Origin of the sequence: Amycolatopsis mediterranei (assembly GCF_026017845.1) — a bacterium.
Classification (GTDB): Bacteria; Actinomycetota; Actinomycetes; order Mycobacteriales; family Pseudonocardiaceae; genus Amycolatopsis; species Amycolatopsis mediterranei.
The window spans coordinates 3,906,778-3,951,501 of sequence record NZ_CP100416.1 but is presented as its reverse complement, the minus strand read 5'-3'; the positions used below and the strand labels follow the sequence as shown (position 1 = coordinate 3,951,501).

Sequence of the window (44,724 nt, the reverse complement as noted above, 5' to 3'; positions counted from 1 at the left end):
CCGGGGTGGGGGTGGGGGGGGCGGGCGGGGGGGGGGGGGGGGGGGGGGGGGGGGGGGGGGGGGGCGCACTGGCCCGGGGGCGCGGGGGTTCCCGGCCCCCCCGACATCGAACGCGCCGCGCACGCCTACTGTCCCCGGTGCCACCCGGATCCCCGGCCCGGGGACGTGATCCAGGCGTTGTGCGGCGCCCGCCACCCGTACTTCGGCCGGCGGGACCGGCCGGTCAATTCGTGTCCCGCCTGCGTGACGCTGGCCTCGGCGAACGTCTACGCCTGCGGCCACCCCGGCGCCTGACCGCCGGAAGGCCGCCCCGGCAGGTTCCCCGGAGCGGCCGTTCCGTCGGCTCACGCGGGCAGCGAAGACAGCGGCACCGCGAAGACCGAGCGGCCGCAGGTCTGGTCCTTCGCCGTGCAGTCGGCCGTCGACCACTCCGACTGGGACCACACCAGGCCGGTCGACCAGTCGTAGGTCAGTGCCTCCGGGTGGACCGCCCAGCAGGCCGTCGTGCCGGTGCCGCAGGTCGCCGAGCCGCTCTTCGCCGTCGTCTGGCTCCAGAGCTGGCCGTTGGCCGTCGCCGAGCTGTGCGCCACGTACCACTTGCCGTCGTGGGACAGCACGCCCTGCATGTTGCCCACCGAGCTGCGCAGCGCCTCGGTCGCCGCCACCGTGCCCGATGACGCCGCCAGCAGGTAGTCCGTGCCCATCGGGTAGCGGTAGAGCCGGCCGTGGAGGCTCTGGTCGGAGAAGTACTCCGTCGTCACGACGCTGGCCGGGGTGGTGCTGCGGTCCAGCGACATCGAGGAGAAGCACGGCACGCCGGTGTCGGAGGCCATGCTGCAGGTGCCGCCCGCGTAGGTGTAGTAGCCGACCTGCATCATCGCGTACTTGTAGGTGTAGGCGGCGTACCCGCCCGAGGTCTTGCCGATCGCGTTCGACGTCGTGTCGGTCAGCTGCAGGATGTGCTTGGTGCTGAAGACCCGGATGGCGGTCGAGGTGCTGCCTTCGGCCGTCACGTAGATCTTGTCGCCGTACCAGGCCATTCCGCCCATGTGGGCCTGCGCCGCGGAAAAGCTGCTCCCGGTGCTGTTCGGCACGGCCAGGTACAGCATCCGGTACGACGGCTTGGCCGGGTCGTCGTAGTTGATCGCCTGGATCCGCGCGTCGTTGTAGCGGCCGAGCGCGTCGGTGCCGTGCCAGCCGGACAGGATGACCTTGTCGTCGCCCCACTTGCCGTCGTCGTCGGCGTCGCCGGAGGTCGTGATGCCCTGGGGGCTCCACGTCGTCGTCCCGGCGCGGTCGGCGTCCCAGCACATCGACTTCGTGGCCACCGGCGCCTTGGGCAGGGCGGCCTTCTCCGCGGTGGTGCAGCCGGTCATGTCGTAGCTGGTGTCGTTGACGACGGTGTTGAGGCTGACGTTCGGCAGCGCGCCGTCGAGCGCGGTCAGCGCGGCGGCCGGCGTGGCGTGCCACACCAGGTTCTGCTTGGCCGTCGTCGTCAGCGGGTCGCTGTAGGCGGCGCTGGCCGTCCCGGGCAGCGCCAGGGCGCCGGCCGCCACGGCCAGCGCGAGCAGGAGCACTTTCGGAGTTCGCATGGGAGCAGTACGCCAGCCGGCGGTCCAAAATTCGTACACCGGCTGGTCCGCCTTTTGTACCGCCGGCCACCGTGACCATCCATTGTGGATCCTGCGGCGCGCCGCCGCGCCCCCGGCTACTGCTCGAGCGCCTCGGCCAGCACCGCCCGAAGCGGCGTCGCCGGCCGTCCGAGCAGGGCTTCGAGCTCCGGCCGGGCCGCGGCGAACTCGCCGCGCCGGGCGGCCAGGAACATGCCGAGCAGCAGCTCCGCCTGCGCGGCCGGGACGCCGCGCCCGGTCAGCGTGGCCACCCACGCCTCGTCCGGGATCACCACTCGCCGCACGGGTCGCCCGGTGAGGTCGGTGAGCAGCGCGGCGACGTCCCCGAGGTCGAGGGCCACCGGCGCGGTCAGCGGCGGCGTCGGCCCGTCGAACCGGCCCTCGTCGGCGAGGATGAGCGCCGCGGCTTCGGCGAGGTCGGCGTGCGCCGTCCAGGACACCGGCCCGTCGGCCGGGGCGGCCAGTTCACCGGTCTCGAGCGCCTCGCCCAGCAGCAGCGGCACGGTGCCGGCGTAGAAACCGTTCCGGAGCGCGGTGAACGGCCCTTCGCCGGCCTGGCGCTCGGTCGCGGCGTGGTCGGCCATGGGAGCGAACAGCGAATCGGCCGCCGCGCCCTGGTGACTGGTGTAGAGGACGCGCTTGGCCCCCGCCGAGCGCGCGGCTTCGATCGCCGCGACGTGGTGCGCGACGGCCTGCTCGCCCAGCTCGTCCGTCGAAACGACGAGGACCTGCGCGGCCCCCTCGAACGCCTCGGCGAGCGAGCCGGGGTCGGCGAAGTCACCACGCCGGACGCGGACTCCCCGGGCGGCGAGGTCGGCCGCCCGGGCCGGGTCACGGACGCTGACCCCGATTTCGGCCGCCGGCACCCGCTCGAGCAGCCGTCCGACGATCCGCGAGCCGAGCTTCCCGGTTCCCCCGGTGATGACGATCATGGCGCACCCCTTTCTCGATGTTCACGCTGATACTAACCACGTTATCATCATTGATACCGAAGAGGCGTTATCGTTGAAATCAGGTGGCGCGCAGCACCGCCGCGCCGTTCACCCGGTCCGCGGCCAGGTCGGTCAGGGCCCGGTCCGCCGCGTCCAGCGCGTAGGGCACCGTGCTCACCTCCAGGTGATGGCGCCCGGCGAAGTCCAGGAACTCCCGCGCGTCCGCCCGGGTGTTCGCGGTGACGCTGCGCACCTGACGTTCCTGGAACAAGTGCCGCTGGTACTCCAGCGGCGGCACGTCGGAGAGGTGGATGCCCGCGATGGCGAGCGTCCCGCCGCGATCGAGCGCGGCCAGCGCCGGGAGCACCAGGTCACCCACGGGCGCGAACAGGATCGCCGAGTCCAGCGGCTCGGGAGGTGGCTCGGCCGCCTCCCCGGCCGACGCGGCCCCCAGCTCCAGCGCCAGCTCACGGGCGGCCGCGCTGCGCGTCAGCACGTGCACCGCGGCACCCCGCGCGATCGCCACCTGGGCGGTCAGGTGCGCGCTGCCGCCGAACCCGTAGAGGCCCAGCCGGCCGCCTTCGGGCAGTTCCGCCCGTGCGAGCGCGCGGTACCCGATCAGCCCGGCGCAGAGCAGCGGCGCCAGCTGGTCATCGGAATAGCCGCCGGGCAGCGGCAACGCGTACGCCGCCGGGACGACCGCGAACTCCGCGTAGCCGCCGTCGGCGTCCCAGCCGGTGTACCGCGACTCCGGACACAGGTTCTCGCGCCCGCCCAGGCAGTACCGGCACCGCCCGCAGGTGGCGCGCAGCCACGCGATCCCCACCCGGTCACCGGTCGCGAAGCCCGTGACGTCCGCGCCGAGCTCGACCACTTCGCCGACGACCTCGTGCCCCGGCGTCACCCCCTGCCGGTGCACCGGCAGGTCACCCTCCGCCACGTGCAGGTCCGTCCGGCACACCCCGCACACCAGCACCCGCACCAGCAGCTCCCCCACGCCCGCCCGCGGCACCGGCGCCCGCACCAGGTCCACCGGCCCGCCCGCCACCGGGCCCGGCCGCAGGACGCGCCAAGCGTGCATCGTCGTCGGCAGCGCCACCACGGATGACCTCCTCGTTCCCGGACGTCACCAGCATGGCGGCACCGCGGCGGCCGCGCGAGTGCCGGTAAGTCATTGACCCCCAACGGGATTGAGCTGTTCGTGCACATTCTTGGCTGTGGCGTAACAACATTCGGGCGTCACGCGCCATAACGGACGGCGTCCGCGCCGGTCCGGTCCCCGCCGCACGAGGAGTTCGTGATGAGTTCTCGTCGTTTCCCGATTCCGCGAAGATCAAGACGTGCACTGGCGGCGGGGGTGGTCGTGCCCCTCGCCGGTGCCCTCGCGGTGGCCGTCGCCGCCGCGGCACCGGCCGCCGCCGTGCCCGCCGGCTTCACCGACACGGTCGCCATCGGCGGCCTCACCTCGCCGACCGCCGCCGCGTTCGCCCCCGACGGGCGGGTGTTCGTCGCGGAGAAGAGCGGCCTGCTCAAGGTGTTCGACTCCCTGGCCGACCCGACGGCGACCGTGTTCGCCGACCTCCGCACGCCCACCCAGGACTTCTGGGACCGCGGCCTGCTCGGGCTGGCGGTCGACCCGGCCTTCCCCGCCCGGCCGTACGTCTACGTCTCCTACACCCTCGACGCCCTCCCGGGTGGGACCGCGCCGCAGTGGGGCGACACCTGCCCGACACCGCCGGGCGCGACCGATCAGGGCTGCGTCGTGACCGGCCGCGTCTCCCGGCTCACCATGGGCCCGGACGGAACGGCCGTCAGCGAGAAACCGCTGGTCACCGGCTGGTGCCAGCAGTTCCCCAGCCACTCGATCGGGGCGCTGGCCTTCGGGCCGGACGGCGCCCTGTACGCGGGCGGCGGCGACGGCGCCAGCTTCAACTTCGCCGACTACGGCCAGGTCGGCAATCCCTGCGCCGACCCGCCCGCGCCGGCCGGCACGAACCTCAGCCCGCCGACGGCCGAAGGCGGGGCGCTGCGGTCGCAGTCCCCGCGCCGCGCGGCCGGGCAGCCCGTGCTGCTCAACGGCGCGCTCCTGCGCATCGACCCCGACACCGGCGACGGCCTGCCCGGCAACCCGTTCGCGAGCAGCACCGACGCCAACGCCCGGCGCGTCATCGCCTACGGCTCGCGCAACCAGTTCCGGTTCGGGTTCCGGCCCGGCACGAGCGAACTGTGGGCCGGTGACGTCGGCTGGAACACCTGGGAAGAGATCAACCGCGTCCCGAACGCCGGCGACGCCGTGGCCGAGAACTTCGGCTGGCCCTGCTTCGAAGGCACCGGACGCCAGGCCGGCTACGACGGCGCGAACCTCGACCTCTGCGAGTCGCTGTACTCCGCCGGCGGCCAGACCGCGCCGTTCTACACCTACAACCACAACGCCAAGGTGGTGGCCACCGACCCGTGTCCCACCGGCGGCTCCTCGATCAGCGGGATCGCCTTCGAGTCGGGCAGCACCTACCCGGCCGACTACGCCGGTGCGCTGTTCTTCGCCGATTCCTCCCGCGGCTGCATCTGGGCGATGCAGACCGTCGCCGGCCAGCCCAGCCCCACCAAGCTGGTGCCCTTCGTGACCGGCGTCAACACGCCGGTGCAGGTGCTCACCGGCCCCGGCGGTGACCTCTTCTACGTCGCGCTGGGCAGCGGCGAACTGCGCCGGGTGAGCTACGCCGGCGGCACCAACCGGCCGCCGGTGGCCGCGGCCACCGCGACGCCGTCCAGCGGGCCGGCGCCCCTGACCGTCCAGTTCGACGGCACCGGCTCCACCGACCCGGACGCCGGCGACACCCTGGCCTATGCGTGGGACCTCGACGCGGACGGCGCCTACGACGACTCCGCGGCCCCGCGCCCCACCTGGACCTACACGACCGCGGCGACGGTCGACGCCGGGCTGCGGGTGACCGACTCCCACGGCGCGTCGGCGACCACCACGGTCCGGGTGACCGTGGGGACCCCGGCCGGGCTCGACCCGGTCCCGGTCATCGACACCCCGGCCGCCACGCTGGCCTGGTCGGTCGGGCAGACGGTGCCGTTCTCCGGCCACGCCGTCGACGCCCAGGACGGCGCGCTGCCGCCCGCGGCGCTGTCCTGGCGGCTGGCCATCCGGCACTGCGCGGCCAACGGCACCTGCCACACCCACAACGTCCAGGACTTCCCGGGCGTCGCCGCGGGGTCGTTCGTCGCGCCGGACCACGAATACCCGTCGTACCTGCAGCTGACACTGACCGCGACGGACTCGACGGGCCGCACCGGGTCCACGACGGTCGACCTCCAGCCGAAGACGGTGACGCTGAACTTCACCTCGAGCCCCAGCCAGGCGATGCTCACCGTCGGCGGGACCCAGCAGCGCACGCCGTTCTCGCGGACGGTGATCGCCGGCTCGGCCAACTCGATCAGCGCGGACAGCCCGCAGAACCTGCCTCCGCTGAACCTGAAGTACGCCTTCACCAGCTGGGCGCACGGCGGGGCGCGGACGCAGAACGTCGTCGCGCCGGCGACGGGGGCGACCTACCAGGCGAACTACCGGCTCTGCTGGCTGCTGCAGCCCTGCTGACCGGGATGGCCCGGCGTCACGCGGCGCCGGGTCATTCCCCGGGGTTCTTCGTCTTCTCGGCCTTCTTCGACTCTTTCGCGGATTCCTTCGCGGCCTTGGACGACTCCTTGGCCGCCTGCTTGGATTCCTTCGCGGCCGGGTCGTTCCCGAGGCCGTTTCCGTTGTTCCCGTTGCCGTTGTTGCCGTTCCCGTTGGCGGTGCCGTTGTTCGCGGTGCCGTTGCCGGCCGCGGCCGGCTGCCCGGAGACGGCGACGCCCGACGACTCGCCCGCAGGCTGCGCGCCCGTCGGTGCCACGCCCGGGGTGGTGGGCACGGCGCTACCCGCCGCGTCCGACGTCGGCGCGACGCCGCCCGGCGGCACTCCGGCGCGGGAGCCGGCCTGCGGCCCGGTCCGCACCGGCTGGGTCGTGGTGCCTTCGCCGCCGGACTGCGGCGGCGGGGCGTCACTCGACGTGCTCGCGCCGATCGTCACCGTGGTGACCAGCGCCGCGCCCGCGACCGCCACCTTCGCCGCGGTGGCCCACGACAGGGCGGACGCCCCCGTACCGGTGGCGCTCGCGGCGGCCCCGGAGGTGGCGAGCGAGCCGGTGGTGGACAGCCACTGCGAGACGATCGGGATGCCGAGGATGAGCGGGGCCACCGTGGCGGGCAGTTCCTGGTTGAGCTGGCGGAGCCCGTCGGCCAGCTCCCGGCAGTCCGGGCAGCGGTCGAGGTGGGCGGCGATCCGGTGCGCCTTGTGATCGGAGATGCCGTCGCGGACCCACCGGGCCAGCTGGCCGGAGACGTTCTTGCAGTTGCGCCGCCGCGCCTCGGGCACGTGCTGGTCCAGGTAGGCCTGGCGCAGGCCCTCCCGGGCGCGGTAGGCCAGCGCGGCTACTCCGTTCGGCGTCATCCCGAGGTCCTCGGCGATCCGCGCGGGCGACTCGCCGTCGATCTCGGTCCGCCACAGCACCGTGCGCCACCGCTCGGGCAGGCTCGCGAACGCGTCCGCGGCGACCGTGGCGTGCAACCGGCTGCCGACCGGCTCGTCACTCCCCGCACCCGGCAGGACGTCCGGCACCTCGGCCACCAGGGACACGGCCGAGTCGCGCCGGCGCCAGCTGATCATCGTGTTCCGGATGGTCGTCAGCAGGTACGGCCGGAAATCCTCGTCCGGTCCCTCGCCGGAGCGCAGAATCCGCAGTACGCGGGTGAATCCTTCGGCGATCAGGTCGTCGCGCTCCGCCCGGTCGGCGGCGATCGCGGCCGCCACCCGGCGGGCGGCGGGGAGGTGCCGGTCGTAGAGCTCGCCGTACGCCGCGATGTCGCCATCGCGGACCGCCGCGATCAAAGCCGCGTCGCTCGGGACGTCCGTCGTCTCGGCCACCGCCGGCGCCACTTCGGTCACCACTCCCCCTCGCCGTGCGCATGCACGTGCAGAACGTCCCGAGATAGTCGCGCAACGAGTGACACCTGCGCAAGGTTGCGGCCGCGAAAGCACTTTCTGTGAATTGGCCGTTGCCGAGCGCCCACGCCGTCGACTTGTCACATCCCTGAGCGATCCCGGGTGGGTTCCCGCCGGTTCGCGGACACGGCGTTGCCCCCGTCTTTACCGGCGAGTAAAGACAACGGCGGTGGCCGGACCGGCCACCATCCACTGTCCGATGTGGACGGTACGGGAGCCGGGAGCCGCTCGCGGACCGTCGACCACCAGAAGGGTTCACCCATGCGCAGAGCATTGCTCGTGCTGCTGACCGTGCTCCTGCCGTCCGTCCTGATCACCGGGACCGCCCACGCCGGGCCGTCCGCCGCCGCTGCCCCCACCGTCGCGGTGGTGCCCGCGAACGCCGGACGGGGCTGGCCGGTCAGCGGCGCCCAAGGCGTCCTGGACCTCGCCGCCCGCGGGTACGTCGAGGAGGAGTATCTTTTGTCCGGCCAGGCCGACACGTTCGACCAGGTGGGGCTGTGGACCGACGACGGCCGCTGGGCCACGCGCGTGGCCACCACCGGCACCCCGTACACCACCCGGATGGTCGTGGTGCGGCCGCGCGACGCCGCGCGGTTCAACGGCACGGTCGTGGTCGAATGGCTCAACGTCAGCTTCGGCGTCGACATCCCCGTGGACTTCTCGCAGTCCTACGAGCACTTCATCCGCGAGGGGTACGCCTACGTCGGCGTGACGACCCAGAAAGCCGGTGCCGACAAGCTCAAGAGCCTCGACCCGGCGCGGTACGGCGCGGTGAACCTCGGCGGTGACGCGCTTTCCTACGACGTCTTCTCGCAGGCCGCGCAGGCGGTCCGGGCGAATCCGCAGGTGCTGGGCGGCCGCACGCCGACGATCGTGCTCGGCACCGGGCACTCGCAGTCCGCGCTGCGGCTGACCACCTACGCGAACGCGATCCAGCCGGTGCGGCGCAGCTACGACGGCTTCATGATCCACGGCCGGGCCGCGCTCGCCGCTCCCATCGGCGACGGCGTCGTCGGGCCGCTGTCGGCCCGGATCCGCACCGATCTCGGCGTCCCGGTGTTCGTCCTGCAGTCGGAGACCGACGTCATCGCGTCGGCCTCGGTCCGGCAGGACACCGCGCAGGTGCGCACCTGGGAGGTCGCCGGCACCGCGCACGCCGACCAGTACGGCCTGAACCTCTACAACGCGGCCAACGCCCGGGACCGCTCGATCAACGACGGCGCCCCGACGACGTGCGACAAGCCGGTCAACAGCATGACGTTCCGCTACGCGGAGAACGCCGCGTTCCGCTACCTCGACCGCTGGGCGCGCGGCGGGGCGGCCCCGCCCACGGCGGCGCCGATCGCGATGCTGCTCAACCTCGTCATCCTGCGCGACGGCGACCAGAACGCCCTCGGCGGCGTCCGGCTGCCCGATCTCGACGTCCCGGTGGCGTCCTACTCCCCCAACAACAGCGGCGGCAACGTGCCGGGCGCGTGCCTGCTGCTGGGCACGACCACGCCGCTGACGCCGGACCGGATCCGGCAGCTGTACCCGGACCACACCACCTACGTCGCGAAGTTCACCGCGGCGGCGGACCGGGCCCTGCGGGCGGGCTACCTGCTGCCGCCCGACCGCGACGAGGCCGTGGCCCGGGCACAGGCCGCGCCGGTGCCGTAACCGTCCACAAAGGATTGTCACGGTGCACCCGCCTCGGTTCCGGGGCGGGTGCACCGTCGGATCCCTCGAAACACCGCCCCGGCACCGCCGTTCCCGCTAGCCTGGCCCTCCGATTCCGAACAGATGAGGAGGTGGCGATGCGGTTCAAGGCTTTGCGCGTCGCGGTGGCGGCGGTGGTCGCCCTGTCGCTGGCCGTGCCCGCTCAAGCCAGCCCGCGGCCCGATCGACCGGTTTCGCTGGGGGGCAAGAAGGTTCTGCTGGTCAACGACGATTCGGTGCAGGCGGCGAAGCCCGACGGGTCGGACGGGCGCGGCATCTACGTGCTCCGGCAGGCATTGTGCCGGGCCGGCGCCGACGTGGCGATCGTCGGCCCGTGGGCGTCGCAGGGCGCCAAGAGCCGGTCCACGGCCGGGTCTCCCACGGCGTCCGTGGCGCCGCCGTCGGCGGTGCCGGCCGAGTTCGCCGCCGACTGCGCGAACGCGCCGGGGCACGGGCTGGTGCTGGGCGCGTGCCAGGGCAGCGTCCCGTGCGTCCCCGGCAGCCCGGCGATCACGCCGGCGGACGTGGTCGAGCTCGCGCTGACCGGCGTCCTGCCCCGGCGGCTCGGCTGGACCACCGGCCCGGACCTGGTCGTTTCCGGGGTCAACGCGGGCCCGAACACCGACCTTTCGATCAACCTGTCCGGCACGGTCGGCGCGGCCACCGCGGCGGTCGAGCGGGGCGTGCCGACGGTGGCGGTCAGCGCCGGCACGCGCGTGGCACCCCCGCCGTCGACGGAAACGTACGCGGCCGCGGCCGACGTCGTCGTCCGGCTGCTCGCGTCACCGCGGGTGTGGTCGCTCGTGCGGGACATGGTGCTGGTGAACGTGAACCAGCCGGACGTCACGCCGGGGTCCGGGCCGTCACCGGTGCGCTGGACGTCGGTCGGCCGGGTCGCGCAGGGCTGGGTGACGTACGTGCCTTCGGGTGACGGGACGTACCAGCTGTCGTACAACCCGGTGACGCCCGCGCCCCGGTTCGAGGAGGGCAGCGACACGAAGGCCCTGTTCGACGGGTACGTGAGCGTGTCGGCGGTCGCCGTCAACCGCGGCTACACCGGCCGCCTGCCGGGCTGAGGCGGATCCGGGGGACGCGCGCCACGCGTGTCCCCCGGATCACTGGAACCTGTTCCACTCCGCCGGCAAGCTGACAAACCTGGGCCGGTCGCCGTATCTTGTCGAGAACAGTAACGTGTTCTAGTCTGGCGCCGTGGAAGGGACCCGGATGGACGAGCAGGCGATGCGGTATCCGAACCACCTCGGCCACCTGGTCGTCTCCGCCCTGAAACGCCACCGGGACAAGCCGGTCATGGTGCTGGGCGAGACCACGATGACCGGGGGCCGGACCGCCGAGCAGGTCAGCCAGTACGCCCAGGCCTTCGAGGCGCTGGGGGCAGGCACGGGCGCACCGGTCGCGCTGCTGTCGCTGAACCGGCCGGAAGTCCTGCTCATCATCGCCGCCGGCCAGCTGCAGGGCTCGCGGCGCACGGCGCTGCACCCGCTGGGGTCGCTCGACGACCACGCCTACATCCTCGCCGACGCCGGCATCACCACGCTCATCATCGACCCCGTGCCCGCCTTCGTCGACCGCGCCCTCGGCCTGCTCGACAAGGTTCCGGGCCTGACCCAGGTGCTCACCATCGGCCCGGTCCCCGAGCAGCTGGCCCACGTGGGCCAGGACCTGACGGCGGCCGCCGCGACGTTCGAGCCGCAGCCGCTCGTGCCCGCCGCGATCCCGCCGGACCAGGTCGTCTCGATCACCTACACCGGCGGGACGACCGGCAAGCCCAAGGGCGTCATGGGCACCGCGCAGGCGATGACCACGATGACGCAGATCCAGCTGGCCGAGTGGGAGTGGCCCGAGGCACCGAAGTTCCTGATCTGCACCCCGCTTTCGCACGCCGGCGCGGCGTTCTTCGCCCCGACGCTGCTCAAGGGCGGCTCGCTGATCGTGGTGCCGAAGTTCGACCCCGGCGAAACCCTGCGGATCATCGAAGAGCAGCAGATCACCGCGACCATGCTGGTGCCCACGATGCTCTACGCGCTGATGGACCACCCCGACTCGCGCACCCGCGACCTGTCTTCGCTGCAGACGGTGTACTACGGCGCGGCGTCGATCAACCCGGTGCGCCTGCGCGAGGCGATCGACCGGTTCGGGCCGATCTTCGCCCAGTACTACGGCCAGTCCGAGGCCCCGATGGCGATCAGCTACCTCGCCAAGGGCGACCACGACGACGCGCGCCTGGCCTCTTGCGGCCGCCCGTCGGCCTTCCTGCGCACCGCCCTGCTCGACGCGGACGGCGCCCCGGTGGCGCCGGGCGAGCCGGGCGAGATCTGCGTGGCAGGCCCGCTGCTCGCCGGCGGTTACTGGAACCTGCCGGAGGTGACGGCGGAGACGTTCCGCGACGGCTGGCTGCACACCGGCGACGTGGCCCGCGAAGACGAGGACGGCTTCTGGTTCATCGTCGACCGGGTCAAGGACATGATCGTCACCGGCGGGTTCAACGTGTTCCCCCGCGAGGTGGAGGACGTGGTGGCCGAACACCCGGCGGTGGCGCAGGTCGGCGTGATCGGCACCCCGGACGACAAGTGGGGCGAAGCGGTGACGGCGGTGGTGGTCCTGCGCCAGGACGCCGACCACGACCTCGAGCGCCTCACGGGCGAGATCCAGGCGGCGGTGCGGGAGCGCAAGGGCCCGGTGCACGTGCCCAAGCAGGTGATCGTGGCGGAGTCGCTGCCGATGACGGGGCTGGGCAAGCCGGACAAGAAGGCCCTGCGAGCGCAGTATCAACCGCATCGCGCCACCGTGTAGGCCGTTATACGGCGGCCTCTCGTCCTCCTCCGTTCGAGCGAAGTGACCTGCGTTGTCACGGATCGGCCCGCACTCTCGTCCCCGGGATGTGCAGCCGTCCCGGGGCCACCGGGCGGCGCCGAGCGGAAGGAACGGACATGAGGGTCGTCGTCGTCGGCGGGACCGGACTGATCGGCAGGAACCTGGTGACCCGGCTGGCCGGGCAGGGTCACGAAGCGGTCCCCGCCGCGCCCAGCACCGGGGTGAACACCCTGACCGGTGAAGGGCTGAAGGAGGCGCTCCAGGGCGCGGACGTCGTGGTGGACGTCTCGAACTCGCCGTCGTTCGCCGACGACGACGTGCTGGCCTTCTTCCGGACCTCGACCGGCCACGTCGTCGAGGCGGCGAAGGAAGCCGGCGTCGGGCACTACGTCGCCTTGTCGGTGGTGGGCACGGACCGGCAGCCGGGCGTCGGGTACTTCCGGGCCAAGGTCGCGCAGGAGGAGCTGATCACCGCGGCGGGTCTGCCGTTCTCGATCGTGCGCGCGACCCAGTTCTTCGAGTTCGCCGGCGGGATCGCCGACGGCTCCACCACCGACGGCGTCGTGCGGCTGCCCGGGGCCGGTGTGCAGCCGATGGCGGCCGCCGAGGTGTCCGCGGCCGTGGGCCGGGCCGCCACCGGGGACCCGATCGGCGGCATCACCGAGGTCGCCGGCCCCGAGGTCTTCGGGCTCGCCGAGTGGGTGCGCACCGCGCTGACCGCGCGCTCCGACCCGCGGCAGGTGGTCACCGACCCGGAGGCGCCGTACTTCGGCGCGGTGCCGGGGCCGGAAGACCTCCTGCCGGGACCGGGCGCGCGGCTCGCGGAGACCACGCTCGCCGAGTGGCTCGCCCGGGCGTGAGGCGCTACACGCCGTCGTGGTCCGGGTCGGCGTTGAGCACGATGCAACCGACATACCCGTCGCGGGCCCGGGTCACCTTCAGCAGCATGCTCGGCCGGTAGATCGAGTCATCGTCGTTGAAGGTGTCGCGGCCGGTGCGCTGCGCGTACGGCTGGGTCGCCAGCACCTGCGCGTTCAGCGCTTCGTCGAACATCAGCTGCGTGGTGAGCGTCTTCTCGTTGCCGACGTGCACCATCACGTGGACGTGGACGGTGCGGCCGCGGTACCAGCCCGGCCAGATCGTCGTGAACTCGACCATGCCGCGCTGGTTCGTGACCTGGGCGCCGCGCAGGTACCGCTTGTCGTCGGTCGGGATGAGATCGGCGTCCCCACCGCCGGGCGGGGTCCCGGTGGGCGGGGTCCCGGTGGGCGGAGTGCCGGTGGGCGGGGTCCCGGTGGGCGGGGTGCCGCCGCCACCGGACGCCGCCTCCGCGCCGGAGTACAGGCCTCCCGCGTCGCAGTGCCAGATCTCGACCACCGCGTGCGGGATCGGCTTGCACGTCTCGCTGTCCTGCACCTGCAGGGCGAGCCGCAGCTTCGTGCCCTGCTTGTCTTCGCGGATGTCACTGCGGATCTTGTCGGCGTCGAAGTAGTACGGCCCCTGCGTGGTGGACGCGGTGAGCGTGCACGTCCGCGCACCGGTGAACAGGGCGGTGAGGTCCGCGTCGGTGACCGCCTGCAGCGCGACCGTCTCGCCGGTGGACGTCGTGACCGCGCTCCGGCCGGCGCACGCCGTGACGAGTGCGCCCAAGCCGACCGAGCTCACGCCGGCGAGCAGCCGTCGCCGGCTGACCCGCTGTCCCTCGTGGTCGTCGTTTCCCATGCCTGTCCCTTCGTGGTGGGTAATGGCCGGTTGACTTCCGCCTGACCCGGCCTTGGGCCAGCGTGGCGAGGGCAGCTGTGGCAGGCCTGTGGTGAAGCTGTGCGTCGTCGAGCGGTCACGCAAGGCGAAAAGGTAAGCTGCCCGAGATAGTCAAAAAATTGAGTAGGTGAGGTGGGGCATGAGCAGCTTCCGCAAGGCCGTCGAGGCCCGCGATCCCGACGCCATGGCCGCGACACTGGCGGAGAACGTCGTGTTCCGCAGCCCGGTGGCGTTCCGGCCGTACCCCGGCAAGGCGATCACCGCCGCCATCCTGCGCGGCGTGCTCCGCGTGTTCGAGGATTTCCGGTACGTGCGCGAGCTGACCGGCGACGACGGCCGGGAGCACGCCCTCGTCTTCGAGGCCAGGATCGGGGACGTGCGGGTCGAGGGCTGCGACTTCCTCCACCTCGACGAAGCCGGCCTGATCGACGAGTTCACGGTGATGGTCCGGCCGCTGTCGGCGGCGCAGGCGCTGGCGCAGGCGATGGCGGCGCAGTTCGACCGGATCCAGCGCGAAGCAGTCAACTAGTTGAGTAGGGCACTGCGGCACGCGCTGATGGCGGCGCTGCTCGAAGGCGAGGCGTCGGGCTACGACCTGGCGAAGGGGTTCGACGCCTCGGTGGCGAACTTCTGGGCGGCCACCCCGCAGCAGCTCTACCGGGAACTCGACCGCATGGCGGCCGACGGCCTGGTGCGGGCCCGGGTGGTCCACCAGGAGCGCCGCCCGGACAAGCGGCTGTTCTCGCTGACCGAAGCCGGGTACCGGTCGCTGCACGAGTTCACGGCCCGGCCGCCCCGCCCCGGCGTGATCCGCGACGAGCTGCTGGTGCAGGTGCAGGCCGTGGACGCGGGCGACGAGACGGCGGTCCGGGGCGCGCTGGCGGAGCGGCTGGCCCGGGCGGAAGCCAAGATCGCGGGCTACGAACGGCTGCGCGCGCGCCTGCTGGACGGCCGCTTCGAAGACGACTACCTCGCCGTCGCCGAGCGGATCGGCCCGTACCTGACGCTGATGCGGGGGTTGTCGTTCGAGCGGGAGAACCTGCGCTGGTGCGAGCAGGCGCTGAAGGTGCTCGACCGGCGGGCGGCCGCGTCACCGGCTTGAGGGCTCCGGCGCGACCGGAGTTGTACGGCTCTTGTACGAGGCCGTCCGACCATGGCTGCCATGTCATTGCACCGTCGATTCACCTACGCCGCGCTCGCCGCGGGGGTGGCCGTGGGCGTGCTCGCCACCCCGTCGGCGGCCGCCGCGGCCGCACCGGCCACCCTGCCCGCCGGCCAATACACCCTGACCGCCGACTACCACCAGTTCGACGCGGTGAACAGCGCTCTGGTCTCGACGCTGGGCACCGCGGCCGTGCACACCGTGATGGAGAACGCGAACCACGACCGCACCGCGCTGCCGTCTTCGTTCTCCGTCGCCGGGCTTTCGACGGGCTTCCGGTTCGACAGCGGCGACAACTCCGACTGCGCGAACTACCCGCAGGGCATCACCACCAGCCGCGACGCCGTCGGGACGGCGAACGGCGGCAACTACGACGGGCACCAGCTCGTCGCGGTCAGCTGGTACACCAAGGACGGCTGCGACGGCGACCAGTCCCGCAGCCGGATCACCCTGGTCGACTGGGACGCCGACTACCCGAACGCCTACCGCAAGATCCTGCTGGCCGAGCCGACCGGGACCGCGGACGCACCGGACTTCAAGGACATCCCGATCCACGCCGGCGGCATGTCCTGGTACGGCGACTACCTCTACGTCGCCGACACCGGGAAGGGCATGCGCGTGTTCGACATGCGCAAGATCCTCAAGACCGACAGCGGCGGCACCGCCGACCAGATCGGCCACCAGAGCGGCAGCACGTACTACGCCCACAACTACGCCTACGTCCTGCCGCAGGTCGGCACGATCGCCTCGAAGACGACGTCGGGCACGAACCTCGCGTGGTCGTCGATCTCCCTCGACCGCGTCAGCAGGTCGATCGTGATGACCGAGTACACCTGCCCGTCCGGCTGCACCGACTACCCGAACCGGGCGCCGCGGGCGATCCGCTACCCGTTCGCTTCCACCGGCACCTTCGCCGCGACGACGACGGCGAGCCAGGCGTTGCAGCTGCCCTGGTACAAGCTCAACGGCGTGGCCTCGCACAACGGCCGCTGGTGGTTCAACTCCTCCGGTGCGAAGCAGCTGTACTACTGGAAGCCCTCGGCCGCCGCGTCGACGTTCTCCTGGGTGGGCAGCGGCGAGAGCCTCTCGTACTGGGAGGACGACACCAGCGCCGACCTGCTGTGGTCGCTGCAGGAAGGCGCGGGAAACCGCAACGTCTTCGCGGTCACCCAGGCCACCTACGGCGGTGGCTGAGCCGGCCCGCTCACCCGCGGCCCGTCCGGGACTCCTCCCGGGCGGGCCGTTTTTCCGGGTGCCCTGCCTGACCCCGCCAGGGTGTGGTTGCGCCACCCCGCCGCTGCCCATACTTGCTGCATGGAAGCCAGACGACGCCTCGGCGAGTTCCTCAAGACCCGCCGCTCCCACCTGCGGCCCGAGGACGTCGGCCTGGCCACCTACGGGGAGCGCCGCCGGGTGCCGGGCCTGCGCCGCGAAGAGCTCGCCCAGCTCGCCGGGGTGAGCGCGCCCTACTACTCGAGGCTCGAACAGGGCCAGTCGGCCAACGCTTCACCGGAGGTGCTGGACGCCCTCGCCGGCGCACTCCGGCTCGACGACACCGAACGACGGCACCTGCACGAGCTGGCCGCCGGAGCCCGCCGCCCGGCCCCGCGCCGCCGTCCGGCGCCGGAGCGCGTCACCCCGGCCCTCCGACAGCTGCTGGCCACCCTGGGCGACGTGCCGGTGGTCGTGCTCGGCCGGTTCAGCGACGTCCTGGCGTGGAACGCCGCCGGCCACGCGCTGTTCGCCGGGCACCTGGCGCCGGACGCGCCCGAGCGGCCCGGGACGCGCCCCAACATGGCGCGGCTGGTGTTCCTCGACCCGCACACCCGCGAGCTGTACGCCGACTGGCCGGCCAAGGCCCGCGCGGTGGTGGCGACCCTGCGGATGGCCTCGGGACGGCACCCGGACGACCCGCGCCCGGCCGCCCTCGTCGGCGAGCTTTCCGTCCGCAGCACGGAGTTCGCCGCGTGGTGGGCGGACCAGCGCGTCAAGGCCGGCGGCGACGCCGTCTACGAGATGCACCACCCCCTGGTGGGCGCGCTGACGGTCACGCACCAGGCGCTGCTCACCGAGCAGGAGCAGCACGTCGTCGTCGCCACCACCGAACCCGGCTCGCCGTCGCACGCGGCGATGACCCTGCTGACCCACACCACGGCCACCGCGCGCCGCACCCTGCCGACGCGCGGCTGAAAAACCGGTTCCGTCCCAAGGCACCCGCGAGGGAGGCCGGCTTCGACGTGCCCGGAAAACCCCACCGAGAAGGAAAAATGACCGAAATCAAACTCGGCGACGTCACCGTCACCCGTGTCGAAGAGCAGCACGGCCCGGTCATGCCGGCCCGGGACTTCTTCCCGGACCTGCCGGAGCGGGCGTGGCAGGAGCACCGCCACGAGCTGGAACCCGGCTTCCTCACCGCGGACGACCTGGTCCTGTCGTCGATGCAGACCTGGCTGCTGCGCAGCGAAGGCCGCACGATCCTGATCGACACCGCGGTGGGCAACGACAAGCACCGCCCGGCCGTCCCCGCCTGGGACCACCTCCGGCTGGACTACCTGGACCGGCTCCGCGAAGCCGGCGTCCGCCCGGAGGACGTCGACCTGGTCGTGCACACCCACCTGCACCTCGACCACATCGGGTGGAACACGCGCCTCGACGGCGACACGTGGGTGCCGACGTTCCCGAACGCGACGCACCTGATGCCCCGCGCGGACTTCGAGCACTGGGACCCGGCCCGCAACCCGGCCGTCGCCGGCGGCGTGAACGAACACGCCTTCGAAGACAGCATCCAGCCGGTGTACGAGGCCGGGCAGGTGCAGCTGTGGGAGGACACCCACACGATCGACGCGAACCTCCGGCTCGAAGCCGCGCCCGGCCACACCCCCGGCTCCAGCGTGGTGAAACTGGCCTCCGGTGGCGATCGCGCGCTGTTCGCCGGCGACGTCCTGCACTCACCCGTTCAGCTCGCGGAACCCGGGCACAACAGCTGCTTCTGCGAAGACCCGGTCCAGGCCCGCACCACCCGGCAGCGGCTGCTGGGCTGGGCCGCCGACGAGCACGTCCTGCTCGTGCCCGCGCACTTCGGCGGGCACAGCGCGCTGGAGGTCGAACGCCGCGGCGGCGCGTTCGCCGTCAAGGGGTGGGGTCCGTTCCCCCGGCGCTGACCGGGTGAGATCCCGATCACGTCGGCGTGGCCCGGCGCGCTCCCGGGGCCGGTGCCTGCCATCCTGTGCCGTCAAAGGCAGCGGACGAGAGGACAACCTCGTGGGCATCATCGCGTGGATCGTGCTGGGTCTCATCGCCGGGGTGATCGCGAAAGCCCTCATGCCGGGCAAGGACCCGGGCGGCTGCATCATCACGATCCTGCTGGGCATCGCGGGTGCGTTCGTCGGCGGCTGGGTGGGCAAGACGCTGTTCCACACCCAGCTCGGCACGTTCTTCGACCTGCGCACCTGGGGTCTGGCGATCCTGGGCGCCCTGATCATCCTGGCCGGCTACCGGCTCATCTTCCACCGCCGCGACTGACGCCCCGGTGGGGGCACCGGCACCGGTGCCCCCACCGCTGGGCCGCGGTCCGTCAGAATGGGGTGGCCGCGGCCACCACCAGGAAGGCGTCACCGTGCTCGCCGAACTCCCGCCCTACCGTGCCCTGCTGGTCGTCGACACCAAGGGATTCGGCAGCAACCCCGCCGCCACCCAGGCGATGGTGTCCGCCGCCATCCCCGATGTGCTCTCCCAGGCGTTCACCCGCGCGGGCCTGCGCGAAGTGTGGGAAACCGCCCTCTTCCCGCACGGCACCGGCGACGGCTACGGCCTCGGCTTCGACCCCCGCTTCCTGCCCGCCGTGGTGTCCCGGTTCTTCGACGAACTCCAAGCCGTGCTCGCCGAGCGCGACACGCGCCTGCGGGCCGCCGCCCGGTCGGTCCGGCTGCGGATGCGCGCCAGCCTGAACGTCGGCCCGATCCTCGAACCGGCGCCGGGCACCACCTCGGCCGCCGCCATCGGCAGCGCCGTGATCACCACCCACCGGCTGCTCGACGCCGCCCCGGTGCGCGCGGTGCTGGAGCGCTCGGACCCCGAGCAGACGTTCCTCGCGGTGGCGCTCTCCCAGCGGGTCTTCGAAGACGTCCTGGCCAGCGAATACGCTCAGCTACCCGCGACCAAGGTCGTCCCGGCCGACGTCCGGATCAAGGAGTACCACGGCACGGTCTACCTCTACATCCCGAACCCGAGCGGAGACCTGCTGCGCCACGGCGCCGGCGGCGACTACGCCGAAGAGCTGGCCGTGGCCAAGGCCACCATCGAGGCACCGGCGCCGGGCAGCATCACGAACGTCATGAGCGGCACCCAGCACGGCACCGCGATCCAAGTCGGCCAGGTGCACGGCAACCTCAACCACGGCTAGTTCTGCAACGGCACCAGTTCCGCCTGGAACTTCTCCAGGAAGCCGTCGAAATCGGCGTGGCCGGGCCGGAGCACGAACTTCGACAGCCCGGCTTCGATGTACTGCTCCACCAGCCGCCGGGCCTCCGGCCAGCTGGTCGCCACCAGGTCCGTCACCGGCACGCCGGGGCTGCGGCGTTCCGCCACCGCCGCGAGTTCGCCGGGGATCCCCCGGTCCGCCACGACCAGGCTGAGGCCGAAGTGGTCCTCCTCGATCTCGCGCCCCGCCTCCGCCGCGGCCCGCTGGATGGCGATGCGGGCGTCGCGCGCCTGCGACGGCGTGTGGAAACTGCCCAGCCAGCCGTCCGCGAGGCGGCCCGTCCGGCGCAGGGCCTCAGGGGCCGCACCGCCCAGCCAGACGTCCAGGCGGTTGGCCGGGCGCGGGCCGAGATCGACGTCGTCGACCTGGAAGAACTCGCCGTCGAACGAGACTTCGTCCTCCTCCAGCAGCCGGCGCAGCAGCACGAGCGACTCGTCGAACACCGCGGCGCGGCGGCCCGGCGGCACCGGGAACAGGGCGGTTTCCGCGGCGCGGGCGGGGCGAAGGCCGAACACCGGCAGGACCCGCTTCGGCGCGAGCCCGGCCAGCGTGCGCAGCTGCTTGGCGACCAGCACCGGGTGCCGGCCCGGCAGGATCGCGACGCCGGTGCCGACCTTCAGCTTCGCCGTCCGCGCCAGCGCGTGCGCCATGCCGATCATCGGGTCGACCTCGGGCGAATACACCAGCTCGGACAGCCACAGCGAGTCGACGCCGGCGTCCTCCAGCCGCTCAGCCAGCCCGGCGAACTCCGCCGGCCCGGTGCCGGCCGCGGGGGCGACGCCCAACCTGATCTTCAGCACGGTTCCTCCCGGAAGGCTCTCCGGGAGCAACGCGCGGCGCGGCCGGGAATTCCTCAGGCGGTCGCGTCGATGACCCGGGTCAGCACGCCGTGCAGGGCTTCCAGCTCGGAGACGTCCATGCCGAGGGTCTCGACCACCTTGTACGGGATCTTCTCCGCCTCGGCCCGCAGCGCGCGGCCGGTCTCGGTCAGCTCGACCGTCAGCCGGCGTTCGTCCGAGCGGCTGCGGGTGCGCGTCACGTACCCGAGCGCCTCCAGCCGCTTGAGCAGCGGCGACAGCGTCGCGGGCTCGTGCCGCAGAGCCGCGCCGAGGTCCTTCACCGAACGCGGCGACCGCTCCCACAGCGCGAGCATCACCAGGTATTGGGGATGGGTCAGGCCGTACGGCTCGAGCAGCGGCCGGTAGATCGCGATCACGCTGCGCGAAGCCACCGACAGCGCGAAGCACACCTGCCGGTCCAGCTTCAGGGGGTCCTCACCCAGGTCGATCATGTCCCGATCCTACTGTGTCGTCGATCGCGCTAATGGTTAGTGCGCTAAGCATTAGCGTACTCTGGAAGCCATGGAACGACCGAGTGTGCTCCGCTGGTTCGGTTATGCCGTCGGTGTGCGGCTCCCCGCGCGCTACAACGACTGGGCGTTGCACGATGCGACGTCGAAGCACTGGCGAGCCCGGTTCGTGCTCCAGCGGTCGATCGGCATCGTGCCGCTCTGCACGGTGTGGCTGCTGCTGCCCGGCTCGATCTGGCTGCGCCTCTCGCTGGTCCTGATGGCCGCCCTGGTCGCGTACTTCTACTCGTGCGCGTACATGGAGGAGAGCATCGAGCACCGGCTCGGCCGGCAGGGCTTCCCGCACCACACCGGACGCCGCCTGCGCGCCGAGGCCGCCGAAGCGAAGAACGCCGAGGCGACCGCGCGCTACCTCGCGCGTTACCGGACGCCGTCGGAGGGTTAGGCACAGTTACAGTCGGGGCACGATGAGACGCAAGCTCCGCCCGCCGATCCCGCCCCGCCACGGGCTGGACCCCGCCCGGCTGAAACTGCCCGACGGCGAGTGGCCGACCCTGCTGGCGCACCTCGTCGACCGGCTGCCGCGCGTGGCACCGGACCGCATCGAGGAGATGCTGCGCGAGGAGCGCATCCACGGCACCGACGGCCCGCTCGGCGTCGACACACCCTACGCGCCCGGCTCGTTCATCTGGTTCCACCGCGACCTGCCCGACGAGGTGCCGGTGCCCTTCGCGATCGACGTCGTGCACCGCGACGAGCACCTGCTCGTCGTCGACAAGCCGCACTTCCTGGCGACCATCCCGCGCGGGCAGCACATCCTGGAGACGGCGCTCGTGCGGCTGCGCCGCGAGCTCGACCTGCCGCAGCTGTCCCCCGCGCACCGCCTGGACCGCGTCACCGCGGGACTGGTGATGTTCGTGATCACGCCGGAGTCGCGCGGCAAGTACCAGACGCTGTTCCGCGACCGCCGGGTGCACAAGGAGTACGAGGCGATCGCGCCGCACGACCCGGCACTGACCCTGCCGAGGACCGTCCGGAGCCGGATCGTCAAGGAACGCGGGGTGCTCGCCGCCCAGGAGGTGCCGGGCGAACCGAACGCCGAGACCTACGTCGACCTGCTCGAGCACCGGGCCGGGCTCGGCCGGTACCGGCTGGTCCCGGCCACCGGCCGGACCCACCAGCTGCGCCTGCACCTGAGCGGCCTCGGCGTCCCGATCCTCGGCGACGACTTCTACCCGCAGCTGCGCGAGAAACCCTTGGGCGACTTCACGAAACCCCTGCAGCTGCTGGCCAAGGTCCTCGACTTCGACGACCCGCTGACCGGCGCGCACCGCCGCTTCACCAGCGCGCGCCGGCTGTCCGCGTGGGACGATCCCGAGGCCTGGGCGGCGCCGCCCGCGTGAACTTCGCCGGACGCCGGCGGACAGCCTGGTGGTTGGATGTCGGCGTGGAACCCGAGAGATCATCCGAGCGGCTGGTGTTCTTCACCGACGCCGTGGTCGCGATCGCCCTGACGTTGCTGGTCCTGCCGCTCACGGAGCTGGTGCCGGAGCTGGTCGCGGAGCACGCGCCCGCGAGCGAGGCGGTGACCCGGAACTGGGCGAAGATCTTCAGCTTCGTGCTCAGCTTCGCCGTCATCGGCCGGTCCTGGTTCATCCACCACCGCACCTTCGAGCACGTGCGCGCCTACAGCAGCCCGCTCGTGGTCGTCAACCTCTGCTGGCTGCTGACCATCGCGCTGCTGCCGTTCCCCACCCAGCTCATCGGCGCCTACCCGCCGGACCGCTTCACCGCGGTGTTCTACCTGGGCACCCTGCTGGCGAGCAGCCTGTGCCACACGGCGCTGGCCCTGATCGTCCGGCGTGACCCGCGGGTCCGCGCGGGCACCGAGCCGGTGTCCGGCGAGTCGGTGGGCACTTTCGTGCTGAGCACGGTCGTCTTCGCGCTCGCGGTGGTCGTGGCGTTCATCAAGCCCGGCCTCGGCTACTACGTGCTGCTGTTGCTGTTCTTCCCGGCCATGATCAGCCGCTGGGCGCAGCGCCGGCGTCCGCAGCCGGCCCAGGAGAACCGGCGGCGCGCAAGGTGACCCGTGCGCGCCGCCCTCTCCGTCCTACTTGTGCCAGAACCGGATCCCGCTCCACTCCACCGTGATCGGCCCCTTGCCGCTCGCGGTGCGGTAGCTGCCGAACTTGTCGTAGTAGCTGCCGCTCGGGCTGGACACCGAGTCCTTCTGCGAGCCGTTGATGTAGACCTTGTGCGTGCTGCCGACCTGGTTGATCGTGTTCACCCGGACGCTCGTGCCCACGGTCGCGCCGGTGGCGATGGTCTCCCCGCCGTGCACCGCGTAGAGCCGGCCGCCCTTCTCCACCGCCAGCAGGAAGAACGGGCCGGCGCTGGAGCCGTCCCGGAACGTCTGCTTCAGGCTGATCCGGCTGCCGCCCATGCTGGTGATCTTGAACGACCCCTCGAACTGGTGGGTGCCGCCGGTGTAGGTGGTGTAGCGGCGTTCCGCGCGCTGGTCACCGCTGCCGGTCGAGCAGGTGAGCTTGAAGGTCAGCCCGGAGATGTCGCCGCACCCCCGCTCCTGCTCCGAGTAGCCCGGCGAGTCCGAGACCCACGGACCCGTCCCGACCTGGGCGTCCGCCGCCGGGGCGAACACCGCGAGCCCCGTCACGACCGCCGCGAGCACGCCCGCACCGTGAAGTCTGCGCACCGTCAACCTCCTGTGTCACTCGAGGCGGCGGTCACCGACGACAGGTTCAGACCTTTGTTCGGCGTGGACCTGACTGTACGAGCCCGGGCCGCGGTGGGCAAGACCCGCCTTCCCCGCGGCGCGGTACGTCGGAAGTTTTCGCCAGGGCCGGTGTCGAATCCGGCTTTCCCCGTTCGACAGACTTGCAGAAGCCGGACCGACCACCGAGGAGCACCCCATGCGCACCCTGATCTCCAGCTCGTTCGTTTCGCTCGACGGCGTCGTCGAAGCCCCCGGCGGGGAGCCGGGCTACCGCAACGCGGGCTGGACTTTCAAGGACATCGAGTTCGACCCGGCCGCCTACGCGATCAAGGGCAGCGAGCAGGAAGAAGCCACGGCCATGCTGCTGGGCCGCGTCAGCTACGAGGCGTTCGCGCCGGTCTGGCCGGGCATGACCGAGGAGTTCGCCGGGTACAACGCGATGCCGAAGTACGTCGTGTCGACCACCTTGAAGAACGACGACCTGGTGGACAACTGGGGCGAGACGACGATCCTGCGTTCGCTGGACGAGGTCGCGGCCCTGAAGGAGACCGAGGGCGGCCCGATCATCGTCGCCGGCAGCGCCACCCTCAACCGCGCTCTGGCCGACGCCGGCCTGATCGACCGCTACCACCTGCTGGTCTTCCCCGTCCTGCTCGGCGCGGGCAAGCGGCTGTTCAGCGAGACCGACAAGGACAAGCAGAACCTGAAGCTCGTCGAGAGCGAGGCCTACGGCAACGGCGTCCAGAAGCTGGTCTACGACGTCACGCACTGACGGGTCCGGGGGTCCGGCCGGGCGGCGCGACCCAAAGTAGAACATCTGTTCGAACATCGTGTACGGTCGGACCCATGACGACCCCGGCCCTGCAGGCATCGCTGTTCGGCGAATCCGGCCCCGTCACGCTGCACGACCTGGCGCCGCGCCGGACCGAGCTCGGCTCCGGCGCATGGGTCGACGTGCAGCCGGGCTGGCTCGCCGGCGCCGACGAGGTGTTCGCCGACCTCGTCACCGGCGTCCCGTGGCAGGCGGAGCGGCGCCGGATGTACGACCGCTTCGTCGACGTCCCGCGGCTGCTGTGCTTCTACCGCGAAGCGGCGCCTCTCCCCCACCCCGTGCTGGCGGCGGCCCGCACCGCGCTGAGCGAGCACTACGCCGGCGAACTCGGCGAGCCGTTCCGCACCGCGGGCCTGTGCTACTACCGCGACGGCCGGGACAGCGTCGCCTGGCACGGCGACACGATCGGCCGCGGCAGCACCGAGGACACGATGGTCGCGATCCTCTCGGTCGGCGCGGCCCGCCAGCTGGCCCTGCGCCCCCGCGGCGGCGGCGAGTCACACCGCTACGCGCTCGGCCACGGCGACTTGATCGTGATGGGCGGCTCGTGCCAGCGCACCTGGGAACACGCGATCCCGAAGACGAACCGGGCGGCCGGGCCGCGGATCAGCATCCAGTTCCGGCCGCGGGGAGTGCGGTGAAAATCCACAAAGGATGGACGCCGCGCCCCCGTACGATGGCGGGGTGTTCACGCTCGCGGAACCCCCGCTGTTCACCCGGCTGCGGCCGGCCCGCCGGGTCCTGATCGCCGGCGCGGGCGGCGGGTTCGACGTCTACGCCGGTCTCCCGCTCGCCTTCGCCCTGCGCGCCCAGGGCAAGGAAGTCCACTTTGCCAACCTGGCGTTCAGCGACCTGAACCGGCTGGAGCTGGACGACTGGGTCGCGCCGGACGTCGCACGGGTGCGGCCCGGCAGCGCGGGCGACGACGGCTACTTCCCCGAACGCACCCTCGCCCGGTGGCTGGGCACCCGGGGGTGGCCGCCGGTCGTCCACGCCTTCCCCCGCGTCGGCGCCCGGCCGCTGCGGGCGGCCTACGAAGCCCTCGTCGCGCAGCTGGCGGTCGACGCGGTGGTGCTCGTCGACGGAGGCACGGACATCCTGCTGCGCGGGGACGAGTCCGGGCTCGGCACCCCGGAAGAGGACATGGCCAGCCTCGCCGCGGTGGCCGCGCTCGAGGGCGTCGACCGCATCGTCGCCAGCCTCGGCTTCGGCATCGACGCCTTCCACGGCGTCTGCCACGCGCACGTGCTGGAGAACCTCGCCGCCCTCGACCGGGAGGGCGGGTACCTGGGCGCGCTCTCGATCCCGTCGGCGTCCCCGGAAGCGGCGGCCTACCTGGACGCCGTCGCCGACGCGAACCGCGCGACCCCGGACCGGCCGAGCATCGTCCAGGGGCAGATCGCCGCCGCGCTGCGGGGCGAGTTCGGGAACGTGCACGGGACGACCCGCACCGCGGGCAGCGAGCTGTTCGTCAACCCGTTGATGGGGGTCTACTTCGCCGCGGACCTGGTGACCCTCGCCGCCGGGGTCGGCTACCTCGGCGAGCTCGCCGGGACGAGCACCGCCATGGACGTCGCCCTGGTCATCGAGGCGCACCGCGACCGCGTCACGCGCCGGCCGCGGCGGGCCATCCCGCACTGAAAGCCGTTCAGTCCACCAGGACCGGCAGCGCGTCCAGACCGTACACAATGGACACCTGACGGAAGGAGAGGTCCTCCTCGGGCACCGCCAGCCGCAGGTTCGGGAAGCGGCGGATCAGCGCCGGGTAGGCGGTGCGCAGCTCCATCCGGGCCAGTTCCGCGCCGATGCAGCGGTGGATGCCGTAGCTGAACGCCAGGTGCGACGTCGGATCGCGGGTCGCGTCGAACGTCTCCATGTCCGCGCCCAGCTTGGGGTCGCGGTCCGCCGTGGACAGGGACACCAGCACGATGTCACCCTCGGCGATGTGGACGCCGCCGATCTCCATGTCCTCCTTGGCGAACCGGGGGAACGCCATCTGCACCACCGTCAGGTAGCGCAGCAGCTCCTCGACGAACCGGTGCACGGACTCGTCGTCGCCGCGGACGGCGTCCATCGCCTTCTCGTCGCGCAGCAGCACCAGCGCGCCGAGGGCCAGCATGCTCGCCGTGGTCTCCAGGCCGCCGGTGAGCACGCCGTCGGCCAGGCCGGCCAGCTCGCGGTCGTCGATCTCGTCGCCGTGTTCCTTGATCAGCATGCCGAGCAGGCCGTCGCCCGGTTCCTCGCGCTGCTTCTTGACGATGTCGAGCAGGTAGGTCAGCGACTCCGACATCGCGCCGAGCGAGGCACCCGCGCCGCCGAAGAGGTCGAAGCGGGCGGTGCTCAGCCGCTGGAAGTCCTCGCGGTCCTCATAGGACACGCCGAGCAGTTCGCAGATGGTCAGCGACGGGATCGGCAGCGCGAACGCCTGCCACAGGTCGACCGGGCCGTCGGTGGCGGCCATGGCGTCGAGCTGCCCGGCGACGATCTCGTCGATGCGCGGGGCCAGCCGGCTCAGCCGGCGCATGGTGAACTCCGGCGTGAGCAGCTTCCGCAGCCGCGTGTGCACCGGCGGATCCGCGAAGCCCAGGCCGCCCGGGTTCTGGTCGGCGGTCACGCCGGCGTTGCCGACGAGGTTGCCGAAGTCGCTGGAAAAACCGGTCGCCTTGCCGAGCACGGCCTTCGCCTCGTCGTACCCGGTGACGAGCCAGGCGTTCATCCCGAACGGCAGGTCGAGCTTGCCGATCGGCGCCTCGCTCCGCTGAGCGGCCATCTCGGGGACCGGGTCGAGGCCGTCCCGTTTCAGCGGCAGCAACGCCGAATCGGGCAGGAAGGACGACATCTTTTCGAGGTCGAAGCCCTTTTTCGACTGCCGGGCGAGATACCGTCGGCCGACCCAGCCCAGGACCCGTGAGCGGAGACTCCCCATGGGACCGACAGTACCGTACTAGCCCGATCGGGTGACGAGAAGCGAGACGCGGTTCACCCCGGCTTGCGGGCCAGCAGGCCGGCCTGCGGCGTCTTCTCGTACGGCCCGTGCGGCTCACGAACCAGCCGCGCTTCCACGACCAGCCCGGCGGCGACGCACAGCCCGACCACGAAGTCCGGCTGCAACCGGTAGGCGTCGAAGGCGACGTCGTGGCCGTAGCCCTGAGTGATGCGGCGGCGTTCGTCGCCGACCTGGAACCCGGTCAGCAGCCGCCCGCCCGGGGCCAGCACCCGCGCCAGCTCCGCCACCACCGCCGGCAGTTCCTCCGGCGGCGTGTGGATCAGCGAGTACCACGCCAGCGCACCCGCCAGGCTGCCGTCTTCGAGGTCCAGTGCGGCCATCGATCCGACTTCGAAGCGCAGCCCGGGATGCGCCCGGCGAGCCGCGTCGACCATGCCGGGCGAGAGGTCCACCCCGAACACGTCCAGCCCGAGCGAGGCCAGGTAGCCGGTCAACCGGCCCGGGCCGCAGCCGAGATCACCGACCGGCCCGGCTCCCCCGACCAGTTCGGCGAACGTCCCCAGCATCGCCCGGTCCCACGGGCTGGCGTCCAGCAGATCCCGCAGCTCCTCGGCGTAGGAGTCGGCGACGGTGTCGTAGGCGATCCGGGTCTCGGTCACGAAGGCGGGTTCGGTCACGAGCCGCACCCTACCGGCCTCCGGGCAGCTCCCGGTTCTCGGTGATCAGCCCGTGCTCGCTCGCGACGTAGTGGAAGTACGGCCGGCCGCGGTCGTCGGTGCCGGTGAAGAGCGTCTTCGACCGGCCGTCGGCCTCGGTGTTGACGCCGTTCGTGCGGGCCAGCACGCCGGAAGAGGCCAGCCACTCGCGCGAAGCCCGCACCGGCCGCCAGGTGCGGCCGTCGCCGGTCAGGTCGCCGAGGATCTTCGTCATGTCCGCCGAGCCCGAGATCCGCAGGTTCTGGTCGTCGGTGATGTTCGCGGTCGCGTCGGTCGTCAGCGGGTAGGACCAGGTGTGCCGGTCCGCCGACCGCACCCGGCCGTCCACTGTGGACACCGAGGTCTGCTGCCCGGCGTCGGCCTGCACGACGTGCTGGGTGAAGCCGCCGCCGGTGACGTCGTCGCTGTTGCGGTAGTCGCGGGTGCGCTCGACCCGGGTATACACCCGGCCGGCAGAGGTGTCGACGTAGCCCGCCGTCACGTCGTGGCGCTTCGCGGTGACCGTGACGTTCACGCCGCCGGAGATGTCCTTGACCGTCTCCTGCCGGGCCGGTGCGGCCGCGACGTCGTGCTGGGTGAGGGCGCCGGACGTCTGCGTGGCGTTCTTGTCGGTGTAGAGCAGGAGCGTCGGGACGACGGTGAATTCGCCGCCGATGTCCGGGAAGGAGAAGGAGAGGTCGTGGGTGCCGCCGTCGACGAGCCGGCCCGCGAACGGCGTGACGTCGTAGGTCTCGGCGTGCAGGCTGAAGGTGTCGATCGCGACGACCGGCCGCCACAGCTGCGGCACGATCCCGCCGGAGTAGATGTGCGGGAAGGTGAACGCGCTCCCGGCGGACGTGCCGTCGATCGCGAAGTTCGCCTCGCGGTAGGACCCCTTCCCGCAGAGGCCGGCCGCCGGGTACTTCGCGGCCACGGCGTCGGGGACGTCGTCGAACCACTGCTCGTCGCAGGCGTGGCCTTCGAGCGTGACCTCGAGGTAGGCGCGGGTGATGTTGCGCGGCAGGCCCTGCGCGCTGAAGTGCACGGTGGGCGCGGCGGGGGTGGCGTCGGCGTGCCCGAACCCGGCGACGCGATCGGGCGTCACGGCCGCGGGGTGCTTGCGGTCGGCCTGGTAGTAGGTGAGCGTCACGGTCTGGGCGTAGACGCCGGTGTAGATCGCCGAGTTGTAGTTTTCGATGCCGCCGTGGAAGGGCTGCGGGGTACGCAGCAAGGCGCTGTAGGGCGTCAGGTCCTTGTCGAAGTGGTAGGTGATCGGGCGGTGGCCCTCGCCGCTGGGCTCCTCGGTGGTCCCCCACCAGACCTCGGTACCGCCGATCCGCAGGTCGCCGATCCGGTCGTACTGCCGCCCGCTCACGGTGACGGTCTGGTCCATGACGACCTTCGCCCACGGCCCGGGGCAGGCCTTCGGCGGCGCGAGGGTGCCTTCGTAGAACTGCGGGCTGCCGTCGGCGGCGTTCGACCGGAAGCCGTCGGCGAGCGTGACGCTGCAGTGCGGCGAGTCCGGCCGCGTGACGCCGGGCGCGGCGGTCACGGGGTTGTCGGTATCGCCTTCCACGATCGGCGCGGCCGAAGCGACCGCCCCGGCGAACACCCACGTCAGCACCAGCGACAGGACGATCGTGAAGATCCGCACCCCGACTCCTCCCAATGGCAGGCACACCCGGCTGGGAGCCTAGCGGCGCGATCATGCGACCAACGTCGGTAATCGCGCGCTGAAACGTTTCAGATCATGATAGGCTCACCCCTTCTCAGCGAGGGGGTCCGGTGGTCGGCATCAAGGACGTCGCGAAGCGGGCGGGCGTCTCCATCGGCACGGTGTCCAATGTGGTCAACCGGCCGCACGTCGTCGCGGCCGCGACGCGGCACCGGGTGCTTTCGGTGATCGAGGAGCTCGGGTACGTGCGGGACGAGTCCGCCCGGCAGCTGCGGGCCGGGCGCAGCCGCGTGATGGGGCTGCTCGTGCTCGATCTCGGGAACCCCTTCTTCGTCGACGTCGCCCGGGGGGCCGAGCAGGCCGCGCACGCCGAAGGCCTCAACATCATCACCTGCAACAGCGGGCAGCGGTCCGAACTGGAAGCGTCGTACCTGGCGATGTTCGCCGAGCAGCGGGTCCGCGGGGTGCTGCTGAGCCCGGTCGCGACGTCCGGCGAAGCCCTGCGGACGTTCCGGCGCACCGGCACGCCGTACGTCTTCGTCGACCGCAAGGCCCCGGCGTCGGAGGCGAGCTCGGTGTCGGTCGACGACGTCGCCGGCGGGGCGCTCGGCGGACGGCACCTGCTGGAGACCGGGCACCGGCGGATCGCGTTCGTCAACGGCCCCGCCATCCTCACCCAGTGCCGCGACCGCGAGCAGGGCCTCCGCAACGCACTGGCCGGCTCCGGCGCAGAGCTGACCGTCTTGGAGGCGATCGGCCTCGACGTCACCTCCGGCCGCGACGCCGGCGCGCGCCTGCTCGGCGCGAGCCCCCGGCCGACGGCGGTGTTCTGCGCGAACGACCTCCTCGCCCTGGGCGTGCTGCAGGCGATGGTCGGCGCGGGTGTCCGCGTCCCGGACGAGATGGCGATCGTCGGCTACGACGACATCGAGTTCGCGGGCGCGGCGGCGGTCCCGCTGACGTCGGTCCGCCAGCCGGCCCGCCGCCTCGGCCGCACGGCCGCGGAACTGCTGCTGGCCGAGACGTCGGACACGAAGCCGGAACGGCAGGCCGTGGTGTTCACCCCGGAGCTGGTCGTCCGCGAATCGACCCGGGTCCGCCGCTAGACCGGTGGCTCAGGTCCGCCCGGGGCGGGTTTGTCGTTGGCCACCGCTTTGGGACAGGCGTGCTCAGCGCCGGACGGCCGGGACATACCTGAACTCCCTCGCGCAGTGGGGCGCCACTTCGCCTGCCCGACTCCCCTTTGCCGAGGACGCTCGGCGCGCCACGCGTGATGAGTCTCGATTCCCCGACCGCCACGGCGTTACGCCGGCGCGGTCGGGGAAATCCCTCCCGCACCACCCGCTAAATCGGTTGGGATTCACGGGCCGGTTCGGCAAGCTCGGCTCATGGCGTCCAGGTGGGTGCGGCTGCAAGCCGTCGCGGTGTCCGGTTCGTCCGCCGAAGGCCTGCTCCTGGCCGCGATCCCCCTGCTGGCCGTGTCCGTCACCACCGATCCGCGCGAAGTCTCGCTGATCAACGTCGTCGGCGAAGCTCCCTGGCTGCTGCTCTCCCTGTTCGCCGGGGTGCTCATCGACCGGGTGCGCCGGACCACGGTCCTGGCCTGGGCCTACGCCGTGCTGGCCGGGGCCGCCGTCGTGCTCGCCGCCGTTGCCTCAGCCAAGGTGCTCAGCCTGCCCGTGCTGCTGGTGGTCGCCTTCGTCATCACCTCGGCGCGGGTGCTCGGCGACGGCGCCAGCGGCGCGCTCGTCCCGGAACTGGTCGGTCCCGGGCAGCTCGCCCACGCCAACGCGCGGCTCACCGTGATCGACCAGGGGGTGGTGCGGTTCGTCGTGCCGCCGCTGACCGGGTTCCTGATCGCCGTCGGCGCCGGTGCGCCCGCCTGGCTGGCCGCGGCCTGCGCGCTCGGCGCCCTCGTGCTGGCCCGCCGGATCCCGTCCCAGTCGGTCGTCGCGGCGGCGACGCACCCGTTGCGGGACCTCTCGGGCGGCCTGCGGCACCTGGTGCGGACGCCGCTGCTGCGGTCGATCACGATCAACGTCGCCCTGGGCTCGTTCGCCGCGAGCGCCGGCAACTCGATGTTCGTGCTCTACGCGACGCAGGTCCTGCACGTCGGCCCGGTCGGCTACGGCCTGCTGCTCGCCTGCCTCGCCGTCGGCTGGGTCGGGTCGTCGTTCTTCGTGCAGAAAGTGGTGGACCGGCTCGGCTACTCGTGGTCGATGCGGTTCGCCCAGAGCTTCGGCGTCGTGGCGACGCTGCTGATCGCGCTCGTCCCGCCGTGGCCGCCGCTGGTGGGGGTCGTGCTGGTGTCCCTGACGGCGACCGTGCTGATCTGGAACGTCTGCTCGCAGTCCAGCCGCCAGCGCTTCACCCCGGCGCCCCTGCTGGGCCGGGTGCTCACCAGCCACCGGGCGCTGGCCTGGGGCCTGACGCCGCTGGGCGCGCTGGCCGGCGGCCTGGTCGCGGCGCACTGGGGCCTGCGTGCCGTCTGGGTGATGGGCGCAGGCGTCCAGGCCGTCAGCGCGGTGCTCGTGTGGTTCCAGCTCTCCCCCGCGGCGTTCCGGCGGACCGAAGAGCCGGCGGCTGCCCAAGCCTGAAGCCGAGTGGTGTGCCGGGTCGGGGCACCGGCACACCACCCGGACGCCTAACCGCCCAGGGCGAGTGCCACCGCGCCCAGCAGCGCCGCGTCCTGGTCGAAGCGGGCGGCCACCAGCTGCGGCGGGAACGGCACCGCGTGCGCGAGCCGGTCCGCCAGCGCCGGCAGCAGCACGTCCGCGGACCGGACCAGGCCGCCGCCGACCGCGATGCGCTCCGGGTCCAGGGCGATCGCCAGGTTGGCCACGTGCATCGACAGTTCGTCGAGCGCGGCCGTCACCAGCTCCTTGGCCTCGACGTTTTCCTTGGCCAGCGCGAACAGCTCCCCGGCGGTGACCGGGCGGCCGAGCAGTTCGCTCGCCCGGCCGCCCAGCCCACGCCCACCGACGGCTTCCTCGAGCGGCGCCGCTCCGCTCGCGAAACCCTCGGTGTCCTGCGGCGAGAGCAGGTTGTACCCGATCTCGCCCGCAGCTCCGTTGGCGCCGGTCAGCAACCGGCCGCCGACCAGCACCGCCGCCGCGATGCCGGTGCCCAGTGACAGGAACACCGCCGGGTCGGCCCCGGCCAGCGCGCCCCAGCGCCACTCCGCCAGCGCCGCCGCCTTCGCGTCCGTGCCCACCGAGATCGGCACGGCGGGGAACTCCGCGGCCACCAGCTCCGCCAGCCGCAGCTGCTCCCAACCCGGCACGTTCGGCGCGAGCAGGATGCGGTCCGGCAGCACGATCCCCGGGCTGACGACGCCGATGCAGCCGGGCGACGCACCCTCGTCGGCCAGGAGAGCCCTGGCCGCGGCGAGCGCGCGCACCACCACCTGCTCGGCCCCCGCGTGCGCGTCGGTGTCCAGCCGGCGGGTCGCCAGCAGGGTGCCGTCGCGATCGGCGAGCCCCAGCGCCACCTTCGTGCCGCCGAAGTCGATCCCGAGAATCCGATCCTCGCTCACGCGTGCGCCCCTCCCGTCCCCCGCACCACGATCCGGCCGGTGTTGAGCCCGTCGACGCTGATCACCGGGGCCGCCCCGCGCAGGTCGGCCGCCTGGTAGGTGACGGTCAGCGTCTGCGACTGGCCCGGCCACAGCGTGATGTCGTTGTCGTCCCAGGTCGCGTTCGCGAGCTGGTTGTCCCCTGGCGCTTCCCGCCCGTCCGGCGTGCCGCGGCGGACGTCGGCCCGCAGGAAGAACGCCGCGCCCGGTGTCTTCGAGGTGTTCGTGACCGTCACCGTGGTGACCAGCCCCGTCCCGTTCGGCCGGGTCGACGCCACCGCGCCGACCTGCGACTGCGGCAGGTTCTGCAGGGCCTGCAGGTTGCCGTACTGCGACAGCGTCGCCTGCGGGTTGCCGAGCGTCTTGGCCCAGTCGACGACGTCCTTCTGCGTCGAGAGCCAGTAGACGTTCCGGTCGACGACCTTCCCGCCCTGCTTGACCTGCAGCTCGACGAAGTAGACCTGCGCGGGCGCCGGTGCCTTCGTCTCGGCGGGCACCTTCGGCTTCAGGACACCGGTCCTGACGCCCTGGCTGCCGAGGCTCAGGCCGGCCGCGGTCTGGTCGTCGAGCACCTTGCCCGCGGTGTCGAGCACGCGCGCCTGCACCGAAAGCCCGGACTGCGTGGCCGCGCCGAGGTTGTCCAGGGTGACGGACCCGTTGTCGTAGCCGTAGATCGCGTGCAGCGGCTTGTTCGCCTTCTGGGCGCCGAAGTACGCGCCCGCCTGGTCGCCGTCGTCGTTGTAGAGCGACCACAGCAGCGTCGGCCAGCCCTTGTTCAGCTGCCAGTAGACGACACCGGTGGCCGGGTTGGCCTTGTCCGTCGAGTGGTGCAGGAACGCCTCGAACTGCGAGCGGGTGTTCTCGTAGTTCGCGATGTTCGCCAGGTCCACATAGGACTTGAGCGAGTTCCACTTCCCGTACCGCTGCGCGATCGACTGGTCGAGGGTGTACAGCGTGCCGAAGGCGTAACCGCCGTGGTCCGGCTCGAAGTTCGCGTGGTACTGGTTGTACGCCGGGTCCTGCCAGAGCTTCGCCTGCTCGGTGGGCGACAGGAACCGCTTGATCGAGTCGAGCGTCGGCACGGTGTGCCCGGCGCTCTGTTCGCTCGCGAAGCCCCAGGCGCCGCCCGCGTTGGTGCGGCTGGAGTCCTCGGGGTCGAAGTGCGAGCTGTCGTACCAGTACGTCGGCGGGACCCAGTCGTACGGGCCTTCCTTCTCCCCCGAGTTGCCCAGCGTCGGCGTGCTCTTGTACTCCGCCGAGGCGATCACCGGGACCTGGAAGTCCTCCTGCTCGAACGCGGTGAGGACGGCGTGCTCCTGGTTCGGGAACGGCTCGTTGTCGCTCCAGCCGTAGTTGAAGACGCTGGGGTGGTTGCGCTCGCGCTGCGCGATGCTCACCGACGAGTCGTGGATGATCCGCAGGTCCCGCTCGCCCAGCTGCTCGGCGGTGTCCGGCTGCCAGGCGTCACAGCACAGGAACCCGCCGATGACCAGCAGACCCGCGCGGTCGGCCTGGTCGTAGAAGTCCTGCGGCATGTCGTGGCCTTCGAGGCGGACGCCGGACAGGCCCAGGTTCTTGATCAGCGCGATCTGGTGCGCGGTGTCGGCGGAGTCGTAGCGCAGGAACAGGTCCGGCGCGAAGCCGCCGCCGCGGAACACGAAGTCCTTGCCGTTGACGGTGAACTGCCGAGCGCCGTCCGGCAGCGGCTTGGACTTCCCGACCAGGCGCGAAGTCACCGTGCGGATGCCGAAGGTGCTCTTCGACGACGTCGACAGCACGCCGTTCTGGGAGACCGCGGTGGTCAGCGTGTAGAGCGGCTGGCCGCCCATCGAATACGGGTACCACACCTGCGGTTTCTCGATCTTCACCGGCGCGAACACGACCGTCCGCTGGGTGTTCGCCGGGATGGTGACGCGCTGCTTGACGACGATCGGCGCCCCCGAGGGCGCGGTGATCGTCGCGGCGACGTCGCCGGTCTGCGCCGTGGCCGCGTTGTTGGCGACGTCGAGCTTCACCGTCAGCTTCGAGCTGGACAGGTCGGGCGCGTTGTCCTGCACGACGTGCGCGTTGTCCCCGGTCAGCGCGTCCCCCACCTGCAGGGTCGGCGGGAACTGGATGCCGGTGTCGTTGTCCGGCGGGATCTGGCCCCAGTCGACCTGGTCGAGGGTGTACATCTTCAGCGGGTCGTTCGGGTAGACCTTGATCGCCAAGGTGTTCTTGCCCGGCTTCACGAGCTTCGAGACGTCGAAGGTGTGCCCGGCGAACGCGCCGCTCACGACGTCCTTCGTGGCGACGAGCGTGCCGTTCACCCAGACGTCGCCCTCCCCGACGATGCCCGGGATGGTCAGCTTGGCGTGCTGGCCGGCCTTGAAGTCCGGGGCGAAGTCGGTGCGGTACCACCACGGGTCGGAGAACGGCAAGGTGGCGACCGGGCCGAGCTTGTCGACGTACCCGAAGCACTTGCGCATGTTGTCCGAGTAGAAGACGTCCGGGCACTGGCCGTTCTGCACCAGGGCGTTGATCTCGGTGCCGGGCGCGCCGGCGTCGTCCGGCTTCACCGGCAGCCAGCCGCGGGTGGCGTACCCGGGCGTGGAAACCTTGTCGCCGCCGTCCTTGACGTTCGCCGTGGTGAGGACCTGCCAGCCCTGCAGGCCGATCGTCGTGAGCCCGTGCGGCTTCGCGACGGCCTGCGTGTCCTGCGCGGCCGCGGGTCCGGCCACGCTCAGCACGCCGGGGACGAGGAGCAGCGCGGCTAAGATCGCGAGCTTCCGGGTCATGCCTGAACCCCTTCCGGTTCGGTGGCGAAAGCTTCCTTGATCTCCTTGGGCCCGAACGGCCAGGTGTGCTCGGCCTTGGCGTAGCCGAGGTAGGCGAGCGCGCCGATGGCGATCCAGCCGAGCGAAAGCCAGATGGACAGCCAGTCGGCCGATTTGTAGATGTAGACCCAGCCGACGAGCGCGATGATCGTCGGCGCCGGGTAGAGCCACTGCCGGTACGGCCGCCTCAGGTTCGGCTGCCGGCGGCGGAGCACGACGATCGCGGCGACCTGGGCCAGCGACTGGATGATGACCAGGGTCGCGACCGCCGCGTTGATCACCTCGGTCAGGGTGAACAGCGAACCGATGATCGTGATGGCGCCCATGGCGAGCACGCCCGCGGTCGGCAGGTGCAGCTTCGGGTGCAGCTTGCCGAACACCGGCAGGAACACCTTGTCGCGCGCGGCTTCGAACGGCACGCGCGAGCCGCCGAGCAGCCCGGCGAACACGGACGCGATCGCCGCGATCACGATCAGCACGGTGATCGACTTGGCGACGCCGGTGCCCCACACCTGTTCCAGCACCGACGACGCGACCGACTTGGCCGTCTTCAGCTGCTCCAGCGGGATCGAGCCGAGCACCCCGACCTGTAGCAGGAAGTACAGGCCCATGATGCCGACGATCGAGAAGATGATCGAGCGGGGCAGCGTGCGGCCCGGCTCCCGCACTTCGCCGCCGAGGTAGGCGGAGGTGTTGTAGCCGAGGTAGTCGTAGATGGCGATGATCAGGCCGGCGCCGAGGCCGCCCCAGAACGTGCCTTGGCCGGCGGAACTGAACGCGCCCGGAGTGAAGGCGAACGCCTGCGAGGCGCTGAAGTGCGAGAACGCCGCGACGATCGTGGTCAGCACGGCGACGAGCATGACCACGAACAGCACCGTCGTGAGTTTGGAGATCTGGCCGATCTTCCGGAACAGCGCCAGGATGATCAAGAGCGTGATGCCGACGCCGATGATCTTGCCCAGCGGGGTCGTGCCCGCGTCGTCGGTCACGCCGGGGATCAGGTAGCCGAGGTACTGGACGAGGCCGATGATGCCGGTCGACATGATCAGCGGGATGAACAGCACCGCGCTCCACACGAACAGGAACGGCATCAGGCGTCCGGTGCGGTACTGGAACGCTTCGCGCAGGTAGAGGTACGTGCCGCCGGCGCCCGGCATCGCGGCGCCGAGTTCGGCCCAGATCAGCCCGTCGGCCAGCGCGACGATCGCCCCGATGATCCAGCCGAACATCGCCTGCGGGCCGCCCATGGTGGCGACCATGGTGGGGATCGTGACGAACGGGCCGATCCCGCACATCTGGGTCATGTTGATCGCGGTGGCCTGCAGCGGGCCGATCTTGCGTTCCAGGGCGGGCGGTTCCCCGGAACGAGTGGGTGAACTCACGACGTGCCTCCGACTAGTAGTTAGTAAAGTTTCTTAACATAGAACGCCCCGGGCCGGAAGGGTTCGCGGATAAACTTGCGGCAACTCAGGAGGACGCGTGGGACGAAACGGGCCGCAGGTCGGGACGCCGGCCCACATGCGGGCGCTGAACCAGCGGCGGGTGCTGGACCGGCTGCGCGCGCACGGCGAAGCGACACGGCCCCGGATCGCCGCCGACACCGGGCTGTCGAAACCCACGGTGGGCCAGGCCCTGCTCGATCTCGAGCAGCACGGACTGGTCCGGACCACCGGGCGCAGCCTGGCCGGCCCGGGCCGCGCGGCGGTCGTCTACCAGGCCGCACCGGACGCGGGGCACGTCGTCGGCGTCGACATCGGGCGGCGGGTCCTCCGGATCGCCGTCGCGGACCTGGAAGGCAGCATCGTCGCGCGGCTCGACGAGCCCAACCGGTGCCGTTCGGCGAGTGCCTTGGTGCGCACGGTCGGCGAATCCGTCGAACGCGCGGTGTCCTCGGCCGGGCTGCACGCGCACGAAGTCGTCTCGACGGTGGTCGGCACGCCCGGCGTCCCGGACCCGGCGACGGGCACCGTGCACCGCGCGCCCAACCTGCCGGGCTGGGAACGGCGCGGGCTGCTGCACGAGCTCGTCTCGGCGCTGGCCGCCCGAGGCTCGGACGTGGTGGTGGAGAACGACGCGAACCTGTGCGCGGTCGGCGAGCACGCACTCGGCGCGGCGCTGGGCGTCGACGTGCTGGTGTGCCTGACCGTCGGCACCGGAATCGGGATGGGCCTGCTGGTGGACGGCAAGCTGTTCCGCGGCGCCCACGGCGCGGCGGGCGAGATCGCGGACCTGCCGTTCGGGGCGCTGCCGTCCGGCGCCGGCGCGCGGCGTCCGGGACCGGTGGAGACGGCGGCGGCGGGTCAGGCAGTGCTGGCCGCGGCCCGGTCGCGGGGGCTGACGAAGGCGCGTTCGGCGAAGGACGTCTTCCGGCTGGCCCGGGCGGGCGATGCACGGGCTCTTGCCGTGGTCGAGGAGGAGGCGGAGAAGCTGGCGTACGTGGTCTCGGCGGTGACAGCGGTCTTGGACCCGAGGTTGATCGTGCTGGGCGGCGGCATCGGCGGCAACACCGACTTGCTGGCCGCCCCGATGCGGCGCGCACTGGCCGCGACGATCCCGGTGGTCCCGGAGATCGTGGCGGGCCAGCTCGGCGAGGACGCGGTCTTGGCGGGAGCGATCGCGACGGCCCTGGGCACGGCCCGCGAGCTGGTCTTCGACCGCCGGGGGTTGCGCCGGGCTGCGGGAGACGCCTGAGCGCGCTACCGGAAGCGCACCGGGGAAGGACTGCAGCCATGCCGGAGGTCGCCGATTCCGGGCGCCGGTGGCCGCGGCAGGTCCGGATCAGGCGGCTGCGGCCGGCGACCGCTCAGGTCGCGCGCCGGATGAGCAAGGGCCCCGGCCGGAAAGCCAGCCCGACCACGGCTCCCCGCGCGTCCACAGTGGACTAGTCGGACGGGCCGCGCAGGGTGAGCACCACCCGCAGCACGTACTCCACCGCCGTCGGGAAGGCCGCGCCGCGCAGTTCGCCGCGGTCGGCGAGGTTGCGGGCGGCGAACTCCAGCTCCCGCTCCGGGCCGCCCCGGCGGACGACGAGCGCGGCGATCTCCTCGATGTCGAGTTCGGGGTGATCCAGGCGCGTCAGGGAGAACTCGATCATCAGGTCCTCGGCTGTCACGTCCACCTCCTTCACTGTCTCCAGCCTACGCGTGAGCGGCCTCACCAGCGTTACTATACCGTCCAGACGGTATAGTAACTTTCATGACCACCACCCAGCCGACCTCCGCCCGGCCGTTGAGCCCCCGGCGCCGCTGGGCCGCGCTGGGCGTCCTCGTCGGCGCCGTGGTCCTGCTCGCGGTCGACGGCACCGTGCTGTACCTGGCCGTGCCGTCGCTCACCCGCGAACTCGCGCCGACCGCCACCGAAATCCTCTGGATCGGCGACGTCTACTCGCTCGCCCTGGCCGGGCTGCTCGTCACGGCGGGGAACCTCGCCGACCGCTTCGGGCGCAAGAAAGTGCTGCTCATCGGGACCGCGGCGTTCGGGCTCGCCTCCGCGCTGGCCGCCTTCTCCCCCACCGCGAGCGTGCTCGTCGTCGCGCGGCTGCTGCTCGGGGTCGCCGGCGCGACGATCATGCCGTCGACGCTGTCGCTCATCCGGACGCTGTTCGCCGACCCGCGCGAGCGCACCCGCGCCATCGCCATCTGGTCGGCCGGGTCCGGCGGCGGCATCGCGCTGGGCCCGCTGGTCGGCGGGACGCTGCTCGAGCACTACTGGTGGGGCTCGGTGTTCCTGATCAACGTGCCGATCGTCGCCGGCTTCCTGATCGCGGGCGCGTGGCTGCTGCCCGAATCCCGGGATCCGGACCCGGGCCGGTTCGACCTGCTCTCGGCCGGGCTGTCGCCGGCCGCGATCGTCCCGCTGGTCTACGCGGTCAAGCACGCCGTCAGCACCGGTTTCGACGTCCGGATGGGTGCCGCCGCCGGGCTCGGGCTGCTGTTCGGCGCCCTGTTCGTCCGCCGCCAGCGGCGGGCCGCGGCTCCCTTGATCGACGTCACGCTGTTCCGCAACGGCGCCTTCAGCGGTGCGGTCCTGGCGAACTTCATCGCGGTCTTCGCGCTGATGGGCCTGCTGTTCTTCTTTTCGCAGTACCTGCAGCTCGTCCGCGGTTTCTCGCCGCTGCAGGCGGGGTTCGCGGAGATGCCCGCGACGCTGGCTTCGATCGCCGTCGTGGCGGCCGTCGGCGTGGTCGCCGGGCGGCTCGGGCGGGGCCGGGCCATCGCGGCGGGCCTCACGGTGGCGGCGCTGGGCCTCGCGCTGGTCTCGGTCGCCGAACGGGCGCAGCAGTACTGGTGGCTGGGCCTGACGCTGGTGCCGGTCGGGCTGGGCGTCGGCCTGGCGCTGACACTGACCGTCGACTCGGTGCTCTCCGCGGTCCCGCGGGACAAGGCCGGCTCGGCGTCGGCGATCTCCGAGACGGCCTACGAACTCGGGGCGGCGCTGGGCATCGCGATCCTCGGTTCGGTGGTGAACCTGGTCTACCGCGCGTTCCTGCCGGCCGGCCCGGTGCCCGGCGAGGTCCGCGACTCCCTCGCCGGCGCCGCGAGCGTTTTGGACCCGAGTTCTGAACTGGCCCGGGCCGCACGGGAAGCCTTCACCGGCGCCATGCAGGTGACGTCCCTCGCGGCGGCCGCCGTCACCGCCGTCGCCGCGCTGATCGCCTGGCGTACCATTCCGTCCGGAAAGGACTGAGCATGCCTCGCAAAGCCGGGCGCGGCCCGGAAGAAACCCGCCGGGCCCTGCTCGACGCCGCCGCGCAGGTCATCCGCACCCGCGGCGTCTCGGCCTCCCTCGACGACATCGCCCGGGCGGCCGGCGTGTCGAAAGGCGGGCTGCTGTACCACTTCCCGGCCAAGGACGCGCTGGTGCGCACCCTCGCCCAGGACCTGCTGGACGCGTTCCGCACCGAGGTGCGGGCCGCGCTCGATCCGGCCGACACCGCGCCGGGGCGACTGACCCGCGCGTACGTCCGGGCGTCGCTGGACACCTCCTACGACGAGGTCGCGATCCGCGAGACCATCGCCCTGATCGCCCAGCTGATCTCGATCCCCGAGATCGCCGAGCTGGCCCGCGCGGACGCGCAGCGGTGGGAGCGCGAACTCCACGACGACGGCCTTCCCGAGGACGTCGTCACCCTGGTGGTCGCGGCGGCCGACGGCGCGAGCACGGCGCCGTTGTGGGGCGCGGGCATCGACGTGGCCGCCGCGCGGAAGCTGGAGCGGCAGCTGCTGGCCCTCACCTTCGGGTGACGGCCCCGTTGTCAACCCGACTTCGGTACTGGGAAATCACCACTTTCCGAGCCCTACGTTAGTCGGCTCCGGCGAAGGTGTCTTCAAGGTAAATTCTCGACAGCGCGCGCAAATCCGGCAAATCCCCGTCCCCTCACGAGGAGTCTTCCGATGTCGAGGAAGTTCGCCCTGGCCGGCGCCGTCGCGCTCGCCCTGACCGTGACCCCGCTCGCCGCGGGCACCGCGTCGGCCGCCACCCAGCAGGAAGCCGCCGTCACCACGGTCTACTACAGCACCGCCAGCGCACCGACGTTCCGCTCGGTGATCAACGCCGGTGCCGCCAACTGGAACCGCAGCGTCACCAACGTCCGGCTCGTCGAGCGCAACTCCGGCGCCAGCCTGCGCTACACCGAGGGCAACGACCCCCGCGGCTCCTACGCCTCGACCAACGGGCACGGCAGCGGCACCATCTTCATCGACTACACCCAGGCCCGCCAGTACAACCCGACCCGCATCGCGGCGCACGAGACCGGGCACGCCCTCGGGCTGCCCGACCACTACTCGGGTCCGTGCTCCGAGCTGATGTCGGGTGGCGGCCCCGGCCCGTCCTGCACCAACGCGGTGCCGAACGCCGCCGAGCGCAGCCGGGTGAACTCGCTGTGGGCCAACGGGCTCGTCGCGACCACCGCCGGCCAGCGGGTCTACGAAACCGTCTACGGCTTCTGAGCAGGTGAGCTGTGGCCCGGGCCCGGTGCCCGGGCCACAGCCCTGTCCGGGGTCGATCTCGGTGATCATCCCGAGGTGGCGCCCGTTCGCCGTCAATACGGTCAAAGGATGCGAAACTCACCACTGGTCGCCGGGCTCGCCGGCCTCCTTCTCCTGACCGCGCGCCCCGGCGGCGGCCGAAGGCGCCCTACCTGCCGCCGGCGGCCGCGAAGCTCATCGCCGAGGAAGATGCGCGGCGGCTCGGCATCGCCGCCGACCGGCCTCAGCGCGTTCTTCGCCCGGTATCTCGCGTGCTGACCGCTCCGCCCCTCACCCCACGACGATCCGGTCGAGGTCCGGTGCCCAGCCCGACGGATTGCCGAGGCGGATCGTGTTCGCGCCCGCCGCGAGCGTCAGCGTCACCTGCACTGAACCCACCGTGTCCCAGCCACCCGAACTGGGCGTGGCGACCGAGACCGCCGTACCGCCGTTGACACTCACCGTCAACGACCGCGCCTCACCCGAGGCGTAGAAGATCGTCACCGGATGCGTGCCCGCCGTGGTGTTCACCCCCGAGAACTGCAGGTAGTTCGCCGCACCGCCGCCCACGTAGCCGACCAACGCGCCGCCCGAAGCGCCGGATGAACTGCGCACCGCGGCCTGCCCGGCGAGGGTGCCCGCTTCGGCCTCGTACGACGTGCCGGTGGGCGGCGTGCCGGTCAGCCGCCAGTACACCGTGTACCGCTGGTGGTGCGTGGCGGAGAACGGCAGCAGGGTGACCGCGCCCGTGCTCGCCGTTCCGGTGAAGCGCAGCGGGTTCGCGGGATCCTGGCGCACCGTCCCCGTCTGCAACGTCGGCAGCGCGCTCAGGTTCGTCGAGCCGTACTGGCCCGCGAGCACGATCGCGCCGTACTTCGCCGCGCCGACGCTCGCGTCGTCGTTCGCCCGCGGGAAGGTCAGCGACGCCGGGACCGACACGTCGACCACGTCCCCGGCCGCCCACGTCCGGTCGATCGTGCAGAACGACCCCGGGGACGGACTGCCCTGGGCGACCCCGTTGACCTTCACCACCGCGCCCGAAGTCCACTTGGGAATGCGGAGCTTCAGCGCGATGTGCCCGGACCCGCCGATCGTCAGCTTCGTGCCGGACGAGGCGGGGAACGTGGTGTCCTGCCGGACGGTGATCCCCCGGCCCGGCCAGGTCAGCACCGACGCGATGAACAGGTTGACGTACAGCGTCTCGCCGGTGAAGAAGTAGACGCTGTCGGCGAACTTCGTCTGCGACTCCATGCCGGTGCCGTGGTCGCAGGTGAAGTCGTCGTAGTCGTTGGCGTAGGTCTTGATCCCGCCGGCGCGCAACGGCGTGTAGTACGTGACGAACCCGTGGCTCGAGTCCGGGTCCTGCTCGCCGAGGATCTGGTTGAACAGCGCCAGCTCGTAGTAGTCCATGTACTCGGGTGCCGGGTTCGTGAAGAACAGCTGCCGGGTCAGCTTGAGCATGTTGTAGGTGTTGCAGACTTCGCACGTGGTGTCCGACAACTGGCTCGCGATCGCGTCCGGCGCCTGGAAGTACTCGCCGTCGGAGTTGCCGCCGATCACGTACGTGTGGTGGTCGAGCACGATCCGCCAGAAGTTGACCGCGATGTCGCGGTAGCGGGTCGTCCCGGTGGCGTGGTATTCGCGGATCGCGCCGAGGATCTTGGGGATCTGGGTGTTGGCGTGGAACCCTGACAGCCGGTCCTGGTTGGCGGCCAGGGGGTCGAGGATCTGGGCGTGGTCGAACCGCTGGGCCGTGGCGAGGTGGTTCGCGTCGCCGGTCACCTGGTACAGGTTCGTCAGGACCTCGGGCATCCCGCCGAACTCCGTGCGCAGTGCGGCTTGCATCTGCGTGACCGACAGCGGATCGGTGCGGGTCTTCGTCCAGGCCGCCTTGCGCAGCAGCACGTCGAGGGCCTGCTGGTTGCCGGCGAGGAGGTACTGGTCGAGCAGCCCCGCCATGATCTTGTGCAGCGTGTAGTAGGGCGCCCAGACCGACTGGCCGCTCTCCAGCCGGTCGAAGAAGTTCTCCGGGAACGCCGAGAGGTACCCGGCGTGGAAGCCGCGTCCCGGCGCCGCCGCCTGGCACGCGGCCAGGGCGTTGACGAGGTAGTCGCCCTTGGTCTTGTGCGCGGTGTCGCCGGTGTTGGCGTACGCCTGGGCCAGCCCGGACAGCAGGTGGCCGGTCGAATGGCCGCGCAGTTCCGTGCCGGGGCTTTCCCAGCCGCCGCACGGCTGGGCCGAGCTGGCCAGCCCGGCGTTGAGCCGGAACGTGTGCAGCAGGCGGTCGGCGTCGACGAACCGGAAGTAGGCCAGCTGCCGGTTCATGTTGTCGAGGAACGGCCCGGCCTGCAGCCGCACCGCGCCCAGCGGGAACGGGAACACCGAGACACCGATGTCGGGCCGGTTCGCGGCCGCGGCGGTGCCGGCCAACGCCGGGGCCAGCGCCGCGCTCGCGGAGAGGGCACCCACGGCTTTCAGCAGCAGGCGGCGGTCGAAGGTGGGTTCGCGCATCATCGGGCCTTTCGCCGGGGTGGGGGGGGGGGGCCCCCCCGGGGCCCCCCCGGCCACCCGGGGGGGCAGGGGGGGAGCCCGGGCGTGCGACGACGCGGGGGAAAAGCCGGGGCGGGGA

The 44,724-nt window shown here is 72.0% G+C and carries 42 protein-coding genes; 26 read left to right on the top strand and 16 right to left on the bottom strand.

Annotated features, from left to right (window positions below):
* The first annotated feature begins 165 nt into the window (after positions 1-165).
* On the top strand, positions 166-294 hold the full coding sequence (locus tag ISP_RS18370; protein ID WP_265049907.1) for a hypothetical protein: 129 nt from the start codon (positions 166-168) through the stop codon (positions 292-294).
* Between the two features lie 50 nt (positions 295-344).
* Here the strand turns inward: ISP_RS18370 and ISP_RS18365 are convergent, their stop codons facing one another.
* From ISP_RS18365 to ISP_RS18355, 3 genes are all read right to left on the bottom strand, one after another.
* Positions 345-1,592: a hypothetical protein gene (locus ISP_RS18365; RefSeq protein WP_230468821.1), complete on the bottom strand. Its 1,248-nt coding sequence runs from the start codon at positions 1,590-1,592 to the stop codon at positions 345-347.
* Between the two features lie 116 nt (positions 1,593-1,708).
* On the bottom strand, positions 1,709-2,563 hold the full coding sequence (locus ISP_RS18360) for an NmrA family NAD(P)-binding protein (RefSeq protein ID WP_013225309.1): 855 nt from the start codon (positions 2,561-2,563) through the stop codon (positions 1,709-1,711).
* 79 nt (positions 2,564-2,642) lie between these two features.
* Positions 2,643-3,644 carry a zinc-binding alcohol dehydrogenase family protein gene (locus ISP_RS18355; RefSeq protein ID WP_165476103.1) on the bottom strand — a complete coding sequence of 334 codons (1,002 nt, stop codon included), beginning with the start codon at positions 3,642-3,644 and terminating at the stop codon, positions 2,643-2,645.
* 219 nt (positions 3,645-3,863) lie between these two features.
* Here ISP_RS18355 and ISP_RS18350 point away from each other — a divergent pair, with 219 nt between their 5' ends.
* Positions 3,864-6,167 carry a PQQ-dependent sugar dehydrogenase gene (locus ISP_RS18350; RefSeq protein ID WP_230468820.1) on the top strand — a complete coding sequence of 768 codons (2,304 nt, stop codon included), beginning with the start codon at positions 3,864-3,866 and terminating at the stop codon, positions 6,165-6,167.
* A 31-nt stretch (positions 6,168-6,198) separates the two neighbouring features.
* Here ISP_RS18350 and ISP_RS18345 read toward each other — a convergent pair whose 3' ends face one another.
* Complete coding sequence (locus ISP_RS18345) at positions 6,199-7,554, bottom strand: sigma-70 family RNA polymerase sigma factor (RefSeq protein ID WP_230468819.1); 1,356 nt, start codon at positions 7,552-7,554, stop codon at positions 6,199-6,201.
* A gap of 318 nt (positions 7,555-7,872) precedes the next feature.
* On the opposite strand from ISP_RS18345, the gene ISP_RS18340 reads away from it, so the two are divergent.
* From ISP_RS18340 to ISP_RS18325, 4 genes are all read left to right on the top strand, one after another.
* Positions 7,873-9,273 (top strand): alpha/beta hydrolase domain-containing protein, encoded by a 1,401-nt coding sequence (locus tag ISP_RS18340; protein ID WP_176742093.1) that lies wholly within the window; start codon positions 7,873-7,875, stop codon positions 9,271-9,273.
* Between the two features lie 137 nt (positions 9,274-9,410).
* Positions 9,411-10,388 carry a 5'/3'-nucleotidase SurE gene (gene surE, locus ISP_RS18335; protein WP_013225304.1) on the top strand — a complete coding sequence of 326 codons (978 nt, stop codon included), beginning with the start codon at positions 9,411-9,413 and terminating at the stop codon, positions 10,386-10,388.
* 133 nt (positions 10,389-10,521) lie between these two features.
* The gene (gene fadD8 / locus ISP_RS18330) at positions 10,522-12,123 is read left to right on the top strand and encodes a fatty-acid--CoA ligase FadD8 (protein ID WP_230468818.1); all 1,602 of its coding nucleotides are present in this window, start codon (positions 10,522-10,524) and stop codon (positions 12,121-12,123) included.
* 137 nt (positions 12,124-12,260) lie between these two features.
* Positions 12,261-13,004 carry an SDR family oxidoreductase gene (locus tag ISP_RS18325; protein ID WP_013225302.1) on the top strand — a complete coding sequence of 248 codons (744 nt, stop codon included), beginning with the start codon at positions 12,261-12,263 and terminating at the stop codon, positions 13,002-13,004.
* A gap of 4 nt (positions 13,005-13,008) precedes the next feature.
* On the opposite strand, the gene ISP_RS18320 is transcribed toward ISP_RS18325, so the two are convergent.
* Positions 13,009-13,866, bottom strand: coding sequence for a dioxygenase family protein (locus ISP_RS18320; RefSeq protein WP_013225301.1), 858 nt, complete (start codon positions 13,864-13,866; stop codon positions 13,009-13,011).
* Positions 13,867-14,044: 178 nt separating this feature from the next.
* On the opposite strand from ISP_RS18320, the gene ISP_RS18315 reads away from it, so the two are divergent.
* From ISP_RS18315 to ISP_RS18285, 7 genes are all read left to right on the top strand, one after another.
* Positions 14,045-14,434, top strand: a complete 390-nt coding sequence (locus tag ISP_RS18315; protein WP_013225300.1) for a nuclear transport factor 2 family protein — start codon at positions 14,045-14,047, stop codon at positions 14,432-14,434.
* Between the two features lie 27 nt (positions 14,435-14,461).
* Complete coding sequence (locus ISP_RS18310) at positions 14,462-15,007, top strand: PadR family transcriptional regulator (RefSeq protein WP_013225299.1); 546 nt, start codon at positions 14,462-14,464, stop codon at positions 15,005-15,007.
* A gap of 60 nt (positions 15,008-15,067) precedes the next feature.
* Entirely contained in the window at positions 15,068-16,261 is a 1,194-nt protein-coding gene (locus tag ISP_RS18305) for a hypothetical protein (RefSeq protein WP_013225298.1), read from the top strand.
* A 120-nt stretch (positions 16,262-16,381) separates the two neighbouring features.
* The gene (locus tag ISP_RS18300) at positions 16,382-17,257 is read left to right on the top strand and encodes a helix-turn-helix domain-containing protein (protein WP_013225297.1); all 876 of its coding nucleotides are present in this window, start codon (positions 16,382-16,384) and stop codon (positions 17,255-17,257) included.
* A 77-nt stretch (positions 17,258-17,334) separates the two neighbouring features.
* Entirely contained in the window at positions 17,335-18,228 is an 894-nt protein-coding gene (locus ISP_RS18295; protein WP_013225296.1) for an MBL fold metallo-hydrolase, read from the top strand.
* 100 nt (positions 18,229-18,328) lie between these two features.
* A complete protein-coding gene (locus ISP_RS18290; RefSeq protein WP_013225295.1) occupies positions 18,329-18,589 on the top strand; it encodes a GlsB/YeaQ/YmgE family stress response membrane protein in 261 nt (86 codons plus the stop codon).
* Between the two features lie 94 nt (positions 18,590-18,683).
* Positions 18,684-19,469 (top strand): hypothetical protein, encoded by a 786-nt coding sequence (locus ISP_RS18285; RefSeq protein WP_013225294.1) that lies wholly within the window; start codon positions 18,684-18,686, stop codon positions 19,467-19,469.
* Here ISP_RS18285 and ISP_RS18280 read toward each other — a convergent pair.
* Both ISP_RS18280 and ISP_RS18275 read right to left on the bottom strand, forming a co-directional pair.
* Positions 19,466-20,347 carry a TIGR03854 family LLM class F420-dependent oxidoreductase gene (locus ISP_RS18280; RefSeq protein ID WP_013225293.1) on the bottom strand — a complete coding sequence of 294 codons (882 nt, stop codon included), beginning with the start codon at positions 20,345-20,347 and terminating at the stop codon, positions 19,466-19,468. The genes ISP_RS18285 and ISP_RS18280 overlap by 4 nt on opposite strands.
* Before the next feature lie 53 nt (positions 20,348-20,400).
* Positions 20,401-20,838, bottom strand: a complete 438-nt coding sequence (locus tag ISP_RS18275; protein ID WP_013225292.1) for a MarR family winged helix-turn-helix transcriptional regulator — start codon at positions 20,836-20,838, stop codon at positions 20,401-20,403.
* An 85-nt stretch (positions 20,839-20,923) separates the two neighbouring features.
* Here ISP_RS18275 and ISP_RS18270 point away from each other — a divergent pair, with 85 nt between their 5' ends.
* From ISP_RS18270 to ISP_RS18260, 3 genes are read left to right on the top strand one after another with little or no spacing between them, the layout of a single operon-like run.
* Positions 20,924-21,301 carry a DUF5313 domain-containing protein gene (locus ISP_RS18270; RefSeq protein ID WP_013225291.1) on the top strand — a complete coding sequence of 126 codons (378 nt, stop codon included), beginning with the start codon at positions 20,924-20,926 and terminating at the stop codon, positions 21,299-21,301.
* Positions 21,302-21,323: 22 nt separating this feature from the next.
* Complete coding sequence (locus ISP_RS18265; protein WP_013225290.1) at positions 21,324-22,259, top strand: RluA family pseudouridine synthase; 936 nt, start codon at positions 21,324-21,326, stop codon at positions 22,257-22,259.
* Positions 22,260-22,303: 44 nt separating this feature from the next.
* A complete protein-coding gene (locus tag ISP_RS18260) occupies positions 22,304-22,942 on the top strand; it encodes a TMEM175 family protein (RefSeq protein WP_013225289.1) in 639 nt (212 codons plus the stop codon).
* A 24-nt stretch (positions 22,943-22,966) separates the two neighbouring features.
* Here the strand turns inward: ISP_RS18260 and ISP_RS18255 are convergent, their stop codons facing one another.
* Positions 22,967-23,545: a hypothetical protein gene (locus tag ISP_RS18255; RefSeq protein ID WP_014466964.1), complete on the bottom strand. Its 579-nt coding sequence runs from the start codon at positions 23,543-23,545 to the stop codon at positions 22,967-22,969.
* 241 nt (positions 23,546-23,786) lie between these two features.
* Between ISP_RS18255 and ISP_RS18250 the strand changes: the two genes are divergently transcribed.
* From ISP_RS18250 to ISP_RS18240, 3 genes are all read left to right on the top strand, one after another.
* On the top strand, positions 23,787-24,362 hold the full coding sequence (locus ISP_RS18250; protein WP_013225287.1) for a dihydrofolate reductase family protein: 576 nt from the start codon (positions 23,787-23,789) through the stop codon (positions 24,360-24,362).
* 74 nt (positions 24,363-24,436) lie between these two features.
* Complete coding sequence (locus tag ISP_RS18245; RefSeq protein WP_013225286.1) at positions 24,437-25,063, top strand: alpha-ketoglutarate-dependent dioxygenase AlkB; 627 nt, start codon at positions 24,437-24,439, stop codon at positions 25,061-25,063.
* A 43-nt stretch (positions 25,064-25,106) separates the two neighbouring features.
* Positions 25,107-26,063 carry a DUF1152 domain-containing protein gene (locus ISP_RS18240; protein WP_230468817.1) on the top strand — a complete coding sequence of 319 codons (957 nt, stop codon included), beginning with the start codon at positions 25,107-25,109 and terminating at the stop codon, positions 26,061-26,063.
* 7 nt (positions 26,064-26,070) lie between these two features.
* Here the strand turns inward: ISP_RS18240 and ISP_RS18235 are convergent, their stop codons facing one another.
* From ISP_RS18235 to ISP_RS18225, 3 genes are read right to left on the bottom strand one after another with little or no spacing between them, the layout of a single operon-like run.
* Positions 26,071-27,348 (bottom strand): cytochrome P450, encoded by a 1,278-nt coding sequence (locus ISP_RS18235; protein WP_014466963.1) that lies wholly within the window; start codon positions 27,346-27,348, stop codon positions 26,071-26,073.
* A gap of 53 nt (positions 27,349-27,401) precedes the next feature.
* Complete coding sequence (locus tag ISP_RS18230; protein ID WP_013225283.1) at positions 27,402-28,055, bottom strand: class I SAM-dependent DNA methyltransferase; 654 nt, start codon at positions 28,053-28,055, stop codon at positions 27,402-27,404.
* A gap of 1 nt (position 28,056) precedes the next feature.
* A complete protein-coding gene (locus tag ISP_RS18225; protein WP_013225282.1) occupies positions 28,057-29,718 on the bottom strand; it encodes a peptide-N4-asparagine amidase in 1,662 nt (553 codons plus the stop codon).
* A gap of 131 nt (positions 29,719-29,849) precedes the next feature.
* On the opposite strand from ISP_RS18225, the gene ISP_RS18220 reads away from it, so the two are divergent.
* Entirely contained in the window at positions 29,850-30,845 is a 996-nt protein-coding gene (locus ISP_RS18220) for a LacI family DNA-binding transcriptional regulator (RefSeq protein WP_013225281.1), read from the top strand.
* A 282-nt stretch (positions 30,846-31,127) separates the two neighbouring features.
* Positions 31,128-32,336: an MFS transporter gene (locus ISP_RS18215; RefSeq protein ID WP_013225280.1), complete on the top strand. Its 1,209-nt coding sequence runs from the start codon at positions 31,128-31,130 to the stop codon at positions 32,334-32,336.
* A 47-nt stretch (positions 32,337-32,383) separates the two neighbouring features.
* On the opposite strand, the gene ISP_RS18210 is transcribed toward ISP_RS18215, so the two are convergent.
* The 3 genes from ISP_RS18210 to ISP_RS18200 are packed head-to-tail and all read right to left on the bottom strand — an operon-like array spanning position 32,384 to position 37,511.
* Positions 32,384-33,274 (bottom strand): ROK family protein, encoded by an 891-nt coding sequence (locus ISP_RS18210; protein WP_013225279.1) that lies wholly within the window; start codon positions 33,272-33,274, stop codon positions 32,384-32,386.
* Positions 33,271-36,090: a glycosyl hydrolase 2 galactose-binding domain-containing protein gene (locus ISP_RS18205; protein ID WP_013225278.1), complete on the bottom strand. Its 2,820-nt coding sequence runs from the start codon at positions 36,088-36,090 to the stop codon at positions 33,271-33,273. The genes ISP_RS18210 and ISP_RS18205 overlap by 4 nt, the downstream gene beginning before the upstream one ends.
* Positions 36,087-37,511 (bottom strand): APC family permease, encoded by a 1,425-nt coding sequence (locus ISP_RS18200; RefSeq protein WP_013225277.1) that lies wholly within the window; start codon positions 37,509-37,511, stop codon positions 36,087-36,089. Before ISP_RS18200 ends, ISP_RS18205 begins: the two co-directional genes overlap by 4 nt.
* 136 nt (positions 37,512-37,647) lie before the next feature.
* Between ISP_RS18200 and ISP_RS18195 the strand changes: the two genes are divergently transcribed.
* Together ISP_RS18195 and ISP_RS18190 are read left to right on the top strand one after the other, a co-directional pair.
* On the top strand, positions 37,648-38,820 hold the full coding sequence (locus ISP_RS18195; protein WP_014466961.1) for an ROK family transcriptional regulator: 1,173 nt from the start codon (positions 37,648-37,650) through the stop codon (positions 38,818-38,820).
* A 38-nt stretch (positions 38,821-38,858) separates the two neighbouring features.
* Positions 38,859-39,014: a hypothetical protein gene (locus tag ISP_RS18190; RefSeq protein ID WP_014466960.1), complete on the top strand. Its 156-nt coding sequence runs from the start codon at positions 38,859-38,861 to the stop codon at positions 39,012-39,014.
* On the opposite strand, the gene ISP_RS18185 is transcribed toward ISP_RS18190, so the two are convergent.
* Positions 39,011-39,241 (bottom strand): hypothetical protein, encoded by a 231-nt coding sequence (locus ISP_RS18185; protein ID WP_176742092.1) that lies wholly within the window; start codon positions 39,239-39,241, stop codon positions 39,011-39,013. The two genes, ISP_RS18190 and ISP_RS18185, sit on opposite strands and share 4 nt — an antisense overlap.
* An 83-nt stretch (positions 39,242-39,324) precedes the next feature.
* Between ISP_RS18185 and ISP_RS18180 the strand changes: the two genes are divergently transcribed.
* The 3 genes from ISP_RS18180 (at position 39,325) to ISP_RS18170 (ending at position 42,077) form a co-directional block, all read left to right on the top strand.
* Entirely contained in the window at positions 39,325-40,815 is a 1,491-nt protein-coding gene (locus ISP_RS18180; protein ID WP_013225274.1) for an MFS transporter, read from the top strand.
* 2 nt (positions 40,816-40,817) lie between these two features.
* Positions 40,818-41,372 (top strand): TetR/AcrR family transcriptional regulator, encoded by a 555-nt coding sequence (locus ISP_RS18175; RefSeq protein WP_013225273.1) that lies wholly within the window; start codon positions 40,818-40,820, stop codon positions 41,370-41,372.
* Between the two features lie 150 nt (positions 41,373-41,522).
* Positions 41,523-42,077: a snapalysin family zinc-dependent metalloprotease gene (locus ISP_RS18170; RefSeq protein WP_013225272.1), complete on the top strand. Its 555-nt coding sequence runs from the start codon at positions 41,523-41,525 to the stop codon at positions 42,075-42,077.
* A 309-nt stretch (positions 42,078-42,386) separates the two neighbouring features.
* On the opposite strand, the gene ISP_RS18165 is transcribed toward ISP_RS18170, so the two are convergent.
* Positions 42,387-44,606, bottom strand: a complete 2,220-nt coding sequence (locus ISP_RS18165) for a beta-L-arabinofuranosidase domain-containing protein (RefSeq protein ID WP_230468816.1) — start codon at positions 44,604-44,606, stop codon at positions 42,387-42,389.
* Positions 44,607-44,724 lie beyond the last annotated feature (118 nt).

Coding starts and splice junctions, on each gene's coding strand:
- ISP_RS18365 (WP_230468821.1), bottom strand. CDS start 1,592: ATGCGAACTCCGAAAGTGCTCCTGCTCGCGCTGGCCGTGGCGGCCGGC.
- ISP_RS18360 (WP_013225309.1), bottom strand. CDS start 2,563: ATGATCGTCATCACCGGGGGAACCGGGAAGCTCGGCTCGCGGATCGTC.
- ISP_RS18355 (WP_165476103.1), bottom strand. CDS start 3,644: ATGCACGCTTGGCGCGTCCTGCGGCCGGGCCCGGTGGCGGGCGGGCCG.
- ISP_RS18350 (WP_230468820.1), top strand. CDS start 3,864: ATGAGTTCTCGTCGTTTCCCGATTCCGCGAAGATCAAGACGTGCACTG.
- ISP_RS18340 (WP_176742093.1), top strand. CDS start 7,873: ATGCGCAGAGCATTGCTCGTGCTGCTGACCGTGCTCCTGCCGTCCGTC.
- surE (WP_013225304.1), top strand. CDS start 9,411: ATGCGGTTCAAGGCTTTGCGCGTCGCGGTGGCGGCGGTGGTCGCCCTG.
- ISP_RS18325 (WP_013225302.1), top strand. CDS start 12,261: ATGAGGGTCGTCGTCGTCGGCGGGACCGGACTGATCGGCAGGAACCTG.
- ISP_RS18320 (WP_013225301.1), bottom strand. CDS start 13,866: ATGGGAAACGACGACCACGAGGGACAGCGGGTCAGCCGGCGACGGCTG.
- ISP_RS18315 (WP_013225300.1), top strand. CDS start 14,045: ATGAGCAGCTTCCGCAAGGCCGTCGAGGCCCGCGATCCCGACGCCATG.
- ISP_RS18310 (WP_013225299.1), top strand. CDS start 14,462: ATGGCGGCGCTGCTCGAAGGCGAGGCGTCGGGCTACGACCTGGCGAAG.
- ISP_RS18305 (WP_013225298.1), top strand. CDS start 15,068: ATGTCATTGCACCGTCGATTCACCTACGCCGCGCTCGCCGCGGGGGTG.
- ISP_RS18300 (WP_013225297.1), top strand. CDS start 16,382: ATGGAAGCCAGACGACGCCTCGGCGAGTTCCTCAAGACCCGCCGCTCC.
- ISP_RS18295 (WP_013225296.1), top strand. CDS start 17,335: ATGACCGAAATCAAACTCGGCGACGTCACCGTCACCCGTGTCGAAGAG.
- ISP_RS18275 (WP_013225292.1), bottom strand. CDS start 20,838: ATGATCGACCTGGGTGAGGACCCCCTGAAGCTGGACCGGCAGGTGTGC.
- ISP_RS18265 (WP_013225290.1), top strand. CDS start 21,324: ATGAGACGCAAGCTCCGCCCGCCGATCCCGCCCCGCCACGGGCTGGAC.
- ISP_RS18250 (WP_013225287.1), top strand. CDS start 23,787: ATGCGCACCCTGATCTCCAGCTCGTTCGTTTCGCTCGACGGCGTCGTC.
- ISP_RS18245 (WP_013225286.1), top strand. CDS start 24,437: ATGACGACCCCGGCCCTGCAGGCATCGCTGTTCGGCGAATCCGGCCCC.
- ISP_RS18235 (WP_014466963.1), bottom strand. CDS start 27,348: ATGGGGAGTCTCCGCTCACGGGTCCTGGGCTGGGTCGGCCGACGGTAT.
- ISP_RS18215 (WP_013225280.1), top strand. CDS start 31,128: ATGGCGTCCAGGTGGGTGCGGCTGCAAGCCGTCGCGGTGTCCGGTTCG.
- ISP_RS18205 (WP_013225278.1), bottom strand. CDS start 36,090: ATGACCCGGAAGCTCGCGATCTTAGCCGCGCTGCTCCTCGTCCCCGGC.
- ISP_RS18195 (WP_014466961.1), top strand. CDS start 37,648: ATGCGGGCGCTGAACCAGCGGCGGGTGCTGGACCGGCTGCGCGCGCAC.
- ISP_RS18190 (WP_014466960.1), top strand. CDS start 38,859: ATGCCGGAGGTCGCCGATTCCGGGCGCCGGTGGCCGCGGCAGGTCCGG.
- ISP_RS18180 (WP_013225274.1), top strand. CDS start 39,325: ATGACCACCACCCAGCCGACCTCCGCCCGGCCGTTGAGCCCCCGGCGC.
- ISP_RS18175 (WP_013225273.1), top strand. CDS start 40,818: ATGCCTCGCAAAGCCGGGCGCGGCCCGGAAGAAACCCGCCGGGCCCTG.
- ISP_RS18170 (WP_013225272.1), top strand. CDS start 41,523: ATGTCGAGGAAGTTCGCCCTGGCCGGCGCCGTCGCGCTCGCCCTGACC.
- ISP_RS18165 (WP_230468816.1), bottom strand. CDS start 44,606: ATGCGCGAACCCACCTTCGACCGCCGCCTGCTGCTGAAAGCCGTGGGT.